The 47,372-nt window shown below is 66.2% G+C and carries 49 protein-coding genes and 1 pseudogene; 24 read left to right on the plus strand and 26 right to left on the minus strand.

Annotation, left to right across the window (positions count from 1 at the left end):
- The 8 genes from FG91_RS08430 to FG91_RS08460 form a co-directional block, all read left to right on the plus strand.
- Positions 1-325: hypothetical protein (locus FG91_RS08430; protein WP_235211985.1), on the plus strand; the 325-nt coding region annotated here is incomplete at its 5' end.
- A gap of 77 nt (positions 326-402) precedes the next feature.
- The gene (locus tag FG91_RS08435) at positions 403-957 is read left to right on the plus strand and encodes a hypothetical protein (protein ID WP_162835117.1); all 555 of its coding nucleotides are present in this window, start codon (positions 403-405) and stop codon (positions 955-957) included.
- A gap of 4 nt (positions 958-961) precedes the next feature.
- Positions 962-1,381, plus strand: a complete 420-nt coding sequence (gene arr, locus FG91_RS08440) for an NAD(+)--rifampin ADP-ribosyltransferase (protein ID WP_081940486.1) — start codon at positions 962-964, stop codon at positions 1,379-1,381.
- A gap of 41 nt (positions 1,382-1,422) precedes the next feature.
- Positions 1,423-1,854, plus strand: a complete 432-nt coding sequence (locus FG91_RS08445) for an NIPSNAP family protein (RefSeq protein WP_037514130.1) — start codon at positions 1,423-1,425, stop codon at positions 1,852-1,854.
- 123 nt (positions 1,855-1,977) lie between these two features.
- On the plus strand, positions 1,978-2,418 hold the full coding sequence (locus tag FG91_RS08450) for a glycine zipper 2TM domain-containing protein (RefSeq protein WP_037514196.1): 441 nt from the start codon (positions 1,978-1,980) through the stop codon (positions 2,416-2,418).
- Between the two features lie 82 nt (positions 2,419-2,500).
- Complete coding sequence (locus tag FG91_RS08455) at positions 2,501-2,941, plus strand: nuclear transport factor 2 family protein (RefSeq protein WP_152568053.1); 441 nt, start codon at positions 2,501-2,503, stop codon at positions 2,939-2,941.
- The gene (locus FG91_RS21735) at positions 2,908-3,102 is read left to right on the plus strand and encodes a hypothetical protein (protein ID WP_152568054.1); all 195 of its coding nucleotides are present in this window, start codon (positions 2,908-2,910) and stop codon (positions 3,100-3,102) included. Before FG91_RS08455 ends, FG91_RS21735 begins: the two co-directional genes overlap by 34 nt.
- A 91-nt stretch (positions 3,103-3,193) precedes the next feature.
- Positions 3,194-3,733, plus strand: coding sequence for a 2'-5' RNA ligase family protein (locus FG91_RS08460; protein ID WP_152568055.1), 540 nt, complete (start codon positions 3,194-3,196; stop codon positions 3,731-3,733).
- Positions 3,734-3,784: 51 nt separating this feature from the next.
- Here FG91_RS08460 and FG91_RS08465 read toward each other — a convergent pair whose 3' ends face one another.
- The 3 genes from FG91_RS08465 to FG91_RS08475 form a co-directional block, all read right to left on the minus strand.
- Complete coding sequence (locus FG91_RS08465) at positions 3,785-4,180, minus strand: DUF1801 domain-containing protein (protein ID WP_037514137.1); 396 nt, start codon at positions 4,178-4,180, stop codon at positions 3,785-3,787.
- An 11-nt stretch (positions 4,181-4,191) separates the two neighbouring features.
- On the minus strand, positions 4,192-4,620 hold the full coding sequence (locus tag FG91_RS08470) for a DUF1801 domain-containing protein (protein ID WP_037514139.1): 429 nt from the start codon (positions 4,618-4,620) through the stop codon (positions 4,192-4,194).
- A gap of 67 nt (positions 4,621-4,687) precedes the next feature.
- On the minus strand, positions 4,688-5,563 hold the full coding sequence (locus tag FG91_RS08475; RefSeq protein WP_052187430.1) for an arylamine N-acetyltransferase family protein: 876 nt from the start codon (positions 5,561-5,563) through the stop codon (positions 4,688-4,690).
- Between the two features lie 202 nt (positions 5,564-5,765).
- On the opposite strand from FG91_RS08475, the gene FG91_RS08480 reads away from it, so the two are divergent.
- From FG91_RS08480 to FG91_RS08490, 3 genes are all read left to right on the plus strand, one after another.
- Positions 5,766-6,620: a hypothetical protein gene (locus FG91_RS08480; protein ID WP_037514142.1), complete on the plus strand. Its 855-nt coding sequence runs from the start codon at positions 5,766-5,768 to the stop codon at positions 6,618-6,620.
- Between the two features lie 29 nt (positions 6,621-6,649).
- The gene (locus FG91_RS20945; protein WP_052187426.1) at positions 6,650-7,102 is read left to right on the plus strand and encodes a nuclear transport factor 2 family protein; all 453 of its coding nucleotides are present in this window, start codon (positions 6,650-6,652) and stop codon (positions 7,100-7,102) included.
- Positions 7,103-7,173: 71 nt separating this feature from the next.
- Positions 7,174-7,758 carry a hypothetical protein gene (locus FG91_RS08490; protein WP_037514143.1) on the plus strand — a complete coding sequence of 195 codons (585 nt, stop codon included), beginning with the start codon at positions 7,174-7,176 and terminating at the stop codon, positions 7,756-7,758.
- Here FG91_RS08490 and FG91_RS08495 read toward each other — a convergent pair.
- The 5 genes from FG91_RS08495 to FG91_RS08515 form a co-directional block, all read right to left on the minus strand.
- Positions 7,755-8,183 carry an OsmC family protein gene (locus FG91_RS08495; protein ID WP_037514144.1) on the minus strand — a complete coding sequence of 143 codons (429 nt, stop codon included), beginning with the start codon at positions 8,181-8,183 and terminating at the stop codon, positions 7,755-7,757. The two genes, FG91_RS08490 and FG91_RS08495, sit on opposite strands and share 4 nt — an antisense overlap.
- Before the next feature lie 59 nt (positions 8,184-8,242).
- Positions 8,243-8,446 carry a DUF2061 domain-containing protein gene (locus tag FG91_RS08500; RefSeq protein WP_037514146.1) on the minus strand — a complete coding sequence of 68 codons (204 nt, stop codon included), beginning with the start codon at positions 8,444-8,446 and terminating at the stop codon, positions 8,243-8,245.
- Between the two features lie 95 nt (positions 8,447-8,541).
- Positions 8,542-9,216 (minus strand): hypothetical protein, encoded by a 675-nt coding sequence (locus tag FG91_RS08505; RefSeq protein WP_037514148.1) that lies wholly within the window; start codon positions 9,214-9,216, stop codon positions 8,542-8,544.
- 37 nt (positions 9,217-9,253) lie between these two features.
- A complete protein-coding gene (locus FG91_RS08510; protein ID WP_037514150.1) occupies positions 9,254-9,586 on the minus strand; it encodes a DUF962 domain-containing protein in 333 nt (110 codons plus the stop codon).
- A 35-nt stretch (positions 9,587-9,621) separates the two neighbouring features.
- A complete protein-coding gene (locus FG91_RS08515) occupies positions 9,622-10,311 on the minus strand; it encodes an alpha/beta hydrolase (protein WP_037514152.1) in 690 nt (229 codons plus the stop codon).
- 99 nt (positions 10,312-10,410) lie between these two features.
- On the opposite strand from FG91_RS08515, the gene FG91_RS08520 reads away from it, so the two are divergent.
- A complete protein-coding gene (locus tag FG91_RS08520; protein ID WP_037514154.1) occupies positions 10,411-10,632 on the plus strand; it encodes a hypothetical protein in 222 nt (73 codons plus the stop codon).
- 115 nt (positions 10,633-10,747) lie between these two features.
- Here FG91_RS08520 and FG91_RS08525 read toward each other — a convergent pair whose 3' ends face one another.
- The 7 genes from FG91_RS08525 to FG91_RS08550 all read right to left on the minus strand — a co-directional run bounded on the left by FG91_RS08525 (position 10,748) and on the right by FG91_RS08550 (position 16,670).
- A complete protein-coding gene (locus FG91_RS08525) occupies positions 10,748-10,933 on the minus strand; it encodes a hypothetical protein (protein WP_152568056.1) in 186 nt (61 codons plus the stop codon).
- A 153-nt stretch (positions 10,934-11,086) separates the two neighbouring features.
- Positions 11,087-11,551 (minus strand): YaiI/YqxD family protein, encoded by a 465-nt coding sequence (locus FG91_RS08530; protein WP_200878425.1) that lies wholly within the window; start codon positions 11,549-11,551, stop codon positions 11,087-11,089.
- Between the two features lie 12 nt (positions 11,552-11,563).
- On the minus strand, positions 11,564-11,845 hold the full coding sequence (locus tag FG91_RS08535; protein WP_037514159.1) for a DUF427 domain-containing protein: 282 nt from the start codon (positions 11,843-11,845) through the stop codon (positions 11,564-11,566).
- 32 nt (positions 11,846-11,877) lie between these two features.
- Entirely contained in the window at positions 11,878-12,009 is a 132-nt protein-coding gene (locus FG91_RS22490) for a hypothetical protein (protein WP_268746373.1), read from the minus strand.
- Between the two features lie 77 nt (positions 12,010-12,086).
- Positions 12,087-12,845 carry a sulfite exporter TauE/SafE family protein gene (locus FG91_RS08540; RefSeq protein WP_052187427.1) on the minus strand — a complete coding sequence of 253 codons (759 nt, stop codon included), beginning with the start codon at positions 12,843-12,845 and terminating at the stop codon, positions 12,087-12,089.
- On the minus strand, positions 12,842-13,555 hold the full coding sequence (gene ung, locus FG91_RS08545) for a uracil-DNA glycosylase (RefSeq protein ID WP_037514161.1): 714 nt from the start codon (positions 13,553-13,555) through the stop codon (positions 12,842-12,844). The genes FG91_RS08540 and ung overlap by 4 nt, the downstream gene beginning before the upstream one ends.
- A 40-nt stretch (positions 13,556-13,595) precedes the next feature.
- The gene (locus tag FG91_RS08550) at positions 13,596-16,670 is read right to left on the minus strand and encodes a TonB-dependent receptor plug domain-containing protein (protein ID WP_052187428.1); all 3,075 of its coding nucleotides are present in this window, start codon (positions 16,668-16,670) and stop codon (positions 13,596-13,598) included.
- Between the two features lie 177 nt (positions 16,671-16,847).
- On the opposite strand from FG91_RS08550, the gene FG91_RS08555 reads away from it, so the two are divergent.
- The 6 genes from FG91_RS08555 (at position 16,848) to FG91_RS08580 (ending at position 28,475) form a co-directional block, all read left to right on the plus strand.
- On the plus strand, positions 16,848-17,177 hold the full coding sequence (locus FG91_RS08555; protein ID WP_037514162.1) for a phosphoribosyl-ATP diphosphatase: 330 nt from the start codon (positions 16,848-16,850) through the stop codon (positions 17,175-17,177).
- A gap of 11 nt (positions 17,178-17,188) precedes the next feature.
- Complete coding sequence (locus FG91_RS08560) at positions 17,189-17,566, plus strand: histidine triad nucleotide-binding protein (RefSeq protein WP_037514164.1); 378 nt, start codon at positions 17,189-17,191, stop codon at positions 17,564-17,566.
- Between the two features lie 336 nt (positions 17,567-17,902).
- Complete coding sequence (locus tag FG91_RS08565; RefSeq protein WP_081940487.1) at positions 17,903-23,743, plus strand: MG2 domain-containing protein; 5,841 nt, start codon at positions 17,903-17,905, stop codon at positions 23,741-23,743.
- Between the two features lie 173 nt (positions 23,744-23,916).
- Positions 23,917-26,040, plus strand: a complete 2,124-nt coding sequence (pbpC, locus tag FG91_RS08570) for a penicillin-binding protein 1C (RefSeq protein WP_037514166.1) — start codon at positions 23,917-23,919, stop codon at positions 26,038-26,040.
- Positions 26,041-26,164: 124 nt separating this feature from the next.
- Positions 26,165-27,703: an amino acid permease gene (locus FG91_RS08575; RefSeq protein WP_037514167.1), complete on the plus strand. Its 1,539-nt coding sequence runs from the start codon at positions 26,165-26,167 to the stop codon at positions 27,701-27,703.
- Positions 27,704-27,866: 163 nt separating this feature from the next.
- Positions 27,867-28,475, plus strand: coding sequence for a class I SAM-dependent DNA methyltransferase (locus FG91_RS08580; RefSeq protein WP_037514168.1), 609 nt, complete (start codon positions 27,867-27,869; stop codon positions 28,473-28,475).
- Positions 28,476-28,607: 132 nt separating this feature from the next.
- Here FG91_RS08580 and dnaA read toward each other — a convergent pair whose 3' ends face one another.
- From dnaA to mutM, 3 genes are all read right to left on the minus strand, one after another.
- Positions 28,608-29,972, minus strand: coding sequence for a chromosomal replication initiator protein DnaA (gene dnaA, locus FG91_RS08585; protein WP_037514169.1), 1,365 nt, complete (start codon positions 29,970-29,972; stop codon positions 28,608-28,610).
- 502 nt (positions 29,973-30,474) lie between these two features.
- Complete coding sequence (gene rpsT / locus FG91_RS08590) at positions 30,475-30,738, minus strand: 30S ribosomal protein S20 (protein WP_037514171.1); 264 nt, start codon at positions 30,736-30,738, stop codon at positions 30,475-30,477.
- Between the two features lie 187 nt (positions 30,739-30,925).
- Entirely contained in the window at positions 30,926-31,735 is an 810-nt protein-coding gene (gene mutM / locus FG91_RS08595; protein WP_037514216.1) for a bifunctional DNA-formamidopyrimidine glycosylase/DNA-(apurinic or apyrimidinic site) lyase, read from the minus strand.
- A gap of 93 nt (positions 31,736-31,828) precedes the next feature.
- Between mutM and FG91_RS08600 the strand changes: the two genes are divergently transcribed.
- From FG91_RS08600 to FG91_RS08625, 6 genes and pseudogenes are all read left to right on the plus strand, one after another.
- Complete coding sequence (locus tag FG91_RS08600; protein ID WP_037514173.1) at positions 31,829-32,566, plus strand: class I SAM-dependent methyltransferase; 738 nt, start codon at positions 31,829-31,831, stop codon at positions 32,564-32,566.
- Positions 32,563-34,107: a 2-polyprenylphenol 6-hydroxylase gene (ubiB, locus tag FG91_RS08605; protein WP_037514219.1), complete on the plus strand. Its 1,545-nt coding sequence runs from the start codon at positions 32,563-32,565 to the stop codon at positions 34,105-34,107. The genes FG91_RS08600 and ubiB overlap by 4 nt, the downstream gene beginning before the upstream one ends.
- 216 nt (positions 34,108-34,323) lie before the next feature.
- The gene (locus FG91_RS08610; RefSeq protein ID WP_037514174.1) at positions 34,324-35,604 is read left to right on the plus strand and encodes a bifunctional phosphopantothenoylcysteine decarboxylase/phosphopantothenate synthase; all 1,281 of its coding nucleotides are present in this window, start codon (positions 34,324-34,326) and stop codon (positions 35,602-35,604) included.
- Positions 35,567-36,028, plus strand: a pseudogene (gene dut / locus FG91_RS08615) (dUTP diphosphatase); the annotation flags it as partial. The gene FG91_RS08610 and the pseudogene dut, both read left to right, overlap by 38 nt.
- A gap of 78 nt (positions 36,029-36,106) precedes the next feature.
- Positions 36,107-36,856 (plus strand): HesA/MoeB/ThiF family protein, encoded by a 750-nt coding sequence (locus FG91_RS08620; protein WP_037514177.1) that lies wholly within the window; start codon positions 36,107-36,109, stop codon positions 36,854-36,856.
- On the plus strand, positions 36,835-37,209 hold the full coding sequence (locus FG91_RS08625) for a DsrE family protein (RefSeq protein ID WP_037514178.1): 375 nt from the start codon (positions 36,835-36,837) through the stop codon (positions 37,207-37,209). Before FG91_RS08620 ends, FG91_RS08625 begins: the two co-directional genes overlap by 22 nt.
- Before the next feature lie 145 nt (positions 37,210-37,354).
- Here FG91_RS08625 and FG91_RS08630 read toward each other — a convergent pair whose 3' ends face one another.
- The 8 genes from FG91_RS08630 to FG91_RS08665 all read right to left on the minus strand — a co-directional run bounded on the left by FG91_RS08630 (position 37,355) and on the right by FG91_RS08665 (position 46,959).
- Positions 37,355-38,074, minus strand: coding sequence for a class I SAM-dependent methyltransferase (locus FG91_RS08630; protein WP_037514179.1), 720 nt, complete (start codon positions 38,072-38,074; stop codon positions 37,355-37,357).
- On the minus strand, positions 38,074-39,201 hold the full coding sequence (prfB, locus tag FG91_RS08635; protein WP_037514181.1) for a peptide chain release factor 2: 1,128 nt from the start codon (positions 39,199-39,201) through the stop codon (positions 38,074-38,076). The genes FG91_RS08630 and prfB overlap by 1 nt, the downstream gene beginning before the upstream one ends.
- 72 nt (positions 39,202-39,273) lie before the next feature.
- Positions 39,274-41,793: a penicillin-binding protein 1A gene (locus tag FG91_RS08640; protein WP_037514183.1), complete on the minus strand. Its 2,520-nt coding sequence runs from the start codon at positions 41,791-41,793 to the stop codon at positions 39,274-39,276.
- Positions 41,794-41,929: 136 nt separating this feature from the next.
- Complete coding sequence (locus FG91_RS08645) at positions 41,930-42,571, minus strand: TetR/AcrR family transcriptional regulator (RefSeq protein WP_052187429.1); 642 nt, start codon at positions 42,569-42,571, stop codon at positions 41,930-41,932.
- A complete protein-coding gene (locus FG91_RS08650) occupies positions 42,568-43,713 on the minus strand; it encodes a DSD1 family PLP-dependent enzyme (protein ID WP_037514186.1) in 1,146 nt (381 codons plus the stop codon). The genes FG91_RS08645 and FG91_RS08650 overlap by 4 nt, the downstream gene beginning before the upstream one ends.
- Complete coding sequence (locus FG91_RS08655) at positions 43,710-44,963, minus strand: D-arabinono-1,4-lactone oxidase (RefSeq protein WP_037514187.1); 1,254 nt, start codon at positions 44,961-44,963, stop codon at positions 43,710-43,712. Before FG91_RS08655 ends, FG91_RS08650 begins: the two co-directional genes overlap by 4 nt.
- 223 nt (positions 44,964-45,186) lie before the next feature.
- Entirely contained in the window at positions 45,187-45,702 is a 516-nt protein-coding gene (locus FG91_RS08660) for a hypothetical protein (protein ID WP_037514189.1), read from the minus strand.
- 270 nt (positions 45,703-45,972) lie between these two features.
- Entirely contained in the window at positions 45,973-46,959 is a 987-nt protein-coding gene (locus FG91_RS08665; protein WP_037514190.1) for an N-acetylmuramoyl-L-alanine amidase family protein, read from the minus strand.
- Between the last annotated feature and the right edge of the window lie 413 nt (positions 46,960-47,372).

A 47,372-nucleotide genomic window follows, 5' to 3' on the forward strand; every position in this document is an offset into this window, starting at 1 on the left:
GGCATATCCTCCCCCCATGGCCCACGCCTCGAACATCGTATATTGCACCGGCCCGCACGATCCGCACGCGCTCGACGGCATTTCGGTGCGTCACCGCACCGGCGACCTCGACCTGCTGTGCCCGGTGTGCAGCGGCCATGGCCAGTGGAACAGCCAGATCGACCTTGTCAGCCACCGCTCGATCCGCGTGCCCTGCCCCAAATGCGACGGGCGCGGCTGGATCGAGACCGGGGCCGACATGGTCCCCAGCCACGACATCGCGCTGTCGCCCGACGGGCGCCCGGTGTGGGTGGTGCGGCTCGATCCCTCCGACGATATCGAATGAGCTTCGCGCCGCGCCGGGTCGACTCGCGCGTTCGTCGCCGATAGGCTGACATCGGTTACCAGAGACGGGAGAGCATGATGCGTGGACGGACATGGCTGATGGCGGGCGCGATGCTCGCGGTGGCGGGGTGCGGCAAGGCGGAGGCCCCCACCGAAACATCTGGCGCGGCGCCCGATAAATCGGTGCTCGCCGATGGGCCCGCGGCCGAGATCAGCACGGTCGCCGAAGCCGACCTGCCGCCCGGCGTGCGCGATGCAGTGCTCGCCAAGGTGCCCGGCATGAAAATCGCCGAGACCGAACGCAAGGCGCGGGGCGGCAAGATCTTCTACGACGTCGAGGGGACGCGCCCCGACGGCAGCCCGGTCGAACTCGACCTGATCGAGGAGGCGGGCCAATATCGCGTCGTCGAGATGCAGCGCGACATCGCCTGGGCCGACGCGCCCGCCCCGGTGCGGACCGCCGCCGGCGCCGCGGCCGACGCCTTCACCCCGGCGCGCGTCATCGAAAGCACGCAGGAGGATGGGACGGTCGTCTTTGAACTGTTCGCGCCCGGCAAAGCCGACGAGCCCGCTGCCGAAGTGAACTGGAAGGACGGCAAAGCCGCACTCCGCACCGAACGCAACGAATATTGACCCGATGGCCGACACCGCACCCACCGGCCCCGATATGGGCGCGACCTTCTACCACGGCACCCGCGCCGACCTGAAAACCGGCGACCTGCTCGCGGCGGGCCGGGGCAGCAATTATCAGGCCGCGCCGATGTCGTGGATCTATTTCTCCGCCTTATTGGAGTCGGCGATCTGGGGCTGCGAACTGGCGGCGGGAGACGGCCGCGAGCGCATCTATATCGTCGAGCCGACTGGCGACTGGTTCGACGACCCCAACCTCACCGACAAGAAATTCCCCGGCAACCCGACGCGCAGCTATCGCAGCCGCGCGCCGCTGCGCATCGTCGGCGAAGTGGCCGAGTGGGAACCCCACGCGCCCGAGGTGCTCACGGCGATGAAGGCCCATGTCGCGCGGCTTGCAAAGGAAGGCGCCGAGATCATCGACTGAGCCGCCCGGATATTTGCAGATAGAAATGGAGCAATCCCCCTATGCCCTCCCCCATTCGCACCCTCGCCATCGCCGCACTCCTCGTCCCCCTCGTCGCGCTCGTCGCGCTCGCCGCCGCCAAGCCTGCCGCCCCGGTGCAGCAGCTGCGCATCTATGACGTTCCGCGCGCGAACGAGGGGGTGTTCCACCAGCGTTTCCGCGACCATGCGATGCGCATCATGGCACGCTATGGCTTTCGCATCCGATCGATCTGGCGCAGCGAGCATGAGGGGCGGACCGAGTTCGTCTATCTCCTCGACTGGCCCGACCTCAGCGCGATGGACGCCGCGTGGACGGCCTTCCTCGCCGACCCCGAATGGATCGCGATCAAAAAGGAAACCTCGGCGCGCGACGGCAAATATGTCGAATCGGTCGCTGCGCGCACACTCGAACCCGTCGCCTGGTCGCCCGATCGCGCGAAGGCCGCCGATTAGTCCACGCCCCCGCGCGGGTCGATGTGGGGAACTCAGCCCCGCTTCCAGGGGTTTATCTCGGCAGAGGGGCAACGCATGCCCCGCCCGCTTGGCCCGGCACGCAATCCTGACGGAGTGATGTCGATGAACAAGCTGATGATCCTGCCCCTCGCCGCCGCGACCGCGCTGGCGGGATGCGCTACCACCGGCGACGGTTACGCCTATGACGACGGCGGCTATGGCTATTACGACCGCGCCTATTACGACCAATACGGTCGCTATGACTGGGACCGCCCCGACCCGCGCCACGACGGCTATTATGCCGATCAATATTACCGCACCGACCGCCGCTATCGCGAGCGCCGCCTGTCGAACAATGACCGCGTCTATCGCGGCCGCGACGACAAATATTATTGCCGCCGCAACGACGGATCGACCGGGCTGATCGTCGGCGGCATCGCCGGCGCGGTGATCGGCAACGTCATCGCACCGGGCCGCTCCGAAACGCTCGGCACGATCCTCGGCGCGGTCGGCGGCGCGGCGGTCGGCACCGCGATCGACCGCGATAATGTACGCTGCCGCTAACCGCGGCGGATGAAACGAAGGAGGGTGACAGGCGCAGCAGGCGCGCTAGGTTGGGCACGATAGACCGACCTTGGGAGCCGCCATGCTGACGACCCTGCTCACCCTCGCCGCGGCAACCGCAACGCCCGCACCCGCCGCATCCCCCGCCGACCTCGCGGCGATCGAGGCGACGTGTTTCGACTATGTCGACGGCCAGCTTGAGGGCGATGCCGAGCGCGTGAAGCGCGCGCTCCACCCCGACCTCGCCAAGCGTCGTGTGCTGGGCGACACGCCCGACGAGCGGCTGGGGCTGCAACGCATGAGCCGCGAGGAACTGGTCGATCTGACCAAGCGCGGCGCGCTCAAGACCCCGCGTGCCGAGTGGAACCGGACGTGCAGGATCCTCGACGTCGCGGGCAACGCCGCCGCGGTGCGTGTCGAAACCCCGTGGTTCGTCGACTATTTCCACATGGGCAAGTTCGGCGAGCGCTGGATCATCGTCAATGCGATGTGGCACATGAAGCCGCGGCCGGCGGCGAAGTAAAGGTCACGATCGCCGCCGTGCTGCCGTTCGCGCTGCAGGCGCCTGCTGCCGCCCACATCCTCGCCCGCCTCGAGACGAAAATGCGCCTTGCGCCCAAGCTGCAGATGGGTGGCCGCGCCATCGGCTGGACCGCACGCCAGGAAGCGACGGGCTGCCGCTGAGCCGCGATCTGCGTACTAGAATTTGTTCTCTATTTGTTCTAATAGCATGATCTTTCTCACCACGCCGATTCGACATCAGGAGGAACAGATCATGCCGCGCAGGATTTTCGCACGACGCCCCCTCTATCTGATGGTCAAGCCGCCGGCCGATATCGCCGCGCGCATCGATGCCCTGCCTCGAAACGACCGGCGCCGTGGAGCCGATTTGCTGCATATGACGCTCGCGGCGTTCGTCGATCTGGCCGAAGCCCCCGCCGGCTTCCTCGAACTTGTGATCCGCGGGCTGGACGATTTCGGGGCCGGCGCTTTCCCGGTGCGGTTCGACCGGATCGAATGCCGCAAGGCGACGACGCTGCGAAGTTCCGCACCGCTTGCCGCCGCATGGGAATTCCAGCGGCAGCTTGCCGAATATTTTCACCGGCATGATTTCAAATGGTTCAACCTGCCGCCCGAGCTTCACGTCACGATCAACTATCGCGGCGACGGGCTTGGCGCCGAAGCGATCGATCCGGTCGAATGGACCGCCGCGGAGATGCTGCTTGTCGAAAGCGTGACCGGGGAGGCGCGCCATATCGTGCACGGCCGCTGGCCCTTGCCCGACGGCGAACCCGGATATTGCAGGGCGGCTTAATCGGCGATCATTGCCGTGACGCCGCGGCGGGCCTTGCCGCCGCTGTTCACGCTATTTCTTCGCTTTCGCCGGCTTTTCAAGGTTCGCTTCGACCGCCGCGCGCACCAGCGCCTTGAACGCCGCCTCGTCGACCGCGTCGCCCTCGAACAAATCGATCGCGCGCCGCGTGTTACCGTCGAGGCTCGAATTGAACAATTTGGCGGGGTCGGCGAGCGCCGCGCCCTTGGCAAAGGTCAGCTTGACCTTGTCCTTATACGTCTCACCCGTGCACAGGATGCCGGCATGTTCCCACACCGGAACGCCCGACGGGTTCGACGGCTTCTGCCACTTGACCGTCTCCTCGACCTCCGGGTCGGCGGCATGGATCAGCGCGCGCAGCTTGGCTAGCGTCGCCCCGCGCCAGTCGCCGAGCCCGGCAATTTTCGCATCGATCAGGTCCGCGGTCATGCCATTCTCCCTTACATCTTCTCGCCGGGCAGCGCCGCCGCCTGCTGCACCCAGTCGCCGAACGCCGCCTCGTCGACCTTGTCGTCTTCGTGGATATGGAAATAGCGCGTGTCGCCGCTCTTCGAAGCCACCGGCGGCACCGGATCGAGCGACTGGCCGCGAAAGAAGGCGACCTTGATATATTTGTCGAAGCAATGAATGCTCAGGAACCAGTGCGTCGGCTCGTCGCCCTGCCCCGGCGCGCCATAGAAGGGCGAGTTCCATTTGACCGCCTTCGCAGCTCCCGGAACGGTTCGCTCGATCAGCTTGTCCAGCCGGCGCCAAACGCCCGACTTCCACCCCGGCATCGCCGCGATATAGGCTTGCACCGGGGCGTCGCCATAGCCCTTCGCGATCTGCGGATTGCCGCCGGACAGCAGCACCGGGGCTTTTTCGGCCATGGAATCGCGCTCCCTTCTTTCATCGTCAAAAGAACGCGATAGCCCCAGCGAGTCAAGTCGCGCAGACCTAGCCAGCGATCTCGGCGGTCGCCGCACGCTCGATCGCCGCGCGCCAGTGCGGCCGCACCGGCAGCAGGAAAATCTCCGCCAGCGCGCGTTCGATCTCGTCGGCGGTCAGATAGCGCCGGTCGATCCGCCCGTCGACGAGCCGCGTCGTCAGCCGATTGTCGCGGAGGCCATAACGCGCGTCGGCGGTCGTCCGCGCCGCGATCAGTTGATGCCGGAAATGCGAGTCCGGATGCGCCGAGGTATACCAGTTGCCGAGCTCATAATCGATCGCGGGCGGCGCGATGTGATCGAGCCGGTACAGCGTGCGCCATTCGCCCTCGATCAACGCCGCGACCTGCCACACGTCGCCGTGCCGCACGACACGATAGCTTTCGTGCCGCGTCGGCTGGGGCTCCTCGCTGTCCATCGCCAGCGGCTGCGGCGGAACCGCCGCGCCGAAGCCGGCGTCGACCAGCCAAGGCCGCCCACCCAGCTTCACCCGCACCACCATATGCGTCCGCGGGGTCGGCGGGGCATCGTCGGGCAGCATCCAGCGCACCCGGCCGAGCAGCCCCTCGGCGTCGAACCCGATCGCCAGCAGCGCGCGGAGGAACAGCGCATTCTGTTCGAAGCAATAGCCGCCGCGCCGCTGGCCGATCAGCTTGGCGTCGATCGCGTCGGCATCGATGTCGATTCCTGCGCCGGTCAGCGCGTCGAGCGCTTCAAAAGGAATGGCGGCGATATGCGCGGCCTGCAGCGCGGCGAGCACCTCGAACGTCGGCGTCACCGGCCCGGTATAGCCGATCCGCGCGAGATAACGCGGCAGGAAAGCCGCGGGCGCGTCGGCATCGGCATCGACGGGGTCAACAGGCGTGGCAGCGGGATAGTGCAGCATGAACAAAGCTCCGTTCGCGAATCAACTGTCCAGAGTTATGAAAGCTGAAGTCCGGTTGAGGTCAAGCGGGCGGGTGAAGAAAGAACCCTCCCCCTAAAGCGCCATCATCTTGGTAACTTGGCCATTGCAGGCGGCCACGCACTGAGGCAGACGCATCACACAACATAAGTCGCATAACATAAACATCTCAGGGAGCCTCCCAATGCGCACCACGACTTATTCCCGCCTCGCCGCCGCGCTCGCGCCGGCCGCGATCCTCTTCTCCGCCGGCACCGCCAACGCCGCGACCTGCGAGGAAGCCTTCGTCAAAAAGGGCAATCCGATTACCGCGCTGCGCTTCACCGCCGCGGTGACCGTTGCCGACCTGCCCCCCGCGGTCGCGATCGGCCAGATGCGCGGGCTCGTCGCCGCCAAGGGCTATGACATTATGGCCGACGAAGCCGAATATGGATCGATGCTGATCGAACAGCCGATGACCGGCGGCGCGCGCGCTTTCCCGATCCAGATCACCGCGACGCAGACGGGCGGGATCGGCACCGTCGTGATGGAAGCAAAGCTGCGCGCCGGCCAGGCGGTCAAGAGCGAAGCCGCGATGGCCGAAATGTGCGGCATCCTGAACCAGATCAAGGGCGGCAAGGCGGGTGCCGCCGCCGCCAAGAAGGGCGCGACCGCCACGACCGTCGCGGCTGCGCCGCTCAAGATCAGCGCGCTGGGTTTCTCGCAGCAGGTGTCAAAGGACACCGAACGCAATTCCGCGGGGGTGCTGACACGCTACAAGGGCAAGCAGTTCACGGTCGACGGGACGGTCGATTATGTCACCAAGGACGGCAGCAGCTTCCGCGTCGGCTACAAAGTCCCCGAGCCCTATGAACAGGCGATCCGCCTGCCGAACCAGGCGCCGTTCAAGACCGACATCGTTTGTTACATGGCGCCGGGTCAGGCCGCTTTTTCGCTCCAGCTCAAACCGAACAAGGGCATCAAACTGACCGGCACCGTCGAAGACTTCGACGAATATAAACATGTCATCTGGCTGAAGGACTGCCGTCCGGCGCAATAACCGGGCGGCATGGCAATGGGAGGACCCCTATGCGCGGAATGATGGCGGCGGGACTGGCTTTCGGCATGGCGGTCCCCGCCGCTACCGCCGACGCGCCCGCCAGCGAGGTCGCCGACCTCCGCGCCTTCGCCGACGCCTTCGACGCGGCACAGGTCGCGCAGGATCGCGCCGCGCTGGGTCGCATGGTCGCCGACGATCTCGTCTTTATCGACGGAAGCGGGAAACGGCATGGGAAGGCGTTTTTTATCGAAGGCTGGACTGGCGCCGACGATGATTACGACCCCGTCACGCTCAAGGATCGCGTGATCCTGCCGCTCGGCAAGGATGCGGGCCTCGCGAGCGCCGAGACGATCCTGTCGGGCCGCTCGGCGGGCAAACCCTTCCGCGTCCGGATCCGCTTCACCGATATTTTCAAGCGCCACGGGGACAGCTGGCAGGCGGTCTATATCCATGTGACGCGGATGGCGATCGAGAGCGAATAGCGAGAAGGATTCGACTCTCACTCTCGATGAGAACATAATAGGAACATTGATCCGATTCGGAGGAATGGACGATGGACCCGATGTTCCGCTATTTCCTGGGTTTTCAGGTAAGTGCCGACCGCGCCGGTTGGCTCGCGCGCCAATTGCCGCCCGTTTCGGGCGACCTGTTCGCGGGGCTGAAGCCCCAGCTTTACCATCTGACCCTCTGCACGATCGCCGAGACGATTGAGCCGCAACCCTTCCTGCGCGGCCAGGTCGCCAAGGCGTTCGACGCCGGCCTTCCGGCCGCAGCCTCGATTCCCTTCGGGCGCATCGTGTCGCGCGGCGGCGGCGCCGAACTGATCACGGCCGGCAGCATCGCCGCGATCCGCCAGAGCTATGACACGATCGTCGCGCGCCTCGCGGCGCAAGACATCGAGCCGATGCATCGCAAATCCGGCCTCCGCCCGCACATCACGCTCGGTTATGGGACATGCGAATTCGCCCCTGTCCCGATCGCATGGAACTGGGCGCCGCAGGGCCTCGTGCTCATCGAAAGCCATATCGGCCACCGCCGCCATCGCGTGCTGCACAGCTGGACATTGGAGCCCCCGGCGCAAGGCAGTTTCGGCTTCATGGAAGACGAACTGCCTGCACCGCTGCGCCGTGCCGCCTAGGCGTCGAGGCTGTGCTCCAATGTGATTTCACAGTTGAGCAGCTTCGACACCGGGCAATTCTTCTCGGCCTCCTCCGCGATCTTCGCGAATTCGTCGGCGCCGATCCCCGGCACCTTGCCGGTCAGCGTCAGCGCCGATTTGGTGATCGTAAAGCCGCCGTCCTGCTGCTCCAGCGTCACCGCCGCGCTCGTCTCCAGCGTGTCGCCCGAATAGCCCGCGCGCGCGAGACCGAACGACAGCGCCATCGTGAAGCACGCCGCATGCGCCGCGGCGATCAACTCCTCGGGATTGGTCCCCGGCTGGCCCTCGAAGCGCGTCCCGAAACCATAGGGCTGTTTGTCGAGCACCCCTGATTTGGTCGTGATCGATCCCTTGCCTTCCTTGCCGAAGCCTTCGTAGCGGGCGGATGCGCGATTGACGGTCATGGTCTCATCTCCTTGGTGGGGTTGGGGCGTCAGCGGAAAGGCGGCCCGGGACTCGCGCCTCAGGCGGGCAGCAGCTTACGCCGCGCGCCGACGCGCTTCCACGCCTTTTCATGGAAGAAGAATGCGACGGCATTGATACAGGGCTCGATGATCGCGATGCCGCCCGCAAGCGCGACCGATCCGGTCATCACATAAGCAACGCTGAATCCGATCGTCAGGTGGATCGTGAGATAGGTGAAGGTCTTGATCAGGTCGGTCGGCATGACACCATCTCCGCTGGGACGATGTCCGCCAAGTTAAGAATCGCTCGCAATAAATGCCAGCGCAGCGTCCCGCTTAGCCTGATCGATTTTCCCGTTCAGCCACCGACGACCAGCGCATCGGGCACGACATAACGTTCGGGCCCAAAGCTGATGTTCGTGTTGTCCCCGCTTCGCGTCGCCTTGAAATCATATGCCGCCGATCCGTCAGCCTGCGCGCTGTCGGCGCCGAACGCCTTGCCATCCTTGAAGAAAATGGTCCGCGGCATCCCGTCGGCTTTGGTGATCTCGACAAAGGTGGTCGCATCATCACCGCGATTCCGCTTTACGCCCGCCTTGCAGCTCCCGGCCGGTGTGCTGCCGTCGGCCGAACAGGGGATCTCCGACGTCGCATTATAGTCGGTGCCGGAAACCAGCGCGTCGTCCCCCTCATCCGCACCCGGCGCAGGCCGGGCGGTCGGCATCGGGACCGACACGATGCGGACCCCCTCGACCGTGGCGACGATCGTCCCGCCCAGCGCTTTCGCCGACGCATCGTCGGGGCAACCGGCCAGCACCGCGCTGTCGTCGAGCCAGTTCGAGGTCGCCGGACTTTCGCCGAGCCGGCGGCACGCATCGCCAGCCGCCGGATAGCCCGTGCCGAAGGGCGCGAGCGATGCGGGAATCGCTTTCGCCGAGGCGTCGGCCGCCTTCGGCCCGTCCGCCGCCTTCTTGTCTCCGCAGCCGCCAACAAGCGCCGTCGCGGCCATCACCATCACCATCGCATGTCGCATCGATCATCCCCTTATGTACCGGGCGCGCCGGGCTGGTTCAGCGCGCAACCCCGGCCTTGTCGAGTTCGGTTCCAAGCCGCCCGCTCAGCCACATCGCCCACATTTTGAAATCGGCGGCGAGGCTCCACAGCGGATAGGTGAAAGTCGCGGGCCGGTTCTTCTCGACCCCGAAATGCGCGACCCACGCGAAGAAATAGCCTGCGACCGGCAGCGCGATCAGCCAGCCCCAACGCCCGCTCGCCACAGCGGCGACCGCGATCAGCACGACGAGGCTTGTTCCGACATAATGCAACGCCCGTGTCGACGCCTTGCTGTGCTCGCGCAGGTAAAAGGGCCAGAATTCGGCGAAGGTCGTATATTGGCGCGCCATATTCCGATGCTGCCCTCAGCGGCGGCGCGGGTCAACTACAGGCTGCGCGCCGCCTCGTCGATCAGCGACGCGACCTCGGCCGGCCGCGACGCAAGCGACGCGTGCCCCGCGTCGAGCGTGATGATCTTGCGCGCGCCGAGCCGGTCCGACATCGCCTTCTGGTTCGCGGGGTCGATCATGCGGTCCGCGCTCGAAATCTGATACCAGCTCGGCTTCGCCCGCCACGCCGGATCGCTTATCGCCTCGCCAAAGGTCGACGCGAGCGGTGCCTTTTGCGTCACCGCCATTACCAGCGCCTCGTCGGCACTCATATCCTGGCAAAAGCTTTCGTGGAACTTGTCGGGCTTGACCCAGAGATAGCCGTCGCCGTCGGGCGCCAGATTCGCCGCGCCCGCGGGCGGATGCTGCTGCGTCAGCGCGCCGGGACTCTCGCCCACATCGGGCGCGAAGGCGGCGATGTAGACAAGCCCCGCGACATTCGGCGCGGTCCCCGCCTCGGTGATCACCGCGCCGCCATAGCTATGCCCGACGAGCAGCACCGGTCCCTCGACCTGCGCCGCGATCTGGCGCGTCCGCGCCGCGTCGCCCGCGAGCGAGGTCAGCGGCAATTCGACCGCGCGCATGCCTTTATGCCCGAGCTTGTCGAGCTCGACGATCGCCTTTGCCCAATGCGCCGCGCCGCCCCAGAAGCCGTGAACGAGGATGATCGTAGGAAGCGCCGCCATGGGTCCGACTCCTGTGGAATTTCGCGAGACCCGAAGCTACCATGCCCGGCAGATACCCGACAGCGAAGAAAGCTGGCGGGATTTCGGGAGGGGAATTTCATGAAAAAATCGACGCGCGCCTTGATCGGGCTCGTCCTGCTCGACCTCATCGTCGTCGCCGGCGCCTGGTGGATGATCGACCGGACGCAAAGCGGGGCGTGGAACTCGAATGATCCGGCGGGTTCGATCACAATGGTCACGACCACCGCGGGCATGCTGGTCGGCGTGATCTCGGTCGTGCTGCTGCTCGCCTTCGTCACGCACCGCCGCGCCGGGAACTGATCGCCGAAAACACCCGAAAACGACACAGCCCTCCCGCCTGGGTCGCAGGGGCGGGAGGGCTGTGTTCCGGGCCGGCGTGGTGGGCCGGACCGGAGACGAAAATTGGGATGCGGGCTTAGCGCGCCGCGGCTTCGCGGACCTTCTGCACCGCCGGGAGCAGCAGGCCGATCAGGATCTGCACCGGGTTCGACGTCACCGTCATGCCGCCCTGTGCGGGCTGCGCCGACTGCGCCATCGCGGGAGTGGCCGTAAGGGCCATGGTGAGGGCAAGCACGGGGGCGAGGATCATCTTCTTGGTCATCATCTCTTCCTTTTCACATTCGTTGATCTGGTTCGAATTGGGCTCGGGTCGTTCCCGATGCCCCGCTTATGCCGCGCGGCCGCGCGGCCGACCGTGATCGCCATCACTCGGCCGAAGAAATTTCACAAACCACGGAAAAGAAACGAAAGAAATTTACGCCTGGCGCTTGAGCCGTACCAGCGCACTATCGAGCGCCTGCAGGAATTGCGAACGATCAGCCTTCGAGAAGGGCGGCGGCCCGCCCATCCCGTCGCTCATTCCCGAACGCAGGTCGGCCATGATCGCGCGCGTCGCGATCGCCGGGCCGATCGACGCGAGGGTGAAGGGCTTGCCATTGGGGCCGAGCACGCTCGCCCCCGCCTTCAGCGCGCGGTCGGCGAGCAAGATGTCGGCGGTGACGACGATACTCTGCGCGTTCGCCGCCTCGGCAATCCAGTCGTCGGCGGCGTCGAAACCGTCCGACACGACCACCCGCTCGATCAGCACATGCTCGGGCACGCGCAGCCGGCTGTTGCTCACGACCTTCACCGCGACCTCGTGCCGCCAGGCGACGCGGTAAATTTCATCCTTCACCGGACAGGCGTCGGCGTCGACGAGAATCTGGATGGCCTTGGGCATGGACTAAGGAGGTCAGCCGACCTCGACGCCTTTCCAGAAGGCGATGCGATCCCTGATCTCTGCCGCCGCCTCCTTGGGATCGGGATAATACCAGGCGGCGTCTTCGTTCACCCGCCCGTCCACGGTGACATGATGATAGCTCGCCGTCCCCTTCCACGGGCAAAAGCTCGTCGTCGCGCTGCCCGACAACAGGCGCGTATCGACCGCGCCGCGCGGAAAATAATGATTGCCCTCGACGACGACCGCGTCGTCGCTGTCGGCGATCACCGCGCCATTCCACCGTGCCTGCACCATCAGAGCCTCATGCTTTCCCGCGCGCGGCGGGGCTATTTCTTGATATTGTCGAGCCCCTCGACCACGCCCGGCTTCGTCGACGGGTTGCTCGCATTGGGTTTCTTGTTCTTTTCCGCCTTGGGCTTGCGGATTTCGCGGGTCGATTTCTTCTGGCCTTTTGCCATGGTCCTACCCTTCGAGACGACGGACGCCAATGTCCGCCTGCGACCAGTCTACGCTTATTGTCTACTCGCGTCGCCCCTTATCCCGCCAGCCCGTCCCAGACCAGCTTGGCGCCGAGCAGCACCATCAGCAGGTAGATGAGGACATAGAAACGCGCGCCGTCGATCCGTTTCAGCCAGCGCACCGTGAGCAAGGTCGAGACGATCGCGAGCGGCATCAGCAGCACGGCGGCGACGAGCACATCGTGCGGGAAGGCGCCGAGCGCGATATAGGCGGGCACCTTCATCCAGTTGATCGCCGCGAACAGGATCGAGCTCGTCCCGACGAAGACGAGATGCGGCAGGCGGCGCGGCGTCACCCACATCTGGAACGGCGGTCCGCCCGCATGCGCGATCTGGCTGGTGAAGCCCGTCGCGACCCCGAACAGGCTGCCGACCCAGCCCGGCGAAGTCGACGCCGCGACGACGCGCCCGCCGCGCTCGACCCACAGGCGATAGAGCCCGAACGCCAGCGTGATCGCGCCGAGCGCCGCCATCAGCTTCGCCTCGTCGACGCGCTCGGCATAGGCGTAGCCCGCGGCGATGCCGACCGCGGCGCCGGGCAGCATCCAGCCGATGATCCAGCCGTCCCACGTCTTGCGGAACGACCAGACGCTGACGACATCCTGCACGATCAATATCGGGAGCAGCAGCGCCGCGGCGATCGTCGGCGGCAGCACCAATGCGACGAGCGGCGTCGCAAGTGCGCCGACCCCCGACAGGCCGCCCTTCGCGAGCCCGAGCAGGATCACCGCGAGAGCAAGCACCAGCAAAGTCAGCGGATCGGCGAGCAAGCTCATTCGGCGGCAATGACCGGTGCGTCGGGCAAGCGCCAGTCGATCGCACCCCGCCCATGCGTTTCCAAAAACGCATTCGCCTGGCTGAACGGCCGCGACCCGAAAAAGCCGTTGTGCGCCGACAAAGGCGAGGGATGCGGCGCGCGCAGGATCAGGTGCGGGCTGCCCGCCCCCAGCCCCGGCACATTCGCCGCCTTCTTCTGCGCATGGCTGCCCCACAGGATAAAGACCTTGGGCGCCGGGTCGGCGGCGACCGCTGCGACCACCGCGTCGGTGAACTTCTCCCACCCCTTGCCCTGATGCGATGCGGCCATGCCGCTCTCGACCGTCAGGCAATTGTTGAGCAGCAGCACGCCCTGTTCGGCCCAATGTTTGAGATAGCCGTGCGCGGCACGCGGAATGCCGAGGTCGCTCTGCATTTCCTTGTAGATGTTGACGAGGCTCGGCGGGGTGCGCACCCCCGGCTGGACCGAAAAGCACAGCCCATGCGCCTGCCCCGGCCCATGATAGGGATCCTGCCCGAGGATCACGACGCGCACATCCTGCGGCGGCGTCGCGTCGAGCGCCGCGAACCAGTCGCGCGGGCGCGGATAGATCGCCTTGCCCTTCTCGCGCTCGGCGCCGAGAAACGCCTTGAGCGCCGCCATATAGGGCTGCTCGAACTCGCCGCCGATGCGCGCGAGCCAGTCGGGATGCAGTTTGACCTCGGACATGCCCGCGCTTCACCAGAGGAGCGCGGGCTTGTCCAGAGGCTTACAGGCTGCCGCGCACGCTCAGGAAGAAACGACGGCCGAGATAGTCATATTGCGTGCCGAATGCCGGCGCCTGTCCGATTACCAGCGGCGTCGCGGTGACGACGGTCGATACGCGCGGCGGCGGGGTGTCGAACAGGTTCGCAACCCCCAGCGTGATGCGGAAACGCTCGGCGACGTCGCGGCTCAGCGACAGCGAGTGATAGAAGGTCGCAGGCACGCTGACGTCGGGGCAGAAACGCCCGCCCGGACGGAAGCCCGAGGTGCGGCACGCATCGCCGCCTTGTGCGCGGAGCAGGTCTTTCTCGTTAGACGCGGCCCCAGTGACGTCGAGGCCGTAGAACAGCGTCCAGCCATCCTTCATCCAGCCAAGGTTGAAATCGCCGACCCACTTCGGATTGCCAATCTTGCCATTGTCGTCGACCTCGGTGCCCGGGAAGAGCGAAACCTTGTCCTTCACCTGCCAGGTCATTTGCGCGCGAAACGCGAGTGAACCGAGATTGCCGAGATCCTGATCGACCGCGAGCGACAGGTCGACACCGCGGTTCCGCTGGCGGCTGATATTGACATAGCGGTCGGTGACGCTCGCGACGCTCTGCCGGTCGGGACCGGTCGCGGTGCGCGTGAACAGGCCGCACAGCGGCTCGCCGGCGACATCGGAATCATAACAGCCGCGCAGGATATTCCCGGCGCCGAGCAGGGTGATTTCGTCCTTCACCTCGATGTCGAAATAATCGACCGCAAGCCGCGTGCGGAGCCCGCCCCAAAGCGCGCCCGACAAATCGGGGGTCAGGATCACCGACACCGTCTTGGCGGTCGAGGTTTCCGGGCGAAGCCGGCCGATGCCACCGCCCGATACGATCGTCGCGGGACGGATCCCGCCGGCGAAATTGGGAGCAATGCCGTCGGCGGCGCAATTGTCGAAGATGCGCTGGCTGATCGCACCCGAAGCAAGCCGCGCGGCGGTCTGGACGCACGGATCGACCGTCTGCTGGCCGAGGAAGCCGGTCTGGTCGTTGAGGAACAGCTCGAACAGTGCGGGCGCGCGGAACGAGGTGCCCCAAGTGCCGCGGAAGCGCAGCCAGTCGGTCACCGCCCAGTCGGCGCCGACCTTCCACGTCGTGTCGCTGAACTTGTCCTCGACCCCGTCGCGGCGCGTCGCCTCGACATGCGTATAGCGCGCCGCGCCCGACAGCGTCAGCCGCTCGATCATCGGCACGCCTTCGAGCAAAGGCACCTCGACCTCGCCGAAGATTTCCTTCGACACGGTGCGCCCCGCGGTGATGCCGGAAGTCGTGAAGTTGGCGACATTGCCCGCGCGCGTCGCTTCGCCCGGCGTGTCGTTGATTTCGTCGCGGCGGATATTCGCCCCGAACGCCGCGCCGACCGGCCCCGCGGGCAGGTTGAACAGCTTGCCCGTCAGCAACGCCTCGGCCGAGGTCTGCTTGAACAGGGTGCGTCCCGTCTCGCGGCCCATCAGGAAAGCCCATTCGGCCGGGGTAAAATCGCCGCGCAGCACGCGCGGGTCGGTAAAGTCGATATCGATGCACGGAACACCGCGGATCGCCGTCGTGGTGCCGACGCACGAACGCGTGCGCAAAGTCTGCGACGCGAGCGCGTCCTGATAGATGACGTCCTGCGTATAGCGCGCATCCGAACGGCTGTGCTGGCCGCTCACATCCCACTTCCACTCGCCGCCGATCTCGCCGCGCAGACCGAACACGCCGCGATAATAATCGACGTCGGCCTGGCTTTCGGTCTTCACCAGCACACGCGGGCGCAGGATGATGTTGCCGCCGAACTCGGCGTTGAACGGATCGCCCCTATCGGTAGGGCGGCAATTGTTCGCCGCCGGGTTGCACAGGAAGAAGGGCAGCATCGACGCGCCGGTGAATTGCTGAAGTTCGATCCGCTGAAAACCATTATTATGCGACTTGCGGTTGCTGAACAGGAATTCGCCATAGGCGGTGATGCCTTCGGTCACATCATAGGCGCCCTCGACAAAGGCGCTGATCCGGCGCACGCCCGAAAACACGTCCATATCCTGCTCGACCGGCTCGAACTGGTTGAGCGCGCCGGTCGACGGGCCGTCGAAATTGACCCCGAAGAAATTGGCGGGGCCGAACACCCCGAGCCGGTTATACGCATTGATCGGGATGCCGATCCCCGCGAACTCGCTGCCATATTGGCCCGACAAGATCGCTTGCCCGTTCGGCGCGATCAGCCCGGGACCAAAGGTCGGGACGCCGTTCTGGTTGACCCCCGAAAAGTCGCTGAAGGCGATCTGATTGCCTTGCGTGCTGCTGCACGCCGGGCGTCCGGTTCGGAAATCGACGATATCGGCGCGGCTGCCATCGGCCTCGCGCTTCAGATATTCTTCGGAACAGAAGAGAAAGCCGCGATCGCGGCGCGTCAGATTCTGCTGACGGAAAACATCGACCGTCGCGAAGATGTGGCCGCGATCGAATTTTTTGCCGAAGCTCGCGTCGGCGCCATAGCTCTCGCCGCCGCCATGTTCAGTGATCGACGAAAAGCCGCCGCCCTCGAAGCCGTCGAGATCGTTACGGGTCAGGATGTTGACCACGCCCGCGACCGCGTCCGAGCCATAGATCGACGAGGCGCCGGTCTTGAGTATCTCGACCTGGCGCACCACCGACAGCGGCAGGACGTTGAGGTCGAACGGCGCGACCGCGCCGCGGATCCCGGCAGGACCCGCCCGTCGGCCGTTGATCAGCACGAGCGTCCGCTCGGCACCGAGCCCGCGCAGCGACACCGTCTGCACATCGTTGCCGCCGTTGGCGACGAAGCGGTTCGAGATCGCCGAGGTGATCTGGATCGATCCCTGCGCCGCCGGGGTCGACCGCAGCACATCGGCAAGCTGGACCTGTCCCTGCAGCTTGGCCGTTTCGGGGTCGATGACCTGGATCGGGTCGGCGCTGGTAAATTCGCTCTTCGCGATGCGCGAGCCGGTGACGATAATTTCGTCGCCGCTCTGCGCCGCCGCGGGCGCAGCCGCCAGCGCGATCACCGAGGCCGTTGCAGCCAGAAACACCGAGGGGTTGGTGCCCATTTTCATAATCTTCGTCCGATTTAAAAGTTGATCTCGCCCCCCGGCAGGGTGGAAATTACGCGAAAAGGCGTTTCGATATGGTTTACACCGCGGTAAGTTTTTGCGGTCCTGCCGCCCCGCTTGTCGGGGCGGCGCGTCGCGGCTAGGCACGCTGACGAACGGGTGGGGCGAAAGGATCGCGCGATGAGCAAGGCAATGGGCGACACGCTGGGGCGGCTGGAAGCGGTCATCCACGACCGCCTCGCGGCGGGCGAGGCCGAGGCGTCTTACGTGGCAAGCCTCGCCGCGAAAGGCCGTGGCAAGATCGCGCAAAAGCTTGGCGAGGAAGCCGTCGAAGCCGTCATCGCTGCGGTCAGCGAGGACGATCCCGAACTGATCGGCGAAGCAAGCGACCTCGTCTTCCACCTCTCGATCCTGCTCGCCGAGCGCGGCCTCACATGGGACATGATCGCCGCCGAACTCGACCGCCGCCACGGCACCTCGGGCCACACCGAAAAAGCCAGCCGCCAGTAAGGACCTCTCCCATGCCGATCGACGCAACGCTTCCCTATGACGACAGCAACATTTTCGCGCGCATCCTGCGCGGCGAGCTGCCCTCGAAGACCGTCTATGAGGACGAGTATGCGCTCGCCTTCCATGACATCAATCCGCAGGCGCCGCTGCACATCCTCGTGATCCCCAAGGGCGCCTATGTCAGCTGGGACGATTTTTCAGAGCGCGGCAGCGACGCCGAAATCGCTGGCTTCACCCGTGCGGTGGGCAAGGTCGCGCGCGACGCCGGTCTTGTCGCCCCCGGTTACCGCCTGCTCGCCAACGTCGGCCTCGACAGCCACCAGGAGATTCCGCACCTCCACGTCCATATCTTCGCGGGGAAGCCGCTCGGACCGATGCTCGCGAGATAGCCGCCCCCCTTCCCCCTTGATGGGGGAAGGATACGCAGCCTTATCGCATAGCGATTAGGCGAAGTTGGATGGGGGTGATGGCGCGTCCACGCACGGTCGCTTCAGGCCGAAACCGCACCCCCACCGCTGCGACTAGCCAGCAAGCTGGCAAGTCTCGCTACCTCCCCCATCGAGGGGGAGGAATATTACGATCGTTCGCATTTTTCGCCGCCGTCTATGACCCCCATCACAGCAATTTCGCGAACCGCGACTAACCGTGCGCAAGGCAAGGCGACGGGTGGACTCTGTCCCCTGTTTCCAGCAGGATAGATGTTCGGACCGAACGGGGAGTGGACGATGGGCAAGGGATGGCGCGCGCTGGCTACGGCATTGGCCGGCAAGGCAAAACTGGCGCTGATCCTGCCCCTCACGCTGGCGATGGCCGCGACCGCGGCGGACACCGTCCCGCAGGTCACGCTCGCGACCCCGGGCAGCTCGGGCACCGGCGACGGCACGATCACGCGCTTCACCTTGCGCTTTTCCGAAGACATGGTCCCGCTCGGTGACCCCCGCGCCCAAGCCCCGGCGACCAACGACTGCAAACTCCCCTCGTCGGGCCGCTGGGTCGACACGCGCACCTGGGTGCTCGAATTCGATAAACCGCTCCCCGGCGGGCTCGCGTGCCATGTCGAGCTCCGCGACGGGCTCAAGACCGCGCGCGGCGTCTCGGTCGCGGGCAACAGCCGCTTCGCGCTCGACACCGGCGGCCCCTCGGCGCGCGCCGTGCTCGCGGGCGGAATGGACGGCGGCATCGAGGAGGAGCAGATCTTCCTCGTCGCGACCAATGTCGCCGCCGACCGCGCCTCGGTCGGCCGCTTCGCCTATTGCGCGGTCGACGGCATCGGCGAGAAAATCCCCGTCGACGTCCTGCCGCGCGCGACCGCGACCGAGATATTGACCGGGCTCGGCGACAACAACTGGTCGCGCCAGTCCTTCACCTACGACGCCGGGCTGCCGCAGCGCTTCCCCGCCGCGGGCGCCGACCGCGAAGCCGCGCTCGATCGCATCGTTCCCGTCAAATGCCGCCGCCCGCTGCCCCCGGGCCGCGAGATGGCGCTCGTCTGGGACGCGCGCATCAGCCAGGCGGGCGTCCCCGGCCGCACCGCCGGGCGCGACCAGCGCTTCGACCACGACGTGCGCCCCGCCTTCACTGCGAAGATGTCGTGCAGCCGCATCAATCCGCAGGCGGGCTGCAACCCGATCAAGGATGTGACGCTCAGCTTCGCGTCGCCCGTATCGCGCGAGACGATCCTCGCCGCGACGCTGAACACCGCCGACGGCAAGACGCTGACGCCGAAGATCGACGACGACGACAAAAATGACGCGTGGCTGACCACCGTCCGCTTCACCGGCCCGCTGCCGCAGAATGTCGACGCGACGCTCGTGCTGCCCGAGGGCGTCACCGACCAGAGCGGCCGCAAGCTGCAGAACCAGTCGAATTTCCCGCTGAAATTCCACATCGATCGCGCCCCGCCTTTGGTCAAATTCGCCGCCGAATTCGGCATTCTCGAGGCGGGCGAAGGCGGCGTGCTGCCCGTCACCGTGCGCGGGGTCGAAAGCTCGCTCGTTCAGGCGAACCTCAAAATGCCCGCAACCGCGCTCAAGGTCGGCGACGACGATGCCGCGATCGCGCGCTGGCTGAAACGCGTCGATGACGCCGACGACACCGACTATCGCGAGGAAAAGAACGCCGCGGGCAAGGACGTCACGGTCAATTACACCGGCACCAAATCGGTGTTCGCGGACGCCCCCGCGGGCGGCGAACGCCGCGATATGCAGCTCTCGCCCCCTGCAGGCGGCAAGGAATTCGAGGTCGTCGGCATCCCCCTGTCGGAAAAGGGCTTCCATATCGTCGAGATCGCGAGCCCCGAACTCGGCGCCGCGCTGCTCGGCCGCAAGTCGACGCGTTACGTCGCGACCGCGGCGCTCGTCACCAATATGGCGGTGCATTTCAAATGGGGCCGCGAGGGCTCGCTCGCGTGGGTGACGTCGCTCGACACCGGCCTCCCCGTCGCGGGCGCCGAAATCCGCGTCTCGGATAGCTGCACCGGCCGCCTGCTCGCGCGCGGCAGTGCCGACAAGGCAGGCCGCCTCGCCTTTGCGGGCGGACTCCCCCAGCCCGAAACCTATTCGAGCTGCGAAGAAAAGCCCGACATGGCGAAAAGCGAAGGCCATGCGCTGATGGTCAGCGCCCGCGCGGGCGACGATTTCAGCTTTACCCTCACCGACTGGGGCAATGGCATCCGCCCCTATGATTTCGACCTCCCCTATGGCTGGTCGGAACGCAACGACATCCTCCATACCGTCTTCGACCGCACGCTCGTGAAGGCGGGCGAGTCGGTCCACATGAAGCATCTGCTCCGCCGCCCGGTCGGCCTCGGCTTCCGTACCCCCGAGGCGCTCGCGGGCAAGCTCCGCCTCGTCCACCGCGGTTCGGACACCGAATTCGAAATGCCCTTCAGCATTGCCGCAACCGGCAGCGGCGACACGACATGGAATGTCCCCGCCTCGGCGCCGATGGGCGATTATGAGCTCGTCTTCGTCACCAAGGACAAGGATGGCGAGGACAAGACGATCTGGTCGGGCCAGTCGGTCAAGGTCGACGAATATCGCCTGCCGACGATGAAGGCGACGATCACCGGGCCGAAGACCGCACTCGTCCGCCCCGCCGCGGTGCCGCTGTCGCTCTTTGTCGGCTATCTCTCGGGCGGCCCCGCGCCGAATATCCCGGTCGAACTGCGCACCAATTTCCGCTCGAGCTGGTCACCGCCCGAGGATTACAAGGATTGGGATTTCGACGGTCAGCCGGTGAAGGAAGGCATCGTCCAGCTCGACGACAGCGGCGACGAACCCAGCGCCGAACTACCGCTCGCGCGCTCGGTGCCACTCACACTCGACGCCAATGGCGCCGCGACGACCAATGTCACGGTCGACCAGCCGATCACCGAACCGACGCTGATGGCCGCCGAAATGGATTATGAGGATGCCAATGGCGAGACGCTGACCTCGAGCCGCCGCATCACGCTTTACCCGTCGGCCGTGCGTCTCGGGCTCAAGACCGACGGCTGGCTGATGCGCGACAAGGATCTCCGCCTCAATTTCATCGCGCTGAACCTCGATGGCAAGCCGATTGCGGGCCAGCGCGTGCAGGTCGCGCTCTACAACCGCGAGATCATCACCGCGCGCCGCCGCCTGATTGGCGGCTTCTACGCCTATGACAACCAGATGCGCACGACGCGGCTCGACGCGACCTGCTCGGCGACGACCGACAAGCTCGGCCGCGCGAGTTGCGCGATGGCGCCGGGCATCTCGGGCGAGGTTACCGTGGTCGCGACGACGCTCGACGCCGATGGCAACGAGGCGCGCGCGGTGCGCTCGGTATGGCTCGCGGGCGACGACGACTGGTGGTTCGGCGGCGACAATGGCGACCGCATGGACGTGATCGCCGAAAAGCCGCGCTATGCCGCCGGCGACACCGCGAATTTCCAGGTCCGCATGCCGTTCCGCGAAGCGACCGCGCTCGTCACCGTCGAACGCGAGGGCGTGCTGTCGAGCTTCGTCGTGCCCTTGAAGGGCACCAACCCCGTCGTGAAGGTCAAGCTTCCCGCGACCTACGCCCCCGACGTCTATGTCTCGGTGATGGCGGTGCGCGGGCGCGTGACGGGCGACGAAAGCTGGTTCCGCAAGATGAAGCGCGCGGTCGGCTTCAAGATCGAGAATAGCGAAGGCGCTCCGCCGACCGCACTCGTCGACCTCGCCAAGCCGAGCTACCGCATGGGCATCGCGCGCATCAAGGTCGGCTGGGAAGGTCATCAGCTCGGCGTCAAGGTGAAGGCCGACAAGGAGAAATATTCGGTCCGCGAGACCGCGAAAGTCGCGATCGAGGTCAAGACCCCGGGCGGCAAAGCGCCGAAGAACGCCGACGTCGCCTTCGCTGCGGTCGACGAGGCGCTGCTCCAGCTCGCGCCCAATGAAAGCTGGCAGGTCATCGACGCGATGATGGGCGAACGCACGCTCGACGTGCTCACCTCGACCGCGCAGATGCAGGTCGTCGGCAAGCGCCATTATGGCCGCAAGGCGCTCGAACCCGGCGGCGGTGGCGGCGGCGACTTGTCCGGCCTGACGCGCGAGGATTTCCGCCCCGTCTTGCTGTGGAAAGGCAATGTTCCGCTCGACGCCAAGGGCCGCGCGAGCGTCGACGTGCCGCTCAGCGACAATCTCTCGGGCTTCCGCCTCGTCGCGATCGCGACCGACGGATCGCAATATTTCGGCACCGGCGAGACGACCGTCCGCACCGTGCAGGATCTCGGCGTCTTTGCCGGCATGCCCGAGCTGGTGCGTACCGGCGATACCTATGACGCACGCTTCACGCTGCGCAACGGCACCGATCAGCCGATGGAGGTCACCGCGACCCCGACGCTGTCGCCCGCCGTCGCGACCGCGCCGCCGCTCACCGTCACCATCCCGGCGGGCGGCGCGGTGCCGATCAGCTGGTCGATGACCGCGCCCGAGACCACCGGTCCGATCGAATGGACGGTCGAGGCGGCGCAAAAGGGCGGCAAGGCCCGCGACCGCCTCGTCTTCGAACAGACGGTCGAACCCGCGGTGCCCGTCGAGACCTGGGCCGCGAGCCTCTTCCGCGTCGGCCCCGCGACGACGCTGCCGATCGCGATCCCCGCAGGCGCGCTCCCCGGCGGCTATGTCGATATCGCGCTCGCTGGCACGCTCGCGCCGCCGCTCACCGGCGTCCGCGACTATATGAGCGCCTATCCCTACACCTGCTTCGAACAGCAGACGTCGCGCGCGATCGCACTCGGCGATGTCGGGCGCTGGCAGGCGCTCGCGGGCGCGATGCCGACCTATCTCGATGACGACGGGCTGCTCCGCTACTGGCCGAACGAACGGATGGAAGGGTCGATCGAACTCACCGCCTATGTAATGAGCGTGACCGCCGCGAACGGCTTCGCGATCCCCGAGGCATCGAAGGCTAAGATGGTCAAGGCACTGCAAGCGGTCGTCGAAGGGCGGCTGACGCGCAAGGGCTATGGCCCGTGGGATATCCGCCCCGTCCGCATCGCGGCCTTGGCGGCGCTCGCGCGCAACAACGCGTCGAGCGCCAGCCTCGTCGCGGCGATCGACGTCGCGCCGGTCGACATGGCGACGGGCACGCTCGCCGACTGGCTCGTCGCGCTCGAGAAGACGCCGGGCGTGCGGAACGCCCCCGCGCTGCGCACTGCGGCCGAGGCGGAACTGCGCAAGCGTCTCGTCTATGAAGGCACGCGCCTCGACCTCGTCGACGACGCGCGCGCGCCCTGGTGGATGATGACCAGCGGCGATGAAATGGCGATCAAGGCACTCGAAGCCGTGCTCGGCCGCAAGGGCTGGGAAGACGATGCCGGCAAGCTGATGGTCGGCGTCGCGCAGCGCCAGCGCAAGGGCCATTGGGACACCACCCCCGCGAACGCTTGGGGTGCCGTCACCGTCCGCCGCTTCGCCGACCTCTATCCGGCGAGCGCGATCACTGGCGTCACCAACATCGACCTCGCGGGCGCCACCGCTTCGCAAAGCTGGCCGCTCCCTGCCGAGCCCGTCTCGCCGCTCCGTGTCGCGCTGAACGCCGCGACGATGAGCCTGAAGCATGAAGGCACCGGCGCGCCATGGGCCACCGTCAGCGTCAAGGCCGCGGTCCCGCTCAAGGAACCGCTCAACGCGGGTTACCGGATCAAGCGCTCGGTCAACATCGTCAAGGCGGCGAACAAGGACCGCCTGACGCGCGGCGACGTGGTCAAGGTGCGGATCGAGGTCGTCGCGGCCGCCGGCCGGACGTGGGTTGTCATCAACGACCCGATCGCCCCCGGCGCGACGATCGTCGGCAACCTCGGCGGCCAGTCCGAAATGCTCGCCGAACAGGCAGGCGGATCGGGCGCGCAGCCGAGTTATGTCGAGCGCGGGAAGGACAGCTGGCGCGGCTATTTCGGCTGGATGCCCGCGGGCACCCACGCGGTCGAATATGTCGTGCGGCTCAACGGATCGGGCCGCTTCACCCTGCCGCCGACACGCGTCGAGGCGATGTATTCGCCCGCGATCCGCGGCCAGTGGCCGAACGCGCCGATCACGGTGGCGAGCGTCGGGCAGTGATGATCGGCTGCGGACAAACAAGATCCTCCCTGTCGCGAAGCGATGGGGAGGTGGCAGCGCGAAGCGCTGACGGAGGGGCCAATGGCGCACCGTCGCGGCCCCTCCACCATCCTGCGGATGGTCCCCCTCCCCATGCCTTCGGCACGGGGAGGATCGTTTAGGCCTCGCGATCGATGAGCGCCAAAATCCGCTGGCGAGACGTCCTCGCATGGGCCGCGCTCGCGCTGCTCGTCCTCACAACCGCCGCCCATCTTCTGACGCGTCCGCCAGCGATGCCGGACTATGAAAGCGTCCGTGCCGACTGGCGCCCCAGCGAAGCCTGGCTCTACGACCGCGACGGGCGCCTGCTCGACAGCGAGCGCGTCAATTTCGAGCGCCGCCGCCTCGCGTGGGTGCCGCTGAACGACATCAGCCCCGCCGTCCGCACCGCCGTCGTGCAAAGCGAGGACCGTCGCTTCTGGTCGCATGGCGGGGTCGACTGGCTCGCGATCGCGAGTGCGATCCGCGCGCGCTGGACCGGCGACCGCTCGCGCGGCGCCTCGACGCTTGCGATGCAGCTCGCCGCCTTTCTCGACCCCAGCCTCGCGCAGCCCGGCAAGCGCGACTGGCGGACCAAGATCCGCCAGATGCGCGCCGGACAGGCGCTCGCGGCAAACTGGTCGCACGAGCAGATGCTCGAGGCCTATTTCAACCTCCTCCCCTTGCGCGGCGAAACGCAGGGCATCGGTGCGGGCGCGCAAAGCCTGTTCGGCAAGAAACCCGCCGAACTGAGCCGCACTGACGCCGCGCTGTTCGCGGGCCTCCTCCCCAACCCCGCCGCAAGCGCCGAGGCGCTCGGTCGCCGCGCCTGCCGGGTGGCGCAAACAAGAGATTGCACAGCGATCCGCGCCGCCGCCGCGACGCTCGTTTCGGGCGAGCATGCCGCGCGCTTCGACCCGGGGCTCGCGCCGCACCTCGCCGTCCGCCTGCTCGACGCGCCAGGCAAGCGCGTCACCACGACGGTCGACCGCCGCATCCAGGCCGCCGCGATCGTCGCGCTGCGCCGCCAGCTCGCGGGCCTCGGCTCGGACCGCGTGCGCGACGGTGCGGTCGTCGTGCTCGACAACGCCTCCGGCGAAGTGCTCGCCTATGTCGGCGGCGTCGGCCTCAAATCGACCGCATCGCAAGTCGACGGCGCCAACGCGCGGCGGCAGGCGGGCTCGACCTTGAAACCGCATCTCTATGCGCAGGTGATCGAACATGGCTGGCTCACTGCGGCGTCGATCCTCGACGACAGCCCGGTCCAGCTCGACACCGCCTCGGGCCTCTATGTCCCCAAAAACTACGACCACAGCTTCAAAGGGCCGGTCAGCGTCCGCCACGCACTCGCCAGCTCGCTCAACGTCCCCGCCGTCCGCGCGCTCGTCATCGACGACGTCCAGCAATTCCGCGACCGCCTGTGGGCGCTCGGCTACCACGGCCTCGTCGAGGACGGCGAATATTACGGCTTCAGCCTTGCACTTGGCTCCGCCGAAGTGTCGCTCGTCGAACAGGCGAACGCCTTCCGCACCTTCGCCAACCTTGGCCGCTATGCCCCCGTCCATTTCCGGCGCGGCGAAAAACCGGAAGACGCGCGCCAGATCGTCAGCGCCGCCGCCGCCTTCATCGTCGGCGACATCCTCGCCGACGCCTCGGCGCGCACCGACGCCTTTGGCGCCGACAGCGCGCTCCGCCTCCCTTTCTGGGCCGCCGCCAAGACGGGCACCTCGAAAGGCATGCGCGACAATTGGTGTATCGGCTGGTCCGACCGCTTCACCGTCGCCGTCTGGGTCGGCAATCTCGAGGGCGATTCGATGCGCGCCGTCTCGGGCACCTCGGGCGCCGCGCCGGTGTGGCGCGACGTCATGCTCGCGCTCCATGCAGGCAGCCCCGGCAAGCCCCCCACGATGCCCGATGGCGTCGAGGTGCGCCAAATCGCCCTGCCCGGCACGCGCGAACCCCCGCGCCGCGAATATTTCCTCCGCGGCACCGCGCAAACCGAAATGGCAGCCGCACCGCAGGCCGCGCGCCGTCCGCGCATCACCAGCCCGGTCAGCGGCAGTGTCTATGCGCTCGATCCTGACATCCCGATCGACCGCCAGCGCCTTGCGGTGATCGTCAGCGGATCGGTCGCCGGATACCGCCTGATCCTCGACAAGAAAGCGCTCGGCGACGCCGATGCGGGACAGCAAATCCTGCCGCGCCCCGGCGTTCATATGCTGACGCTGGTTGATCCAGGCGGCCGAATGATTGACCGAGTGCGCTTTACCGTACGGTAAGCGGCCCTGGTCCCCGTCGAATGCGGTGCTGGTCTCATGAAATTAAGTTGCGCTGACGCGTGGAGCGGCTAGTCTGCCCCGCCATGAGACGGGCGGCAGCTCAGCCGCTCCAAAGGGGAAGATTATGCTATTTGACCGCGTAAAGCCGTTGGATGCCATTTTGGCGACAGCGGAAAAAAAGTCGCTTACGCGCACGCTCGGCGCCTTTCAGCTCACCATGCTGGGGATCGGTGCCGTGATTGGGACCGGGATTTTCGTTTTGACCGCCGAGGCCGCTCAAAAGGCCGGCCCGGGCATGATGATCAGCTTCATCATCGCCGGCTTCGTCTGCGCCTTCGCGGCGCTCTGCTACGCCGAAATGGCCTCGATGGTCCCCGTGTCGGGCTCGGCCTACACCTATAGCTACGCCGTGATGGGCGAACTCATCGCATGGATGGTCGGCTGGGCGCTGATCCTCGAATATGCGGTCGCGGCGGGCGCCGTTTCGGTCGGCTGGTCGGGCTATGTGGTCGGGCTGATCGAACATGCCTTCAGCATAGACATACCCTCCGCATGGGTGCTCGGGCCGTTCGACGGCGGCATGATCAACCTGCCAGCGATGTTCATCGCGGGCGTCGTCACCATGCTCCTCGTGATCGGCACGCGCGAATCGGCGACGATCAACGCGATCCTCGTCGTCATCAAGGTTGCGGCGCTCACCCTCTTCATCATCCTCGCGGTTCCCGTGATGAACATGGAGAATTTCGAGCCCTTCGCGCCGCTCGGCATCGGCGGCATCGGCGCCGCCGCGGCCTCGATCTTCTTCGCTTATGTCGGCTTCGACGCGGTCTCGACCGCGGCCGAGGAAACCAAGAATCCGCAGCGCAACATGCCGATCGGCCTGATCGGCAGCCTTGCGATCTGCACCATCTTCTATCTGCTCGTCGCCGCCGGCGTCATCGGTTCGGTCGGCGCGCAGCCGGTCGGCATCGATGCCGCCGCGGGCCATGCGCTCGAACCCGGCAGCCGCGAACTCGCCGCCGCGTGCGGCGCGATCGGCGATCAGGCGGTGGTCTGTTCGAAGGAAGCGCTGGCGTGGACGCTGCGTGAAATCGGCTGGCCCCAGATCGGCAATTTGATCGGCCTCGCCGCCGGCCTCGCGCTGCCGTCGGTCATCCTGATGATGATGTTCGGCCAGACCCGCATCTTCTTTGTGATGAGCCGCGACGGTCTGCTGCCGCAAGCCTTCTCGAAGATCCACCCGAAGTTCAACACGCCGCACGTGATCACGATCATCACGGGCATCGCGGTCGCGCTGTTCGCCGCCTTCTTCCCTGTCGGGCAGCTGGCGAACATCTCGAACTCGGGCACGCTCTTCGCATTCGCTGCGGTGTCGATCGCGGTGATGGTGATCCGCAAGACCGATCCCGGCCGCCACCGTCCGTTCAAGACGCCGCTGATCTATATCACGGCGCCGATCGCGATCGCGGGCTGTCTGTATCTCTTCTTCAACCTCGACCAGAAGAGCATCAATCTCTTCCTGATCTGGGCGGGCATCGGCCTCGTCGTCTACTTCGCCTACAGCCGCTCGCGCAGCCATGTGGGTCAGGGACATATCGAGGTGCACGAGGACGACCCCGACGCACCGCCGCCGCCGGTCCCGCCGGCCCCGTCGTTCAACTGACGGTTCGAATGATGTTGAGGGAAAGGGGGCTTCGGCCCCCTTTCTTTTTGGCCGGTGTATCGAACAAGTCCGCTAATCGACCGATTGCTGACGGTCTTGTTCGAAGGCACGAAGCCCAATAGCTGTCGCTTGAGCGACTGTGCAGGCTTGCGCGGGAGGATACATGACTGACGGCACAAAAGCTTCGGTTCTAGACGTCTATCAACGCCACGGCACGACGTGGGCCAAACTGCGGGGGGGCAAGTTGAGCGAACGCTCGTGGCTCGACCGCTTTTGCAACCACCTGCTCCCGGGAGCGGCTGTCCTCGACATCGGTTGCGGCTCTGGCGTGCCGATCGCACGCGAGTTGATCCGACGAGGATTTGACGTAACGGGGGTGGATGCCACCCAAACGATGTTGGCGCTGTTCCGGAACAATCTGCCGGGCATAACAGCGCACCTTATGGACATGCGTCAACTTGCCTTGGGTCGGCGTTTCGCTGGTCTGCTCGCTTGGGATAGCTTTTTTCACCTGTCACCCGACGATCAACGCTCCATGTTCGGCCGTTTTCAGGCTCATGCGGAACCGGGCACGGTGCTGATGTTCACCAGCGGGAACGTAGAAGGTATCGCCGTTGGCGAACTGGAGGGGGATTCTCTCTATCATAGCAGCCTAGGCCCGGACGAGTATCGGGCTTTGCTCGATGCCGCCGGCTTCGAGGTCATTACCCATGTAATGAATGACCCTTCCTGCGGTCAACGAACCATCTGGCTGACTCGCCAGCGAGATTGATCAAGTCGACGGCTTTGACAAGTGCCGGATTATAAAGCCGTCATTCGGCTTTCCACCCCGAACCAGACCTTCAAACAGCGGCCCGCAACGATGTGGATAACCCCGGGGATAACCCCGGTACAAGTCTGTGGATCAGCTGTTGAGACTGCGCCGGATCGCGGCGATCTCGGCGTCGAGTTCGCTGTCGGCGACGCGCAGCGCCTCGACCGTGCGCACCGCGTGGATCACCGTCGAATGGTCGCGCCCGCCAAAGCGCCGCCCGATCTCGGGATAGGAGCGCGGGGTCAGTTCCTTCGCGAGGTACATCGCGACCTGGCGCGGGCGGGCAACCGCGCGGACGCGGCGCTTCGACGACATTTCGGACTTGTCGAGCCGGTAGTGCGCGCACACCGCGCGCTGGATCTCGTCGATCGTGATCCGCGGGCGCGCGGTGCGGACATTTTCTGCGAGCCGGTCTTCGGCGAGCGCGAGGTCGACCGTCGTGCCGGTGAGCGCGGCATAGGCGAGCAGCTTGTTGAGCGCGCCTTCGAGTTCGCGGATGTTGCGCGTGAAATGCTTGACCAGATAGGCGACGACATTGTCGGGCACGTCGACCATCGGCATCGCGGTCAGCCGCTGGCGGATGATGCGTTCGCGCAGATCGTCCTCGGGCGCCTCGATATCGGCGACGAGCCCGCCCGACAGGCGCGAGAGCAGCCGCGCCTCGACCCCGTCGAGCATCGCCGGGGGACGATCGGCGGTGACGACGAGGCGCTTGCCCGCGGTCATCAGATCGTCGATCGTGTGAAGCAGCTCTTCCTGCGTCGAATTCTTGCCGATCACGAATTGCAGGTCGTCAAGCAGCAGCAGGTCGGCGGCGCGCAGCCGCGCCTTGAACGCCATCATGTCGCCGCCGCGCATCGCGCCGACGAATTCGAGCATGAATTTTTCCGCCGACATCAGGATGATATTCGCGGTCGGGTGCGCCGCGGCATAGTCCTGCGCCATCGCCTGGAGGAGGTGCGTCTTGCCCTGCCCGGTGCCCGAGCAGAGATAGAGCGGGTTGAACTGCGGCGCCTCGACCATCGCCATCCGGCGCGCGGCGTTGGCGGCGAGGATGTTGCTGCGCGCGACGACGAAGCGGTCGAACGACAGGCGCGGGTCGAAGCCCAGCAGCGCGGGATTGGCGGCGGGTGCCGGCGCCGGCGCGTCGAAGCTCGGCAGCGGCGAGGCGGCGAGCGCCGTGGCGCGATCGTCCGCCGCGGCACCGCCGCGCACCGTGACGCCGCGCACCGCGGGCAGCTGCTGCCGCCAGGCGAGTTCGAGCCGGTCGCCAAAGCGTTCGTTGATCCAGTTCGCCGAAAAACGGCTGACGGTTTCGAGCGTCACCACGCCCGACAGCGTGCAATAGTCGGCAAAGCGCACGGGCTTCAGCCAATGGTCGAAAGTACGCACGCCAAGGTCGCGGCGCAGCCCTTCGGCGACGCGCGGCCAGAGCGTTGCGGCATCACCGCTCATTGCTCCGCCCTTTGCGTCATGCCCATGCCAATTGCTGCTTTCTATCACGCCGTGCCGCCCCCTCAGGTCCCCGCGCGTCGCACGATCGGGCGGCCGGCCACGCGCCGATTCGTCGCCTGCGCAGGGCGCAGGCATACTATCCGGGGCAGATAGCCCGAGAAGATGCGAATCATGTCGATGTGGCGGCCACCGGCGAAGGCCGACGACGCACCCTGTCTAGTCAGCCCGCGCCGAGTCGATCAAGGTCTGGCCGTGTAAAAATACTGAAATAAAAATCTTGACTCACTAGGGGGGCCGGAATCGCGCCAGAACGTCAATTTATGACTATTTTTCAATAGTTTAAATATGACATTCTAGTGACCAAACAACGAATCGCCGTAAATCCGTCACTTACCGCGCTGCAACACTATTGCCATCGCGCTGTCACAATATCCGACGCAAAAAAGGACCCGCGGGCATGAAGCCAGCGGGTCCTTTTTGTTCCCTTTCGGGACAAAGCGAATCAGGCGATCGCGTTCACGCTCTTGGTCAGGCGCGAGAACTTGCGCGCCACGGTGTTCTTGTGGAGCACACCCTTGGCAACGCCGCGCGCCATTTCGGGCTGCGCCGCCTTCAGTGCGGTCGCGGCCGCGTCCTTGTCACCGGCGGCGACGGCGTTCTCGACCTTCTTCACCAGCGTGCGGATGCGCGAAACGCGATTCTTGTTCACGACGGTGCGCGCGGTGTTGCGGCGGATGCGCTTTTTTGCCTGCGGCGTATTGGCCATAAATTCCTCGGTTTCCAAACGGTCTAAGTCAGTCGGAGCGCAGCGTCACCGGAGCAGCCGAATCGCGCAAACAGGCGAATCAATGTCCGGATACGGCCGGTTCCGGTAACCCGGACCCTGCTCGAAGGGTGCGCGCATAGCCAGCTTGACCCTTTTGGTCAATGCCTATTGCGGGAAAGCGCACGCATTAGCGCTGGCATTTCGGGCAAAAGAAGGTCGACCGGCCCGATTGCACGATCCGGGCGATCGTCCCGCCGCATTCGCAAGTCTCGCCCTCGCGCCCATAGACGCGCCAGTCCTTGGCAAAATAGCCGAGGTCGCCCTCGGGACTGAGGAAGTCGCGCAAGGTCGAGCCGCCGGCCGCGATCGCCGCAGCCAACACATCCTTGATCGCGGGCACCAGCGCCGCGAGTTTCGCCCTGGGCACATCGGCCGCGGGCTTCGTCGGCGCGATGCGCGCCATGTTGAGCGCTTCGCACACATAGATATTGCCGAGCCCCGCGACGACCGTCTGATCGAGCAGCATCGCCTTGATCGGCGCGCGGCGCGCGGCGAGCGCCTTCGCCAGATAGGCGGCGTCGAAAACGTCGGACAAGGGTTCGGGACCGAGCGTCACGAACGCCGGAAACAAGGTCAGCGGATCGCCGCTGACGAGGTCGACCGATCCGAAGCGCCGCGGATCGTGGAGGAACAACCGGTGCCCCGCGGTTTCGAGCAGCAGATGATCGTGCTTGCCCGCCTCGCCGCCCTCGGTCCGCCAGCGCCCCGACATGCCGAGGTGGAAGATCATATGGTCGTCGCGGTCGGTCGAGATGACGCCATATTTGGCGCGGCGCGACAGGCCCGTGACCGTCGCGCCGGTCAGCCGCTGCGCAAGGTCGGCGGGAAAGGGCCGGCGCAGGTCGGGGCGAAAGGTGGTGACCGCGGTCAGCCGCTGGCCCTCGAGGAAAGGCGCGAGGCCGCGGACGGTGGTTTCGACTTCGGGAAGTTCGGGCATATCGTCTATCGGGCTACGCGCCATTTGCGCGGGCGGCAAGGCCCGGCTAAAGGCCGACGCAACACACCATCTCCCCGCAAAGGCGCGCACTCCATGGCCACTCCCGACACCGTCAGCTTCGGCTATGAACAGGTCCCCGCGGGCGAGAAGACCGCGATGGTCGGCGAAGTGTTCAGCCGCGTCGCGCGCAAATACGACATTATGAACGACGCGATGTCGGGCGGCATGCATCGCCTGTGGAAAGACCGCTTCGTGCGCCGCGTGAAACCGCGCGAAGGCGAGACGATCCTCGACATGGCGGGCGGCACCGGCGACATCGCCTTTCGCATGGAGCGTTTCGGCGCGAGCATTACCGTCGCCGACATCAACCCCGACATGCTCGGCGTCGGCGTCGAGCGCGCCGCCGAACGCGGCATCGACACGCTGGTGTGGTCCGAACAAAATGCCGAGAAGCTGTCGTTCCCCGATCAGTTTTTCGACGCCTATACGATCGCCTTCGGCATCCGCAACGTCACCGACATCCCGGCGGCGCTGCAGGAAGCGCATCGCGTGCTGCGTTATGGCGGCCGTTTCTTCTGCCTCGAATTTTCGACCAACGAATGGCCGGGCTTCGCGCAGGCCTATGACGCCTACTCGCACCACCTCGTCCCCAAGCTCGGCAAGCTGATCGCCGACGACGAGGACAGCTATCGCTATCTGATCGAATCGATCCGCCGCTTCCCGCCGATGCCCAAATTCGCGCAGATGATCCGCGAAGCCGGCTTCACCGCGGTGAAGGTCGAACCGATCCTCGGCGGTCTCGTCGCGATCCACAGCGGGTGGAAGGCTTGACCCGTCCCGTCGTCCATATCCTGCGCCTGCTGAAATGGGGACGCATCCTCGCGCGCCACGGTGCGCTGCGCGGAATCGAAGCTGCGCCCGAAACGCCGGCGGGGGTGAAGCGCCTGTGCCGGATTGCACGGCTGGGCACGATCCAGCCGAAAATCCCCGACTATGCCACCGCATTTCAGGCGATCGGCCCCGCCGCGGTAAAACTCGGCCAGACGCTCGCGACACGCCCCGACCTCGTCGGCGAGGAAGCGGCGCGCAATTTGCTGAGCCTGCAGGACGCCCTCGCGCCGGTCGGTTTCGACCGCATCAAGCAGGAAATCGAGGCGGTCTTCGAAACCCCGCTCGAAAACCTCTACAGCGAATTCGATCCCGAGCCCGTCGGCTCGGCCTCGATCGCGCAGGTCCACCGCGCGGTGACCACCGACGGCCGCAAGGTCGCGGTGAAGGTCCGCCGCCCCGGCATCGACAAGCAGTTCGCGCGCGACATCGACACCTATGAATGGGCGGCGGCGCATCTTGAGGCGCTCGGCGGCGAAGCGACACGCCTGCGCCCGCGCGAAGTGATCGCCAATTTCCGCCGCTGGACCTTGCGCGAGCTTGATCTGCGCCGCGAGGCCGCCTCGGCGTCCGAGCTCGCCGACGCGATGGTCGGGGTGCCGACCTATCAGGTCCCCGCGATCGACTGGGATCGCACCGCGAGCCGCGTGATGACGCTCGACTGGATCGACGGGATCAAGATTTCGCACCGCGAGCAGCTGATCGCCGCGGGGCACGACATGGAAAAATTGTCGGCGAACCTCGTCAACGCCTTCCTGCGGCAAGCGATCGCCGAAGGCTTTTTCCACGCCGACATGCACCAGGGCAATTTGTTCGTGAAGGCCGACGGCACGATCGCCGCGGTGGACTTCGGCATCATGGGGCGGATCAACCGCCAGGCGCGCTACTGGCTCGCCGAAATCCTTTACGGCCTGACCACGGGCAATTATCGCCGCGTCGCCGAGATTCATTTCGAGGCGCAATATGTGCCCGATTATCACAATGTCGAGGAGTTCGCGACGGCGCTCCGCGCGGTCGGCGAGCCGATGCGCGGCAAGCCGGTGAGCGAGCTCAGCGTCGGGCAGATGCTCGACGGGCTGTTCGCGATCACGCGCGATTTCGACATGCAGACGCAGCCGCACCTGCTGCTGCTCCAAAAGACGATGGTGATGGTCGAGGGCGTCGCGACGATGCTCAATCCCAAGATCAACATGTGGAATGTCTCGGGCCCGTTCGTCAGCGAGTGGATTCGCGACGAACTCGGCCCCGAGGCCGCGCTCGCCGACGGCCTGCGCGAACAGGGCAAGACGCTGGCGCTGATCCCCGACATCATCCGCCGCCTCGACGCGCAATTGCCGAAGAAAGGCGCCGCGCCGCCCGCCCCGCCGCTGCCCGAAATTCCGTTGATGTGGGATGTGGGCGAGAAAAAGCGCTGGTGGCGCTATGCGCTGACCGCGCTCGCGGGCGCCGCGGCAGGCGCCGGCATCCTGAACTGGCTGGGATGACCGTCGCCCGACGGGCTTACGGCGCCTGGTTATCGGACATTTACGCTAAATCGCTAAGGCTTGGCCTCGACCAACCCCGGACGTGAAATCCGGACAGAGCCATTCAGGCGTCCGCTTGAACTGAAGCGAGGAAGCGCATAACTGATGCGCGAAGGAGACGGCGATGAATCAAACCCAGTCGATCGCCGCCCACCCGGGGCAGGCCAGCCACCGCTGATGTCCTCGCCGCGCATCCTCCTGATCATCGGCGGCGGTATCGCCGCCTATAAATCGATCGAACTCGTCCGCCTGCTGCGCAAGGCGGGCTATGTCGTGCGCTGTGTCATCACGCGCGCGGGCGAGCAGTTCGTGACGCCGCTGACGCTCGCGGCGCTTAGCGAAAACAAGGTCTACACCAATCTCTTCGACCTCAAGGACGAGGTCGAGATGGGACATATCCAATTGAGCCGCGAGGCCGATCTCGTCGTCGTCGCGCCCGCGACCGCCGACCTGCTCGCCAAGATGGCGGCGGGCATCGCCGACGATCTGGCGACGACCTTGCTGCTCGCGACCGACAAGCCGGTGCTCGCCGCGCCCGCGATGAATGTGCGCATGTGGCTGCACGCCGCAACGCGCCGCAACATCGCGACCTTGCGCGGCGATGGCGTGACCGTGATGGAGCCCGACGAGGGCGAGATGGCGTGCGGCGAATATGGCCCCGGGCGGCTGCCCGAGCCCGCCGCGATCAAGGATGCGATCGATGTGGCGCTCGCCAACGCACCGGCACCGGTCGCGCTGACCGCTCCGGAGGCGCTGGCGGGCCAGCCCGATTTCGCGCCCGCCAACCGGCGCCCGCTCTACGGCCGCCGCATCCTGATCACCGCCGGCCCGACGCACGAACCGATCGACCCGGTGCGTTACATCGCCAACCGATCGAGCGGGAAGCAGGGTTTTGCGATCGCCGCCGCCGCCGCCGAAGCCGGCGCCGAGGTGCTGCTGATCGCCGGCCCCGTCCCGCTCCCGACCCCGCCCGGCGTGATTCGCGTCGATGTCGAGACCGCGGTCGAGATGGCGGCCGAGGTGCAGCAAGGCCTGCCGGTCGATGCCGCGATCATGGTCGCGGCGGTCGCCGACTGGCGCGCCGCCGACACCGCGGTGCAAAAGATCAAGAAGGATGGCAGCGGGCAGGTGCCGCCGCTCGCGCTCGCCGAGAATCCGGACATCCTCGCCGGCCTCGCCAAATCGCCCGAACGCCCGAAACTGCTGGTCGGTTTTGCCGCCGAAACCAACGACGTGATCGCGCATGCCGAGGCGAAGCTCGCGCGCAAGGGGTGCGACTGGATCGTCGCGAACGACGTTTCGGCCGACCCGATGGGCGGCGAGAACAACCGGGTGCATATCGTTAGCAAAACCGGCGTAGACAGCTGGGACCGGCTGCCCAAGCAGGCCGTCGCCCGCAAATTGATGGAAAAGATCGCCGATGAGCTCGAAAAACGCGCCCCCCTTGAACGAGATTGAAATCGCCATCCAGCGGCTGCCCAACGGCGGCGGCCTGCCCCTGCCCGCCTATGCCAGCGACGGCGCGGCGGGAATGGATGTCGTCGCGGCCGAGACGCTGACGCTGCGCCCCGGCGCGCGCCACGCGGTCGCAACGGGCTTCGCGATGGCGATCCCGGCGGGTTATGAGGTGCAGGTGCGCCCGCGTTCGGGGCTCGCGCTCAAACATGGTGTCACCTGCCTCAACACGCCCGGCACGATCGACAGCGATTATCGCGGCGAAGTGAAGGTGATCCTCGCGAACCTCGGCGACGAGAGCTTCGAGATCAAGCGCGGCGATCGCATCGCGCAGCTCGTCCCCGCCCCCGTCCAGCGCGCGGCCTTCGCCGAAGTCGCGACGCTCGACGAAACCGCGCGCGGCGCGGGCGGTTTCGGGTCGACCGGGGTCGAGAGCGATGCGGTCGATGAGACCGCGGACACGGCCGGCGTCGCTTCGCTGTCGGGCATCAAGCTGCGCTGACCGGTGCTCAGCGACGCCGAACTCGACCGCTATGCCCGCCAGATCATCCTGCCGGCCTTTGGCGGTGCTGGACAGGCGAAGCTGAAGAGCGCGCATGTCGCGATTATCGGCGCGGGCGGGATCGGCTGTCCGGCGATCACCTATCTGGCCGCGGCGGGCGTCGGCAAACTCTCGATCATCGACCATGACGTGATCGAGCTCAGCAACCTCCAGCGCCAGCCACTGTTCACCGATGCCGATATCGGCGCGCGCAAGGCCGATGTCGCCGCCAGCGCGGCGCGGCGGATCAACCCGCACGTCGACGCCGTCGCGGTCGCCGAACGGCTCGATGATGGCAATGCCGAGGCGCTGCTGGCGGGCACGAGCCTGATCCTTGACGGCTGCGACAATTTCGACACGCGGCTTGCGGTGAACCGCGCCGCCGTCGCGCTGCACATCCCGCTGCTCAGCGCCGCGATCGGCGCCTTCGAGGGGCATGTTGCGCTGTACGAAGGCTGGCGCGCGGAGTGCGCCTGCTATGCCTGCCTGGTCGGCTCCGATCCCGACCGCGAAGGCATCAACTGCGCCGAAACCGGCGTGATGGGCGCACTCGCGGGGATGATCGGGACGATGGCGGCGCTGGAGACTGTGCGCGCGCTCACCGGGCTCGGGTCGTCCTTGACCGGCCGGCTCGCGATCGTCGATATGCTCGACAGGCGCTGGCGCGAGGTTGGCGTACCGAAGGATCCGCTATGCCCGGTCTGCCGAGCCTGAACATCATCGTCGCGGTCGCCGAGGGGCGGCGGCTTTACGCCGCACTCGAAGCGGGAATGGCGGCGGCGGCGTTGGGCCGGCCGGTGCGTATCTTCCTGCAGGGCGAGGCCGCCGCGCTGTTGCGCGACCCGGTTGCTTTTGCTGGCGACGAGGCGCGCCGCGCCGCGGGGCAGCCCGATCTCGCCTGGCTCGTCGAAGAGGCGATCGCGATGGAGATCGGCCTTTTCGTCTGCCAGTCGGGCATGGCGCTCGTCGGCATCGCGGCGACCGAACTGGTGCCGCATGTCCGCGCCGCGGGGCTGGTCAGCTTCATGGCCGAGATCGGCGCCGAGGACAGGCTGATCGTTTACTGAATGTCTCCCCTCCCGCTTGCGGGAGGGGTTGGGGGTGGGCGTGAGCGCAGCGAACTCCCGAGATACCGATGGCCCACCCCGCTGCAACTAGCGAACAAGTTCGCAAGTTTCGCTGCCCCTCCCGCGAGCGGGAGGGGAGATTTCATCACGGATTATCGCAGACCTTGATCGCGTCCGCTTCGGGGCGCCTGCCCTCGGGCTCGAAGCGCGCGAGGTAGCCGCCGGCGTGCTGCTTGTCGTCGTAGGAGACGAGCTTGTAGCCCACCGCCTCGAACTCGCAGACGAGCAGACGGAAGGGCGTGCCATGCTGCGCGATCGGGCGGTCGCCGTCGACGACGATCACCTGCCCGCCCTTGCGCAGCGCCGGACGCAGGCGCCAGAGGAAGGCGTAGGGCTCGCCGATCTCGTGATACATATGGACCATGAAGACGCGGTCGAAACTCGCCGCGGGCAGGCGCGGATCGTCGACCGCGCCGAGTTTCAGCGAGACATTGTCGAGCCGCTCGCGCGCGACGCGGTCGGCGAGCCGCTCGATCACCTCGGGAATGATATCCTGCGCGAGGACGCGGCCGCCGATGCCGACGCGCTGCGCCAGCCGCACCGTATAATAGCCGTCACCCGCGCCGATGTCGGCGACGGTCATGCCGGGCCGCACGTCGGCCGAGTTCATCACGTCCTCGGCCTCGTTGACGCGGTCGCGCGCTTCTTCGGTCGACCATTTGGTCGAGACGGTCGGCGCGACCGGCCGGTCGGCGGGCGGAAATTCGCGCGCGGTCTCGGCGCGGTCGCTGCCCTCGTCCCACGGCGTATCGCAGCCGTTCAGCAGCGGCATGAGCGCCAGCAGGACGGCCGCTGCGCGCTTCATCAGTCGATATCTTCCACTTCGACCTTTTCGCCCGTCACCTTCTGCGACAGCGCCGCGGCCATGAAGGGGTCGAGCGCGCCGTCGAGCACGTCGGACGGTGCGGTCGAGGTCACGCCGGTGCGCAGATCCTTCACCAGCTGATAGGGCTGGAGGACATAGGAGCGGATCTGGTGGCCCCAGCCGATCTCGGTCTTCGCCTGATATTCGCCCGATGCCGCGGCTTCGCGCTTTTGCAGCTCGGCCTCGTACATCCGCGCCTTCAGCATGCCCATCGCGGTCGCGCGGTTCTTGTGCTGCGACCTGTCGTTCTGGCTCGCGACGACGATGCCCGTCGGGATGTGCGTGATGCGCACCGCCGAATCGGTCGTGTTGACGTGCTGCCCGCCCGCGCCCGAGGCGCGATAGGTGTCGATCTTGAGGTCGCCTTCGTTGATCTCGATATCGATATTGTCGTCGATCACCGGATAGACCCACACGCTCGAAAAGCTCGTGTGGCGGCGCGCCGAGCTGTCGTAGGGCGAGATGCGGACGAGGCGGTGGACGCCGCTTTCGGTTTTGGCATAGCCATAGGCATTCTCGCCCTTCACCAGCATCGTCGCCGACTTGATGCCCGCCTGTTCGCCCGCCTGATATTCGACCAGCTCGACCTTCAGCCCGCGCTTTTCTGCCCAGCGGCTGTACATGCGCTGGAGCATTTCGGCCCAGTCCTGGCTTTCGGTGCCGCCCGCGCCCGCATGGACTTCGATATAGGCGTCGTTGGCGTCGGCCTCACCCGCGAGCAAGGCCTTGATCTTGTCTTCCTCGGCGCGCGCCGCCAGCACGCCAAGCGATGCGACGGCTTCGTCGACCATCGCCTCGTCGCCTTCCATCTCGGCAAGCTCGATCAGTTCGGCGGTGTCGGCGCATTCGGTCTCGATCGCGCGCGTCGCGGTGATCGCTTCGTCGAGCCGGCGGCGTTCGCGCATGACTTCTTGCGCGGCCTTGGCGTCGTTCCACAGCGTCGGGTCCTCGACCTTCGCATTGAGTTCGTCGAGCCGCCGCACCGCGCGGTCCCAGTCGAGGAAACGCCGCAGCAGCGCCAGCGCGGCGCCAATCTTGTCGATATGATCCTGCGCTTCGGCGCGCATGTCCTTGCTCCTGAAATATGTTGATCCCGCCCTTACGGCTTCAAGCGCCGCAGGGGAAGGTGGTCCAAGCCGTCAGATGATGCCGCCGCGGTCGTCGAGGAAGTCGCTGTCGGTGCGGCCGGTCGATCCCTTTTGCGACGGACCGCCGGTCGCCCGCCGCTGCGTCTTGATCGGCTTGATTTCTTCTTCGCGGATCGTCCGGCGCGGTTCGCTTTCGGGCTTGAAGGCTTCCCAGATGATCGACGCCTTCGGGTCGGTGCCCGGCCAGCTGCCATAGACGCGGCGGCCCGACTGGCGATCGATGCGCACCATCCGCACACCCTTTGGCGCCGAGAAGGGGATCGGCTGGCGATCGGCGAGCGCGGCGAGCGCGAAATCCTTGAAGATCGGCGCGGCATAGCTGCCGCCCTGCGCATAGCCGCCCATGCTGCGCGGCTGGTCGAAGCCGATATACATGCCCGCGATCACGTCGGGGGTGCCGCCGACAAACCACACATCGTTCGGGCCCGAGGTCGTGCCGGTCTTGCCGAACAGCGGCACGTCGAGGTCGCGCAGCCGCACTGCGGTGCCGCGCTGGACGACGCCTTCGAGCATATGGACGACCTGGTACGCGGTGATCGGATCCATCAGCTGCTTGCCCGACCGGGCAAAGCGCGGCATCGGCCGGCCGTCCCAATCCTTCTTGTTGCAGCCCTCGCACGGTTTCCAGTTCGCCGGGAAGACCACCTTGCCGCGGCGGTCCTGCGCATAGTCGATGACGCGCGGTTTCAGCGCGCGGCCGTGGTTGGCGAGCATCGCGTACGCATTGGTGATCTTTTCGACCGTCGTCGTCCCGGCGCCGAGCGCGGTCGACAGATAGGGTTCGTGCTTGCCGATGCCCATCGTCTGGATCGTTTCGACGACCGGCTCCATGCCGACCTGGCTCGCGGTGCGCACCGTCATCAGGTTGCGCGACTGCTCAAGACCCCAGCGCATCGTATGCTCGCCCGAGCCACCCGCGCCGCCGAAGTTGCGGAAGCATTTGTTGCCGAGGCTGGCGCCCTGATAGACGCAGAAAGGCCCGTCGACGATCATCGTCGCGGGTGTCATGCCATTGTCGAGCGCCGCGGCGTAAACGAAAGGCTTGATCGTCGAGCCCGGCTGGCGTTCGGCCTGCGTCGCACGGTTGAACGGCGAGAGGCGGACGTCGAAGCCGCCCTGCATCGCATAAATGCGGCCCGAATGCGGGCTTTCGACGACCATGCCGCCCGACACTTCGGGAATATTGCGCAAGGCATAGCTGCTGCCGCCGGTCGATTTGACGACGATCAGCTGGCCCGGGCGCATCGCCGAAAAGGCGCTGCCGCCGGTCTTGCGATAGCCCATCGTCGCGGCGCTCGCGGGCAGCGTGCCGGTGTCGCCGTTGGAAAAGCCGATCCGCGCCGCGCCCGCCGACTTCGAGAGCACCGCGGCGACGCGCCAATTGTCGTAATCGATGCCGATGAAGCTCGACGCGAGACGGCTCTGCCACTGGTCGTCGGCCTCGATCGTCGCGATCGGTCCCGACCAGCCCTTGCCCGCGTCGTAGCGCTGGAGCCCCTTGCGCAGCGCCATCGTCGCGCCCGTCTGCATCTTGCCGTCAAAGGGGGTGCGCACCCACAGGCCGCCGGCATAGACGCTGAGCCGGCCGTCCTCGGCGGTTTCGCCGAACTGGGCGATCAGCTGGCGCCGCACCTCTTCCATATAATAGCCGCCGACCTGCGCGACCGCGGTGTTGCCCGTGTTGGTCAGGCCGAGCGGCATCGCGCGCGCCGCGTCGCGCTGCGCGGTGCTGATCCAGCCATTGTCCTGCATCGACCCGAGCACGAAATTGCGGCGCGCGAGCGCCTCACGCTCGAAACGCGCGCGGCCGTATTTCTCGGGCGCCTTGGGCAGGATCGCGAGGAACGCCATCTCGTGCAGCTGGAGCTGGTCGACATCCTTGTCGAAATAGGCGCGGCTCGCCGCCTGCACGCCGAAGCTGCGGCGGCCGAGCGGGATTTCATTGAGATAGAGCTCGAGAATCTGTTCCTTGGTCAGCGCATCCTCGATGCGCATCGCGAGGATCGCCTCGCGCACCTTGCGGCGATAGCTGAGCTCGTTGGTGAGCAGCAGGTTCTTCGCGACCTGCTGGGTGATCGTCGAGGCGCCGACGGGGCGGCCGCTGTTCGACAGGTTGGTGATGATCGCCGAGGCGATGCCCGGATAGTCGATGCCGCCGTGGCTGAAGAAGGTCTTGTCCTCGGCCGCGAGGAAGGAGCGCACGAGCAGCTGGGGGTATTCGCTATATTCGAGCTGGACGCGGCGTTCGCGGGCATAGCTGTGCACCGGATTGCCCTCGCCGTCGCGGACCATCGTCGGCAGCGGCGGTTCATAGTCGCGCAGCTGGTCGACCGACGGCAGGTCGCGCGCGAAAACCGCCCAGATCAGCGCGAGAAAGAGAACACCCGCGAGCGCGAGATAGCCGAGCCAGCGGAACCAGCGCCGGGTCCACATATCGCTCAGCCATGCGATGACGGCATTGCTGTCGCGGCGCAGGCGCAAGCGGAAATCGGGCGGACTGTCAGCGGCCATATGCCCCCGCCTCTAAAGCCTGAACCGTCGAAAGGGAAGCGTGCTTGCGGCGAGGTGCGTTTCTACTCCCCTCCCGCTTGCGGGAGGGGTCGGGGGAGGGTTTGTTTCCTCAGCCATATCCGCGACATGCCCTCCCCTAACCCCTCCCGCAAGCGGGAGGGGGACTTAAAAGGTCGAGCAGCGCCGAGCGCAGCATCGCGGCCACTTCAGCAAGCACGACGCCCGCCGAAACGCGGTCTTCCTCATAGAGCATTTCGTCGGCGGCAAAGCCGAGCTCGACCGCCAGCCGCAGCCGCGACCAGAGCATTTCACGGTCGATACCGGGAAGATGCGGCGTACAGGCATCGGCAAGCCGGCCGGTCACATGGCGATGCGATTCGAGCCGGACATGCACGAGGCGCGGCGTCGCGTGCAGCGCGCGCAAGATCCACACCGCCCCTGGTTCGGCGCGCGTCACCGCGGCATTTTCGGCCAGGAGATCTCCGATATGATCCGCCATCCCCGCGACCCCCGCGGGCGCATGACGCGCGATCCAGCTTTCGAGCACATCGTTCTGGCGCTCCATCAGCCGCCGCCCGAGCGCCTCGATCACCGCATATTTATCGTCGAAATAGCGATAGAGCGCGGGCGGCGTCAGCCCGGCGCGCGCGGCGATCATGTTGGTCGAAATCCGCTCGAACCCGACCTCGGCGAGCAAGTCGCCCGCGACGTCGAGCAGGCGCGCCTGCGTCTGCCGCGCGCGGTCCTGCTTCGGCGGCTGGCGGGCGGCGGCGATCACCGCGCCCGGCCACGCGCGCCGACCGGCCAGATGTCGACGAGCGTGTCGCCCGTGACAATATGATAATAATCATAGAGGTTCACCGTCGGGTCGCAGTGCGGCACGGTCAGACTGACCGGGTCGCCGGGGGCGAGCGCGTTGCCAATGTCGGGCGCGATCAGCGCGGCATGCTCGTCGCCCATGAAGGCGAAAAAGGCGGTCTCGGGCGCCCCGCGCTGCACCACAGCGACCCCGCCATCAGTCGACAGCGACTTGTAACCGGCATCGATCGTGACGAGCCCGCTGTGGTTGGCGCTGACGACGCGCGCGTCGACCAACAGCGAAACCTCGAACGGCGGCGCGGCGCCATCGGCGATGTCGCAGTCGAGATATTGCTTGTCCATGAAGACATAGGAACCCGCCTGCAATTCGGTGAAGACGCCGAGCTCGAGGTCGATGCGGTGTGTGCCGGTGCCCGATCCGGTGATGATCGCGGGCGCGAAACCCGCCCCGGTCAGCGCGGCGATGACCTGTTGCAGATAGGCGGTGCGCTCGACGATCGCGGCGCGGCGGTCGGCGTAGCTTTCGATATGCTGCTGCGACCCGCAGTAGAATTGCACGCCGCGATATTCGAGGTTGGGCGATGCGGCGATCGTCTTCGCCAATGTCACCGCCGCTTCAGCCGACGCGACGCCGGTGCGCGCGATACCGGGGTCGATGTCGATGATCACGTCGAGCTTCGCGCCCGTCGCCCCCAGCGCCGCGTCGATACGTTCTGCGATACACGGATGGTCGACGACCGCCATCAACCCGTCGGCGGTGACCGCGAGTTTCGCCAGCCGCTCGATCGCCGCGGGTGCAGCAACGGGCGAAGTGATGAGGATGCCGGTCACTCCGCCCTCGGCGAGCACTTCGGCCTCGCCGATCTTGGCGCAGCAGACGCCGACCGCCCCCGCCGCTTGCTGACGCCGCGCGATATCGACGCTCTTGTGCGTTTTCGCATGCGGGCGCAGCGCGACGCCGTGCTGCGCGGCGAGCGCCGCCATCGCCGCGATATTGCGGTCGAGCGCGTCGACGTCGAGTATCAGCACGGGCGTGTTGAGGTCGGCGCGCGAACCCTGCTGGCCGATCAGATGGTCGTGCAATTCACGGTCGGTCGTCATGCGAACAAGGTCTCCAGATGCGGATTGAGAAATTTGCCGTGCGGGTCGGCGGCGCGGCGCACCGCGGTATAGCGTCCCGCCATTGGATAGAGCGCCGCGACGTCGGCGCGGCTCAGCGTGTGGCGTTTGGCCCAGTGCGGCCGGCCGCCGGCGCCGCGAAAGATCGCCTCGGCTTCGGCGAACAGCGCCGCCCAGGGCATTTTCGCATATTGGTGCATCGAGATCGCAGCGACGGGCCCGGCATTCATCGGGCTCATCCAGATATCGTCGGCGGCGACGGTGCGATATTCGAAGGGAAAAGTGACCGGCAGCCGCTTCTTGCGAATCCAGCCGACGACCTCGTCGAGCGTCTCAAGCCCGGCGGCGCGCGGCATTTCATATTCCATCTCCTCGAACCGCAGCGTCCGGTCGGAGGGAAAGATCGCGTGCGCGGGCCCGCGGCGGCGGCCCGAAATGCCGCTTTTCATCATCAGCCGCTGCAGAAAGGGGGTGAGGAACGGCAGCCGCGCCGACATGTCGAGGATGCGCCGAAACGTCGCCTCCTCCATATCGGTCGTGCTCGGCGGCGGGTCGCACGGATCGCAGAGGTCGAGCGTTTTCAGGATCACCTCGTCGCTGTGCGGAAAGAACCAGAATTCGATATGGCGGTGCTGCTGTGCCAGCGCGTCATAGCTTTCGCGAATCTCGTCCCAGCGGCGCTTTTCGATCCGCTCGGCGAGGTGGAAGGTCGGGACGACCGCGACTTCGATCTCGGTCGCGACGCCGAACAGCCCGAGCGACAGGCGCTGCGCCTGATAGAGGTCGGCGTTCGTCGCGCTATCGCACCAATGCGCCTCGCCATCGGCGCCGACGAGGCGGAAGCCGCGCGCGAAGGTCGAAAGCGAGCCCAGATCGACGCCGGTGCCATGCGTGCCCGTCGCCATCGCGCCCGCGAGCGACTGCGGATTGACGTCGCCCTGGTTGGCGAGCGCCAGCCCCTCCTCCCAGAGCGCCGCGGTCAGTCGGCGGATGCTCCAGCCCGCTGGAATGCGCGCGGTCCGGCGGTCGGCGGCGATGTGCATCGCACCCGCCATATCGTCGAGGCTGACGATCAGCTCGCCCGATTCGCAGAGCGGCATGAAGCTGTGTCCCGCGCCGGTAACGCGCAGCTTGTTCGCGCTGCGGACGAGTGCCGCGAGCTCATCCTCGCTTTGCGGGCGCGCGACCTCGCCGCTCGCGGTGACGCTGCCCGACCAGTTGCTCCACGCCATGCCTCTCTCCCGCAGCGAGCGCGCCCAAGCTGTGCGCCGCCGAAAAGTTAGTCAAGACTATATTTTATGTGCCGAATGGCGGCTTTCGACCGGTTGTCGCCGCTCGTTCACGATAGTAGCGCGCCTCAAAGCAGACACTGGAGAGATCGTCTGGACCGGCTTCCGCATACGAGACGAAGACGGTTCAACCGTCTCTCACCAGAAATTTTCCTCGTGAATCCTGTCAGTTTGTTCGATTGAAGATTTGCTTATAAACAATCGGTGTAGAGAGCAATGGACTGACGATGGTGGTATCCACCACCAGATCCTGGCCAACGCTGCGATACGTTGTGATCCGCTCGCTGTCGTCGCCACGGAATGTTAGAGAAATAGCTTCGCCATCAGCTTTTGCCGACACATCGAAAACAAGCACTTCAATGAGCTTCCACTTGACGGGATCTCCGCCTATCCAAACGACGAAAGGTACTTTGTCATCATATGTGATCCCGACTCGATCTCCTACAATCGAGATTCTCATTCTATTTACCGCAATGGACTTGCGTAGCCTCATGCGAGCGAGAGGGCGCTTGGCGCTGGAAAGGCCTGCAATAACGCTCTCGATCGCTTGAAAGGCGTTGTCGCTCCGTTCCTCGTCCAGAACATAGATGCCTGAAACCACACCTTGCACGGGGCTCGCGGAGCCTGAGCTAGAGCTCAAGATGGAAGCTCCGATCGCCGCCGACAAAGTCCAATGACGCATGACGCTCTCCTCAAATCCCGCGGCTCGCCGTGACAGGTGCAGTGACGATCCGGCTTAGCGTATAGGTGAGGCTTGGTTGTCAAATCGAGGGACTTCTTCCCGTTTGTAGGCGCACGTACTGGCGGAGGGCTGGCTGTACCAAGGGGCCGAGCCTTGCGGCCGCTAACTCGATCCCCAAACTCGAAAGCGGACCAGCCGCTCACCACCCCAAAGCCGCCGTCAACGACAATGCGATGCCGCCCGAAACAAAGCGATTGCAGAAAACAGCGCCTAGCGCGCCACGATCCGCCGCGCGAAATGGACCTGCACCGCGTTGCGCACCCCGCGCGCGACCTTTTTCTGGCCCGCCGACGAGGCAAGGAATTTGCTGTCGTCCTTGTTCGAGATGAAGCCCGTTTCAAACAAGACCGACGGGGTGTCGGGCGCCTTCAGCACGATGAACGAGGCGAAGCGGTGCGCGGTCGTGCGGAATTTGACGTCGCCCGACGCCTCGCGCTGGAGCAGCCGTGCGAAATCCGACGCGACATTCATCGTTTCGCGCTGGGTCAGGTCGAGCAGGATCGCCGACACGTCGCCGCTGTGCGCGCCGAGGTCGACACCGTTGATGACATTCGCCTTATTCTCGCGCGCCGCCAGCCGCGCCGCCTCGCGGTCGGAGGCGACTTCGGACAGCGTGTAGATCGAAGCGCCGCTGGCTTGGCTGTTTTCGGCGGCGTCGGCGTGGACCGAGATGAACAGGTCGGCTTTCAGCCGCCGGGCGATGCCATAACGCTCCTCGAGCACCAGAAAACGGTCGTCCGCGCGCGTCAGCGCGACGCGCACGCGGCCCGAGGCGAGCAGATCGGCGCGGATCGCGCGGGCGAGCGCGAGGGTGATATCTTTTTCGCGCTTGCCGCTGTGCGGCGAAATCGCGCCGGGGTCGTGCCCGCCGTGCCCGGCATCGATCACGACGAGCGGCAGGCGGTCGTTCGCCGGCCCCTCGATGCGCGGCAGCGCCACCGAGGGCTTCGGCTTTCCGATCGGAACGGTCACGCTGTATCTTTTTCCCGGGCGTTTTGCACGGAATCCCGCCGAAACCGGCCGTTCGATGCGCGGCCTGTCGAACGCCGGATCGACGATTGGCCGTCCCGCAATAGCTGCGGGCGGGGTCGCGATCATGCCAAGCAGGGCAAGCAGGCTCATGGCGCGTCTATGCCGCCCGAAGCGCGCGCTGGTCCAGCGCTTATTGAAAACATGGCTCCCCTGGCCGCAGAGCAATGTGAATCATCGATTAGGCATCGCGCGCCAAACCCGCGTCAACCGGCAGGTTAGCAAGCGATTCAGCCTGTTCGCAGGTGTGGGTTTTCTTGCAACACCCCTGCATCATCCTATCTTTGTACGGTGGTTGTGGTTGCCGTCGGCAGATGCCGATGCTAGCACGCCCTCACTGACGGTGTCGTTCCCGGTGCCGTCCGGCCTTTTGAGGGGAGGGCCTGCTCCGCGAATATGCGGAACATGGCCGCCTTGGCGCCGGACATACGGGGAAGGGCGACCTGCCGCCAGTCCACCCGGTTGACCGGACAGTCGGGGCGTGCGCATCATGCCCGCCCTGCGCGCCCGCCCCTCCCCTAACCGGGTGATGCCGCCCGGCGCTTTCCCTGGCCTCCTCCGCTTCCGCCCCCGGCCGCTTT

The sequence above is a fragment of the Sphingopyxis sp. LC81 genome (genome assembly GCF_000756375.1).
In the GTDB taxonomy this organism is placed as follows: Bacteria; Pseudomonadota; Alphaproteobacteria; order Sphingomonadales; family Sphingomonadaceae; genus Sphingopyxis.

Excerpts from the sequence above, each read along its gene's own strand:
- arr (WP_081940486.1), top strand. The coding sequence starts at position 962 with ATGGCCGACACCGCACCCACCGGCCCCGATATGGGCGCGACCTTCTAC.
- FG91_RS08495 (WP_037514144.1), bottom strand. The coding sequence starts at position 8,183 with ATGACCGTCAATCGCGCATCCGCCCGCTACGAAGGCTTCGGCAAGGAA.
- FG91_RS08630 (WP_037514179.1), bottom strand. The coding sequence starts at position 38,074 with ATGAAGCGCGCAGCGGCCGTCCTGCTGGCGCTCATGCCGCTGCTGAAC.
- FG91_RS08450 (WP_037514196.1), top strand. The coding sequence starts at position 1,978 with ATGAACAAGCTGATGATCCTGCCCCTCGCCGCCGCGACCGCGCTGGCG.
- FG91_RS22490 (WP_268746373.1), bottom strand. The coding sequence starts at position 12,009 with ATGGCAAAAGGCCAGAAGAAATCGACCCGCGAAATCCGCAAGCCCAAG.
- FG91_RS08660 (WP_037514189.1), bottom strand. The coding sequence starts at position 45,702 with ATGCGTCATTGGACTTTGTCGGCGGCGATCGGAGCTTCCATCTTGAGC.
- FG91_RS08475 (WP_052187430.1), bottom strand. The coding sequence starts at position 5,563 with ATGCTGCACTATCCCGCTGCCACGCCTGTTGACCCCGTCGATGCCGAT.
- prfB (WP_037514181.1), bottom strand. The coding sequence starts at position 39,201 with ATGCGCGCCGAAGCGCAGGATCATATCGACAAGATTGGCGCCGCGCTG.
- FG91_RS08655 (WP_037514187.1), bottom strand. The coding sequence starts at position 44,963 with ATGGCGTGGAGCAACTGGTCGGGCAGCGTCACCGCGAGCGGCGAGGTC.
- FG91_RS08520 (WP_037514154.1), top strand. The coding sequence starts at position 10,411 with ATGAAAAAATCGACGCGCGCCTTGATCGGGCTCGTCCTGCTCGACCTC.
- FG91_RS08490 (WP_037514143.1), top strand. The coding sequence starts at position 7,174 with ATGGACCCGATGTTCCGCTATTTCCTGGGTTTTCAGGTAAGTGCCGAC.
- FG91_RS08575 (WP_037514167.1), top strand. The coding sequence starts at position 26,165 with ATGCTATTTGACCGCGTAAAGCCGTTGGATGCCATTTTGGCGACAGCG.
- FG91_RS08565 (WP_081940487.1), top strand. The coding sequence starts at position 17,903 with ATGGGCAAGGGATGGCGCGCGCTGGCTACGGCATTGGCCGGCAAGGCA.
- pbpC (WP_037514166.1), top strand. The coding sequence starts at position 23,917 with ATGAGCGCCAAAATCCGCTGGCGAGACGTCCTCGCATGGGCCGCGCTC.
- FG91_RS08505 (WP_037514148.1), bottom strand. The coding sequence starts at position 9,216 with ATGCGACATGCGATGGTGATGGTGATGGCCGCGACGGCGCTTGTTGGC.
- FG91_RS08510 (WP_037514150.1), bottom strand. The coding sequence starts at position 9,586 with ATGGCGCGCCAATATACGACCTTCGCCGAATTCTGGCCCTTTTACCTG.
- FG91_RS08525 (WP_152568056.1), bottom strand. The coding sequence starts at position 10,933 with ATGACCAAGAAGATGATCCTCGCCCCCGTGCTTGCCCTCACCATGGCC.
- FG91_RS08445 (WP_037514130.1), top strand. The coding sequence starts at position 1,423 with ATGCCCTCCCCCATTCGCACCCTCGCCATCGCCGCACTCCTCGTCCCC.
- FG91_RS08465 (WP_037514137.1), bottom strand. The coding sequence starts at position 4,180 with ATGACCGCGGACCTGATCGATGCGAAAATTGCCGGGCTCGGCGACTGG.
- FG91_RS08650 (WP_037514186.1), bottom strand. The coding sequence starts at position 43,713 with ATGACGACCGACCGTGAATTGCACGACCATCTGATCGGCCAGCAGGGT.
- FG91_RS08515 (WP_037514152.1), bottom strand. The coding sequence starts at position 10,311 with ATGGCGGCGCTTCCTACGATCATCCTCGTTCACGGCTTCTGGGGCGGC.
- FG91_RS08625 (WP_037514178.1), top strand. The coding sequence starts at position 36,835 with ATGCCCGGTCTGCCGAGCCTGAACATCATCGTCGCGGTCGCCGAGGGG.
- FG91_RS08610 (WP_037514174.1), top strand. The coding sequence starts at position 34,324 with ATGTCCTCGCCGCGCATCCTCCTGATCATCGGCGGCGGTATCGCCGCC.
- FG91_RS08640 (WP_037514183.1), bottom strand. The coding sequence starts at position 41,793 with ATGGCCGCTGACAGTCCGCCCGATTTCCGCTTGCGCCTGCGCCGCGAC.
- FG91_RS08580 (WP_037514168.1), top strand. The coding sequence starts at position 27,867 with ATGACTGACGGCACAAAAGCTTCGGTTCTAGACGTCTATCAACGCCAC.
- FG91_RS08530 (WP_200878425.1), bottom strand. The coding sequence starts at position 11,551 with ATGCCCAAGGCCATCCAGATTCTCGTCGACGCCGACGCCTGTCCGGTG.
- FG91_RS08435 (WP_162835117.1), top strand. The coding sequence starts at position 403 with ATGCGTGGACGGACATGGCTGATGGCGGGCGCGATGCTCGCGGTGGCG.
- FG91_RS08560 (WP_037514164.1), top strand. The coding sequence starts at position 17,189 with ATGCCGATCGACGCAACGCTTCCCTATGACGACAGCAACATTTTCGCG.
- dnaA (WP_037514169.1), bottom strand. The coding sequence starts at position 29,972 with ATGAGCGGTGATGCCGCAACGCTCTGGCCGCGCGTCGCCGAAGGGCTG.
- ung (WP_037514161.1), bottom strand. The coding sequence starts at position 13,555 with ATGTCCGAGGTCAAACTGCATCCCGACTGGCTCGCGCGCATCGGCGGC.
- FG91_RS08600 (WP_037514173.1), top strand. The coding sequence starts at position 31,829 with ATGGCCACTCCCGACACCGTCAGCTTCGGCTATGAACAGGTCCCCGCG.
- FG91_RS08540 (WP_052187427.1), bottom strand. The coding sequence starts at position 12,845 with ATGAGCTTGCTCGCCGATCCGCTGACTTTGCTGGTGCTTGCTCTCGCG.
- FG91_RS08480 (WP_037514142.1), top strand. The coding sequence starts at position 5,766 with ATGCGCACCACGACTTATTCCCGCCTCGCCGCCGCGCTCGCGCCGGCC.
- FG91_RS08460 (WP_152568055.1), top strand. The coding sequence starts at position 3,194 with ATGCCGCGCAGGATTTTCGCACGACGCCCCCTCTATCTGATGGTCAAG.
- FG91_RS08535 (WP_037514159.1), bottom strand. The coding sequence starts at position 11,845 with ATGGTGCAGGCACGGTGGAATGGCGCGGTGATCGCCGACAGCGACGAC.
- mutM (WP_037514216.1), bottom strand. The coding sequence starts at position 31,735 with ATGCCCGAACTTCCCGAAGTCGAAACCACCGTCCGCGGCCTCGCGCCT.
- FG91_RS08500 (WP_037514146.1), bottom strand. The coding sequence starts at position 8,446 with ATGCCGACCGACCTGATCAAGACCTTCACCTATCTCACGATCCACCTG.
- FG91_RS08550 (WP_052187428.1), bottom strand. The coding sequence starts at position 16,670 with ATGAAAATGGGCACCAACCCCTCGGTGTTTCTGGCTGCAACGGCCTCG.
- rpsT (WP_037514171.1), bottom strand. The coding sequence starts at position 30,738 with ATGGCCAATACGCCGCAGGCAAAAAAGCGCATCCGCCGCAACACCGCG.
- FG91_RS08555 (WP_037514162.1), top strand. The coding sequence starts at position 16,848 with ATGAGCAAGGCAATGGGCGACACGCTGGGGCGGCTGGAAGCGGTCATC.
- FG91_RS08470 (WP_037514139.1), bottom strand. The coding sequence starts at position 4,620 with ATGGCCGAAAAAGCCCCGGTGCTGCTGTCCGGCGGCAATCCGCAGATC.
- FG91_RS08455 (WP_152568053.1), top strand. The coding sequence starts at position 2,501 with ATGCTGACGACCCTGCTCACCCTCGCCGCGGCAACCGCAACGCCCGCA.
- FG91_RS20945 (WP_052187426.1), top strand. The coding sequence starts at position 6,650 with ATGCGCGGAATGATGGCGGCGGGACTGGCTTTCGGCATGGCGGTCCCC.